Source organism: Variovorax sp. Varisp85, from assembly GCF_047304045.1.
Classification (GTDB): domain Bacteria; phylum Pseudomonadota; class Gammaproteobacteria; order Burkholderiales; family Burkholderiaceae_C; genus Variovorax.
Window position 1 is genome coordinate 1 of the sequence record NZ_JBGLYN010000001.1, and the last position, 55,573, is coordinate 55,573.

Below are 55,573 nucleotides of genomic sequence, written 5' to 3' on the forward strand. Positions count from 1 at the left end.
GCCCCCATCCCAGCCTTCCCCCAGAGGGGGAAGGAGCCATGCAAACTCAGTCGAGTGTGGGTTCGGCGCGCGGCGGCTCGCTTTCGAGCGGCGCGAGTCCCGACGCCACAGGCTCCGCCGCCTGCGCGATCGCGAGCACCGCGGCGGCCGTGCGCTCTGCCGCCCCGCGATTCGACGAAGAGAACGCCAGCGCGGCCTGCGCCATCGTGGCGCGGCGCTCGGGGTTCTCGACCAGCTTCAGCGCGGCCGTCACAGCCTGCTCCATGTTCTCGACGCGCAGCGATGCACCGGCCGCCAGCGACAGCTGCGCCGCCTCGGCAAAGTTGAAGGTCGACGGTCCCATGACCACCGGGCAGCCGCAGGCGGCCGGCTCGATCAGGTTCTGCCCGCCCAGCGGCTCGAAGCTGCCGCCCAGCAGCGCCACGTCGGCCAGGCCGTAGTACAGCGCCATCTCGCCCAGCGAATCGCCGAGCCAGATCTCTGCCTCGGCCGGCTGGCCCGCCGCGCTGCGGCGCGCCACGGCGAAGCCTTCGGCCTCGATCAGCGCCGCCACTTCGTCGAAGCGCTGCGGATGGCGCGGCACGATCATCCATTGCACGTCGTGCACGCGCTTGGCGATCGAGCGGATCGCGCCCTGCTCCGGCGGCACGGGCGAGGTCGCGCCGAAGCGCTTGAGCACTTCGAGCAGCATCCGCTCCTCGCCGTCGCGCGAACTCGCGAGCACGACCATCGGCCGAGGCAGGTGCTCGCGCAGCGAAACGGCCGCGTTCAGCTGGCGCACGTCGGGCGTGGCGTCGAACTTGAGGTTGCCGTAGATGCCGGCCACCTTGGCGCCGAGCGACACCAGCCGGTGCGCATCGGCCTCGGTCTGCGCCCACACGGCCGCGAGGGCCGAGTAGGCGGGCCGCGCGAGCCATGCGAGCCGTTCGGCCGCGGCCAGCGATTTCTCGTTGAGCCGCGCATTGGCCAGCACAAGCGGAATGCGGCGCTCGGCGCAGGCGGCGGCCATTTCGGGCCAGACCTCGGTCTCCATCAGCACGCCGATGCGCGGCTCGAAGCGATCCAGGAAACGCGCCACCGCGCCCGGTGTGTCCCACGGCTGCCAGACCTGCGTGTCGCCCGGTTCGAGCAGCTTGGCGCCTTCTTCACGGCCGGTGGCGGTGCCGTGCGTGAGCAGGATCGGGATGCCCGGGTACTGCCTGCGCAGCTCGGCGATCAGGATGGCGGCCGCGCGCGTCTCCCCGAGGGAAACCGCATGCACCCAGCATTGGGCCTTGCCGGTGGTGGCTTCGTCGTAATGGCCGAATCGCTCTTCCACGGCCACGCCATAGCCCGGCTCGGCCTCCGCGCGGCGCCGCAGCTTGCGGCGCACGAGCGGTTGCACAACGGTGGTGAAGACGCCGTAGAGGCGCAGCAGCAGGGAACGCACAGGCTCAGTGGGACGCTTCGGCGAGCTTGGCGTCGGGCTTGGCCGTACGCAGCAGCGCGAGCATCTCGGTTTCGATGCGCTTCAACGCGGCATCGGTCTGGCCTTCGAAGCGAAGCACGAGCACGGGGGTGGTGTTCGATGCGCGGATCAGGCCGAAGCCATCTGGCCAGTCGACGCGCAGCCCGTCGATGGTCGAGACCTTGGCCGGGGCCGCGAAGCTCGCGCCCTTCACGAGCTTGTCGACCACGGTGTGCGGCTCGCCTTCGGCGCAGGGCACGTTCAGTTCGGGCGTCGAGAAGCTGGTGGGCAGCGCGTTGAGCACCTCGCTCGCGTTCGGGCTCTTGCTCAGGATTTCGAGCAGCCGGCAGCCCGCATAGGTGCCGTCGTCGAAGCCGAACCAGCGCTCCTTGAAGAAGATGTGGCCGCTCATCTCGCCGCCCAGCGGCGAATCGATTTCCTTCATCTTCGCCTTGATGAGCGAATGGCCGGTCTTGAAGATCATCGGCACGCCGCCCGCGGCCTCGATGGCCGGCGCCAGGCGCTGCGAGCACTTCACGTCGTAGACGATGGTGCCGCCCGGCACGCGCGACAGCACGTCCTGCGCAAAGAGTTGCATCTGGCGGTCGGGGAAGATGTTCTGGCCGTCCTTGGTGACGATGCCCAGGCGGTCGCCGTCGCCGTCGAAGGCCAGGCCCAGTTCGGCATCGCCCGCGGCCAGCGCGGCCATCAGGTCCTTGAGGTTCTCGGGCTTGCTCGGATCGGGATGGTGGTTGGGGAAGTCGCCGTCGACTTCGCTGAACAGTTCGGTCACCTCGCAGCCGATGGCGCGGAAGATGGCCGGGGCCGATGCACCCGCGATGCCGTTGCCCGAATCGACCACGATCTTCATCGGGCGTGCCAGCTTGATGTCGCCGGCAATGCGCTTCACGTAGGCCTCGGTCACGTCGACCTTGCGCACGCTGCCGCCGGGGGCGAGTTGCGCGGTGCCGGCTTCTATGGTCTTGCGCAGGCCCTGGATCTCGTCACCGTAGATCGCGCGCCCGGCCAGCACCATCTTGAAGCCGTTGTAGTCCTTGGGGTTGTGGCTGCCGGTGACCTGGATGCCGCTCGTGCACAGCGTGTGGGCCGCGAAGTACAGCATCGGGGTGGTGACGGCGCCCACGTCGATCACCTCGACGCCGGTGGCGACGAGGCCCTTGATCAGCGCCTCGGCCAGCACGGGGCCCGACAGGCGGCCATCGCGTCCCACGGCCACGGACTTCTCGCCGGCGGCGCGGGCGGCGCTGCCGAAGGCCCGGCCGAGCGCTTCGGCCACCTCCGCATCGAGAGTGGCGGGCACGACGCCGCGAATGTCATAGGCCTTGAAGATGGACGCGCTGAGCTGCATGAAAGGCGTTTCCCTGTTGGTTTTTGGAACGAGGCATTGTAGGCAAGGCTCCGGGCGCCCACATGTCCGAAAACGGCCAGTTGAAACGAGTCGAAACCGTATCATTTCCCCATGCCCACCACCCACACCTCCACCGAAGCGCTCGAGAGCGACGCCTGCTACCTGGCGATGAAGACGCACGATGCGCGCTTCGACGGGTCGTTCTTCACCGCCGTGACCTCCACCGGCATCTATTGCCGCCCGGTCTGCCGCGTCAAGCTGCCGCGGCGCGAGAACTGCCGGTTCTTCCGCCACGCGGCGCAGGCCGAGGCCGCGGGCTTTCGCCCCTGCCTGCGCTGCCGGCCCGAACTCGCGCCGCGCGCGGCCACCTGGTCGACCGAGGACGCCTCGCGCATCCTCGCGCTGCAGGCGGCACGACTGATCGACGAGCCCGACGCGTGGTCGGAGGACGGTCCGGGCGCGGCGCAGATCGCGGCGCGGCTCGGCGTGAGCGACCGTCACCTGCGGCGCATCTTCGAGGTGCAGTTCGGCGTGTCCCCGCTGCAGTACCTGCAGACGCGCCGGCTGCTGGCCGCCAAGCAGCTCATTGCCGACACCCGCCTGCCGATGACGCAGGTGGCGCTGGCCAGCGGCTTCGCGAGCGTGCGGCGCTTCAATGCGGCCTTCCTCGAACACTACGGCCTGAACCCGAGCGCCCTGCGGCGCGCCGGCGGTGCCACGGCCGAGGGCGGCGAAGCCAAGGCCATCGAGGTACGGCTGGGCTTTCGTCCGCCTTATGACGCCAACGCCATGCTCGGCTTCTTCGCGCGCCGTGCGCTGCGCGGCGTCGAAGTCGTCTCGACATCGGACGGCAAGGAGCCCGCCAAGGGCAGCACGCCCACTTACGTGAAGCTCACCCGCACGCTGCGCATCCAGCAGGGCGGACAGGCGCACGCAGGCTGGCTGCAGCTGCGCTTCGACCTCGAGCGCGAACAGGTGCTGCTGTCGATCAGCGATTCGCTGGCCGCGGTACTGCCGATCGTCATCAGCCGCGCCCGCGCGCTGTTCGACCTCGACGCCGAGCCGATGGCCATCAATGCGGCGCTGCATGCGGCCTTTCCGCATGGCGACGGACTGCGCGTGCCCGGCGCGGTCGACGGCTTCGAGCTGGCGGTGCGTGCGGTGCTGGGCCAGCAGATCACGGTGGCCGCAGCGCGCACGCTGGGCTCGCGGCTGGTCGAGGCCTTCGGCGAGCCGCTTGCGACGCCCGTCGAAGGATTGGATCGCCTGTTTCCCACGCCCGTGGCCATTGCCGACGCGAGCGGCGACGCACTGGGCCAGCTCGGCATCGTGCGCCAGCGGCAGACGGCGCTGCACGCCATCGCGCGCGAGGTCGCGGCCGGCAAGCTGGCGCTGCATGCGGGCGCGGATGTGCCCTCGACCATCGCCGCGCTGCAGGAGCTGCCCGGCATCGGCGCGTGGACCGCGCAGTACATCGCCATGCGCGCGCTGCGCTGGCCCGACGCCTTCCCGGCCGGCGACGTTGCGCTGCAGAAGGCGCTGGGCGTGACCACCGCGCGCGCGGCCAGCGAGGCCTCGCAAGCCTGGCGGCCGTGGCGCAGCTATGCGGTGCTGCGGGCGTGGCATGCGCCCTCTTCTCCTTCTCCTGCCGTGGCCGCCACCGACGTGGCGATCACGGAATCCCCTCTCATCACTACGGCAGGCCTCACCGCCTGAAATGTCATGAAGTTCAAGAGCAAAGTCATCTATACCTCGCACATCGACACGCCGCTCGGCGGCATCACGATGGCGGCCACCGACCGGGGCCTGGCCGGCGTCTGGTTCGACCAGCAGCGCCACTGGCCCGACACCGCGGGCTGGATCACGAAGGACGACCATCCCGCGCTCGCCGAGGCGGCCGACCAGCTGCGCGACTATTTCGCCGGCAAGCGCGAGCGCTTCGACATGAAGCTCGACCTGTCGCACGGCACCGCCTTCCAGCAGAGCGTGTGGCAGCAGCTGCTGGCCATTCCGGCCGGCGCCACCACGAGCTACGGCAAGCTGAGCATGAACGTGGGCAATCCAGCCGCGGTACGCGCGGTGGGCGCAGCCGTGGGGCGCAACCCGATCAGCGTGATCGTGCCCTGCCACCGCGTGCTCGGTGCCGACGGTTCGCTGACCGGTTACGCTGGCGGGCTCGAACGCAAGACCGCCCTGCTCGAACTCGAGGGAGCGCTCTGAGCAGCCACAAGAAGCAGAGCGAAAGACGCATGACCCCTACGAACAACAACATCGCCGCCACCAAGCCCCTTGCACCCAGCGCCTGGCTCATCGACCTCGTGCTGCTGGGCGCGCTCTGGGGCGCGTCTTTCCTCTTCATGCGCATCGGCGCGGCGGAGTTCGGTGCGCTGCCGACGGCGGCGGTGCGGGTGGCGATCGCCGCGCTGTTCCTGCTGCCCATCGCATTGCTGCGCGGCCAGGGGCCATCCCTGGCGAAGCACTGGAAGGCCAGCTTCACGGTCGGCGTCTTCAACTCGGGCATGCCGTTCGCGCTGTTCTGCTTCGCGCTGCTGACCATCAACACCGGCCTGGCCGCCGTGCTCAACGCCACCACGCCGATGTTCGGCGCGCTCGTGGCGTGGGCCTGGTTCCGCGAGCGCCCGAACGGCTCGCGCCTCATCGGTCTCGCGATCGGCTTTGCCGGCGTCGCCATGCTCGCGAGCCGCAGCGCCGGCCTGCATGCGGGCGCCAGCGGGCATGCCGCGCTCCTCGCGGTGCTGGCCTGCCTAGGCGCATGCCTGTGCTACGGCATCTCGGCCAGCGCCACGCGCGCTCACCTGGGCGGCGTGCCCGCGCTGACCACCGCCACCGGCAGCCAGATCGGTGCCACGCTGTTCCTCGCCATTCCCGCCTTCTGGCTCTGGCCCGCGCAGATGCCCAGCCTGCGCGCGTGGCTGGCGCTGCTGGCGCTGGGCATCGCCTGCACGGGCGTCGCCTACATCCTGTTCTTCCGTCTGATCGAACGCGCCGGGCCGGCCCGCGCGCTGACCGTGACCTTCCTGGTGCCGGTGTTCGCGCTGTTCTACGGCGCGGTGTTCCTCGGGGAAAACATCACGCAGTGGATGCTGATCTGCGCGGGCGTCATCGTCTGCGGCGTGGCGCTGTCGAGCGGCATCGTCAAGCTGGGCCTGCCGCGCAGGGCCTCGGCCTGAGCGTGTTTTCTTGCGGGGCGCCTACACGGCACCCGCGACGACGTTCACCGAGAGCGCCAGCACCATCATGTTGAACGCGAAGGCCAGCACGCTGTGCAGCAGCGTGATGCGCCGCATCTCCTTCGACGTCGCCTGCACGTCGGACACCTGCGAGGTCATGCCGATCACGTACGAGTAGTAGAGAAAGTCGAAGTAGTCGGGGGCGTCGTGCCCGCCCGGAAAATCGAGCCCGCCATCAGGGGTGCCGTCCCGCTGGTCGATGTAGTAGCGGTGCGCATAGTGAAAGGCATAGATAGTGTGCATCGTCAGCCACGACCCTGCCAGCGCCACCAGGCCCAGCGCGACATGCGCCGCGCGCTCCCAGCCGCTCAGCCCCTTCACCTGCTGCAGCAGCATCGCGATGGCCACCACGCTCATGCCCACCACCACCAGCATCGAGACCAGGATCACCACGTTGGGCTGGTCCAGCGACTGGGCGCGCTCGCGCGTGCGCTTCGCATCGAAGGTGTCGGCCAACCACCACGACAGCAGCTGGAAGACCCCCACGCCCACGCACCATCCGGCCAGCCCGCGCGCCATGCCGCTCATGGGCAGCGGCATCAGCGCGGCCGCAACGGCGCAGCCGGTGGCCGCGCCGTAGAGAAGACGCTGGGGACCGGTGGTGGTGGAAAGATGTCGGCGCATGGGCGAGCACTGTAGCGCCGTAGCGTAGAAGGAGTCCTACAAGTACAGCGGCATTCCGCGCATCGGGAAAGCTCACGCGCGCCACTAGGGTTCTCGCTGTTCAAGGGAGCTTCGCCCGGAAGCACAGCGCAAGGCCTCAGGCCTGCGCCATTTCATCGCGTGCCCGCGGCATCCATTTCCCATCCGGGTCACCAAGGATTTCATCCATGCTGCTGCTCCGCCCTCGCCCCGCTTTCGGCGCACTGTTCGGCTCCGGCCTCCTGCTTGCCGCCGCGCCGGCTCTGGCCGATCCCTCGCCCGCGCTCGACCGGTTCAGCTTCTCGGTCGGTGCCTTCAGCGCCGATCCGAAGTTCAACGCCTCGGTCAGCACGCCGTATGGCACGCTGCAATCGGGCGACATCAAGCCGGGCCGCGTGACCATGCCGCGCATCACGGCCGACGTGCTGATCGGCGACAGCCACGGAATCTCGTTCGACTACTACCAGTACCGGCGCGACTACTCCGGCGGCGTCGCGAACACCACGTCCCTGGGCAACTTCGGTTCGCTGAATACTTTCGGCAACGCCACCGTCAACACCAAGCTCGACTTTGCCAAGCTCTCGTACAAGTGGTGGATCGGCTCGGGCAACACCGTGCTCGGCCTGGGCGCCGGTGCCGCCTACTACCGTGCGACGCTCGGCGCGACTGCGCTCGCCGGGGTGAGCGGACAGGTCAGAACGCTGAACGAAAGCTCCAGCGACAACGCCGTGGCGCCGCTGCTCGAAGTGGGCGTGCGCCACGCCATCACGCCGGACCTGCGGCTGTTCGCCGACGCCTCGGGCGTGTGGAAGAGCAGCGGCCGCTTCCACGGCAACATCTACAACGCCTCCGCCGGCGTCGAGTGGTTCCCGGTGAAGAACGTGGGCCTGGTGCTCGCCTATGGCCTGACGAACATCGACCTGACGCGCGAGAGCGGCTCTGCCGATTCGCGCTTGAAGGTCCGCCTGCAGGGGCCTTCGGCTTTCCTCAAGGCACGCTTCTAGGCCCTGGGGCGTTCTGCGTGTAGCCAGTCTTCGCGAGCGCGGTGCGGCGGCCAGCCTTGGGGCTGCGCCCATCACCGAAGAACGGAGACACAGAGCATACCTGCAGCCCCCACCGGCCTCGCGCCGCCGCAGTTCCATCCGCGCATCTCGCGCAGGGACCTCACACGCTGCCCGAAGTGCCCATCGACAGCACACAGCTTGCGCTCATCATGTACATCAGCGGCACCACTGGGCGCCAGAAGGGCGTGATGCATTCGCATGCGTCGGTGCACTCGGTGCTGCTGAGCAACATGATCGAATGAGGCAGCAGCCCCGAGCGCGCCGACGTGTGGAGCTGCGTGCTGCCGCTGTTCCATTGCGGCCAGCACACGGTGCTGATGTCGGCGCTGGCGGTGGGCGGCGCGCTCGTCGTGCTGCGCGGCTTCGACCCCGGCGCGGTGCTCGCCGCCATTGAGCGCCACCGGATCACGGTGATGGTCGGCCTGCCGATGATGTACGGTGCGCTCCTCGCGCAGCCGCAGCGCGCCGCGCGCGACCTGTCGAGCCTGCGGCTGTGCGTCTACGCGATGGCGCCGATGTCGCGCACGCAGTTGCTGCGCCTGCTCGACGGGTTCTGCCCCAACTTCGCACTCGTCTCGGGCCAGACCGAGATGTACCCCGGCGCCACCATCTTCGAGGTGCAGGAGCAGCGCAAGCGCTTCGGCTCGTATTGGGGCGTGGGCACGCTGGTGAACGAGGTCGCCGTGATGGGCGATGAGGGCGACCTGCTCGGGCCGGAGCAGGTCGGCGAGATCGTCTTTCGCGGACCCAACGTGATGCTGGACTACTACAAGGACCCGGAGGCGACGGCGAACGCGCAGCGCTTCGGCTGGCACCACTCGGGCGACCTGGGCAAGTTCGACGCCGATGGGCAGCTGGTCTTCCTCGACCGGCCGAAGGACATGGTGAAGTCGGGCGGCGAGAACGTGCCGTCGATCAAGGTCGAGGAAGTGCTGCTGCGGGGCTGATCCTGCGATAGCGCCTCGCCCGGTCGGCCCGCGGGCCGCCGGAGTGTTGTTTCATCAGTGCTAACCCTGCGGTCCGGGCTTGTTCCTTCGAGTGGATGAATGTAATAATTTAGTTACAACACCACCCTCCGGAAAAAGTCCCCATGAAACACCGCGCCGCCCTCCATTCACCTGGCACCATCGCCCGCGGTACGGCCGCGCTGCTTCTCGCAACCTGCGCTTCGTCACACGCCTTTGTGATCGGTGTCAGCGAAGGCGTGAGCTACAACGTGTCCGACGCGCAGGTCACCGCCCGCTTCGAGCCCATCGCCGAGGTGCTGTCGAAGGCGCTCAAGCAGCCGGTGACGATCAAGATCCTCAATTCGTACAACGGTGCGCGCGACGCGCTGAAGCAGCAGCAGGTCGACTTCGCCTTCGTGCACCCGTCGCACGTGGCGCTCGGCGCCATCAAGGGCGGGCAGTACAGCGCATTCGCCTGGACCACCGGCTACACCGACTACAAGGTGTCCTTCCTGTGCAAGGAACAGCAGCCGATCTCCGACTGGAAGAGCGTGGCCGGCAAGCAGCTGGTCATGCCCGACGCCGACTCGATCACCGCGGTGATCACGCGCGCGATGCTGCGCGAGCAGGGACTGCAGGGCACCGCGGTCAAGGTCACCAACACGCGCTTCCAGGAGGCCGTGCCCTTCTACGTGCAGAACGGCTTTGCAGCCTACGGTGCAACGGCAGCCTCCGGCGTGATCAAGACCTGGAAAGACGGCGGCGGCAAGGTCTGCGCGGAATCGCGCGCAGTGCCGATCAAGCAATGGCTCGCGTCGCGCAAGCTCGATGCGGCCACGGTGAACGCGGCGCGCGATGCGCTGCTGAGCCTGGCGCAGACCGACGCCGGCAAGCGCGCGCTCGCTGCGTCCACCTATGTCGGCTTCGTCACGCCTTCGTCCGACGTCGAGTCCTCGCTGATGAGCTGGCTGGGGATCTGAGGGGCAAGGCCGTACGCGCACGCCGCCTGCCCGGCCCGGGCAGAATCCGGCGCTTGCCGTCTCCCTCCCAAGGACTCCCTCCATGACCGATCTCTCGAGCTTTCCCATCACGAAAAAATGGCCCGCGCAGCATCCTGACCGGCTGCAGCTGTACTCGCTGCCCACGCCCAACGGCGTGAAGGTGTCGATCATGCTGGAGGAGACCGGCCTGCCGTACGAGCCGCACCTCGTGAGCTTCGAGACCCACGACCAGACGTCGTCGGCATTCCTGTCGCTCAACCCGAACAACAAGATCCCGGCCATCCTCGACCCCAATGGCCCGGGCGGCAAGCCGCTGGCGCTGTTCGAATCGGGCGCCATCCTCATGTACCTCGCCGAGAAGACCGGCAAGTTCATTCCGCAGGACGCCGCCGGCCGCTACGAAACCCTGCAGTGGGTGATGTTCCAGATGGGCGGCATCGGCCCGATGTTCGGCCAGCTCGGCTTCTTCAACAAGTTCGCCGGCAAGGACTATGAAGACAAGCGCCCGCGCGACCGCTACGTGGCCGAATCGAAGCGCCTGCTCGGCGTGCTCGACAAACGCCTGTCGGACCGCGCGTGGATCGTGGGCGACAGCTACACCGTCGCCGACATCGCCACCTTCCCGTGGGTGCGCAACCTGATCGGCTTCTACGAGGCAGCGGACCTCGTGGGCTTCAAGGATTTTCCGAACGTGGCGCGCGCGCTCGAAGCCTTCGTGGCGCGCCCCGCCGTGGTGGCGGGGCTGGGCATTCCGAAGCGCGGCTGAGCGCCTGCTCAGTTGGCGCTCAGGTCCATCAGCATGCGCGACAGCAGGTAGAGGCGCGGCACCACGCTCTCTACCTCCGCATATTCCTCCGGCGTGTGGATGCCGCCACCCACGATGCCGAAGCCATCGAGCACCGGCACGCCGACGCCTGCCACCAGGCTCGCATCGGCCGCGCCGCCGCTGCTCTCGATGGTGAGCTTCTTGCCGATCTCGCCGTAGATGCCTTCGGCCATGCGCACCAGCTTGTCGGACGCGGGCGAACGCGGCATCGGCGGCAGGCCGCGGATCAGTCGCACGCGCACCTCGGTCTCGGGGATCAGCTTGTTCTGCGAGATGCGGACCAGGTCTTTCTCGACGCGGTCGAGCTCCTCGGGCGTGGCCGCGCGCACGTCGCCCTTGGCGCTCGCGGTCGCCGGAATCACGTTGGTCGGTCCATTGGCCGTGAGCACCGTGAAGTTGACCGTGGTCTTCTTCGCGGCATCGGCCGTCTTCGACAGCTGCAGCACCTGGTGCGCCACTTCCATCGCCGCATTGCGGCCGGCCTCGGGCGCCACGCCCGCGTGAGCGGCCAGCCCCTTCACCTCGACGAGCGCGGTGGCCGAGCCCTTGCGCTCGACCACGAGGCCATCGGCCGGTCGGCCCGGCTCCAGGTTCAACGCCACGTCGTGCTGCTTGGCGATGCGCTCGATCAGCGCGCTGGTGCCGACGGAGCCGACCTCTTCGTTGGTGTCGAGCAGGAAGGTGATCTGCCCGTAGTCCTGGAAGCCGACCTGCTTGAGGATCTTCAGCGCATAGAGCCCGGCGATCACGCCGCCCTTGTCGTCCATCACGCCGGGGCCGTAGGCGCGGCCATCCTTGATGTAGAAGGGCTTGGCCGCGGCCGTGCCCTCCTTGAAGACGGTGTCCATGTGCGCGAGGATCAGGATCTTCTTCTTGCCCTGCCCTGTCAGCGTGGCCACCACGTTGGTGCCGGGATGCGGATCGGCCGGAAAGGTCTCGATGCGCGCGCCGAGCTTGCGCAGCTCTTCCACCGCCATCTCGCGGACCTTGTCCAGGCCCGCCGTGTCGGCCGAGCCGGAGTCGATGTTGACCATGCGCTCCAGCATCTTCAGCGCCTCGTCCTTGCTTTGCGTGGCGGCGTCGAGCACGCCCTGGTGCGGCTTCTGGGCCATGGCGTTGCCAGTCAGCAGGGCGCACGCGAGCGCGGTGCACTGGGCGATGGCGAGCATGTGGCGGCGAGCGGGAGTCCGGGATTTCATGGCCGAAGAAGCCGAAGCGGGATGGCGCGAGTGAGTCGTCATGTTGTCCGTTCTGTTGAAGGAATGTCGAGGAAAGCGCGGCAGGCTATCACCCGACTCGCGAACGGATCAAGCTCACGATGCGGGCGCTGCCGCACGCACTCTACAGACACTTCAGCCGGAAAAGTTCAACCCGGAAAGTCTTCCCCGCGCAGCTCGATCGGCTGCCCATGCGGCGTGCGGCCGGCCGCGTGCTCCCAGGCATGCCGGTAGCGGGCCAGTTCGTCGCCCGAGCTGGCGCCCTTGGCGGCCACGAGCTTCTCGAGCGCGGCCAGCCAGTGCAGGTAGTAGGTCTGGCCGGTGTCGGGGTCGCCCGCGGCCTGAGCCTCGGAGATCTGCGCCGCCAGCGCCTCGGCCCATTCGGGCCATGTGAAGAGGCCGCGCTCGTGCAGCGCCAGCGTCATCGCGAAGGCCTGGGCCTCCCATGGCGCGCTGAACACCGGCCCGTCCGCATCGCGCGGCATGCCGGGCGACAGCGGCATGCGCTCGCCGCTCATTGGAATACCTTCGTGCTTCGCACTGCGGTGCGAGCTTGCTTGGGGCGGCCCGGCGCGGCGCTCATGCCACGGCCTCCAGATAGCTCTCCCACGCATCCACCGACACCGAGAGGTTCTGGCGCGGCGCATCGTCGCCCCACAGTTCGGCTTCGTCGAACTCCACCGTGTAGAGCCACTGCGGCTGCTCGCCGAGCCCCTGCGCGTTGGTGTCTGCGAACACATGCGTGCCATGTACGTGAACGATGGTGCCGCGCTTGCCTTGCACATAGGCCGGCAGCCGCGTGTGATGGTCGAACTTGCCGAGGTGCATATGCACCTTCTGCCCCAGGGCAAAGCGGGCCGGTGCAGGCGCCGGCCGCTCGGCGGGCGAGCCTTTGGCGAGCACCGACTGCACATCGGCCGCGCGCAGCACGCGGGCCACGGGCGCGGCAGCATGGCTCACCTCGCCGCTGGCGATCTCGTCGGGAAAGAGCTGCCCGCGCTGCAGCATCAGCTGCTCCAGCGCGCGAAGCCAGATCTGGTAGTAGCTCAGCTCGCCATAGTCGGGCAGCGTCTCGCGCACGGAGCGGCTCGCGTCGATGTTCCACGAGCCCGTCGCGCCCATGGCCAGCACGAGCGCCAGCGCGCGCGGCTCCCAATCGGCATGAAAAAGCTCGCCCTCGGCTTCAGGCACCACCTTGCCGAAGCCGGGCTGTCCGCCGAGGTCGGCCTTCGTCGCGTAGCTCATGCGTCGCTCCCGGCTTCAACTGGTGCACCGGCCAGCCGCGTGCCGATCATCGAATCGCGTGAAACCAATGCGGCGAGCTCTTCTTCGCTCAGGCCTTCGGTGCCGGTGGGCCGCTGCGGGATGACGAGGTAGCGCACCTCGGCGGTCGAATCCCACACGCGGATGCGCGTGGTCTCGGGCAGGGTCACGCCGAAATCGGCGAGCACGCCGCGCGGGTCCTTCACCGCGCGCGAGCGGTACGGCGCGCTCTTGTACCAGGTGGGCGGCAGGCCCAGCACCGGCCACGGATAGCAACTGCACAGGGTGCACACCACCATGTGGTGCGTATCGCCGGTGTTCTCCACTGCCACCATGTGCTCGCCCTGCCGCCCCGTGTAGCCCAGCGAGGCGATGGCTGCCGTGGCGTCGGCCAGCAGCCACTGCCGGAAGGCCGGGTCGACCCAGGCCCGCGCCACCACCCTTGCGCCGTTGCGCGGGCCGATGCGGGTCTGGTAGGTGTCGATCAGCACGTCGAGCGCGCCCGGGTCGATGTAGCCCTTCTGCGCGAGCACGCTTTCGAGCGCACGCACGCGCAGGTCCATCTCGCCGAGTTCGCTGTGTTCGTGGTCATGATCGTGGCCGTGGTGGTGACCGTGGCCGCTGTCGTCGTGGGGGTGGTCTGCGCTCATTCCGGCGATGCTAAGCCCGGGCACTTAAAATTCGAAGCCTCCCGCCAGATCCTCCGGAAGCCTTTCGCCCATGACCTCCACGCCCGCCCGCCCCGTCCGCTCCCAGTACGAAGACTTCATGCGCCACGTCGACACGCATGGCGTCTTCAAGAGCGACCGCACGGGCACGGGCACCAAGAGCGTGTTCGGCCACCAGATGCGCTTCGACCTGAACGAGGGCTTCCCGCTGGTCACCACGAAGAAGGTGCACCTGAAGTCCATCATCCAGGAGCTGCTGTGGTTCCTGACCGGGTCGAGCAACAACAACTGGCTCAAGGAACGCGGCGTCACCATCTGGGACGAATGGGCGCGCGAGGACGGTGACCTGGGCCCGGTATACGGCGTGCAATGGCGCAGCTGGCCCACGCCCGACGGCGGCCACATCGACCAGATCGCCGACGTCATCAAGACGCTGAAGACCAACCCCGATTCGCGCCGCATCATCGTGAGCGCATGGAACGTGGCCGAGCTGTCGAAGATGGCGCTGATGCCCTGCCATGCCTTCTTCCAGTTCTACGTGGCGCCGCCGCAGGCCGAAGGCGAACGGGGCAAGCTCAGCTGCCAGCTCTACCAGCGCAGCGCCGACATCTTCCTGGGCGTGCCCTTCAACATCGCGAGCTACGCGCTGCTCACGCACATGGTGGCGCAGCAGTGCGACCTCGACTTGGGCGACTTCATCTGGACCGGCGGCGACTGCCACATCTACAGCAACCACGCCGAGCAGGTCGCGCTGCAGCTCAGCCGCACGCCCTACCCCTACCCCACGCTGAACATCAAGCGCAAGCCGGCGTCGATCTTCGAATACCAGTACGAAGACTTCGAGGTGCTGGACTACCGGCACGGCGATCCGATCAAGGCGCCCGTGGCGGTATGAGCGGAATGAGCAAGCCCCGCGTCAACCTCATCTTCGCGCGCGCCGCCAACGGCGTGATCGGCGCGAACAACACGATCCCCTGGCACATCCCGGAGGACATGGCGCACTTCAAGCAGCAGACCGTGGGCGCGCCGGTGATCATGGGCCGCAAGACCTGGGACTCGCTGCCGCCACGCTTCCGGCCACTGCCGGGCCGGCAGAACATCGTGGTGACACGGCAGCCCGGCTGGCAGGCCGACGGCGCGCTGCGCGCGGGCAGCCTGCAGGAGGCACTGTCGCTTTGCGAATCGTCATCGAAGGCCGACGCCGTATGGGTCATCGGCGGCGCGCAGATCTACGCCGAAGCCGAGCCGCTCGCGCAGCGCGCGGTCGTGACCGAGGTTGCGCGCAACTACGAAGGCGATGCCTATGCTCCGGATCTCGACGCAGCCGTATGGCGCGAGACGCAGCGCGAATCGCATGTCTCGGCCAAGGAAGGCCTGGGCTTCAGCTTCGTGACCTACGAGCGCATCGCATCCCCGAACGGATGAGCGGCGACAGTTTGGCCGGCCCTGACGCTCAACAAAAATAGTCGCCCGGTTACCAGAAACAAACTGGCACCTTCGTCGCCCCTTTCAGGGCGAAAGGAACACTTCGGTACACGCGTGTAAAGGCATGCGCGGCTCAGGGTTTAGACAACGCCAATTGTTTGTGCGCAAAATGTCGCTCCCGCCCTCAACCCAAGGAGACGGCTCATGTCCATGGAATTTCTTCGGGTCATCGCCGAGCAGAAATTGCCATACGTCATTCACACGCCGGCAGACATCGACAGGCTGCGCGTGCTGCGTGCGGCAGAGTTGGTGACGGCCTTCATTCCGCCCTCGGACCGCGCGCCCGATGCGCGCGCGATACGCCAGCTGGCCCAGGTCGAATCGATCACCGCCAAGGGCAAGCTGGCGCTCAACAAGGCCACGTCGGCATTCATCGAACTGTAGGAAGCCGCGCCTGCGGCGCATGAACGATGTCATTGAGCGTGCCAATTCCAGGGCGCACGGCTCGCCTGCACCGTTCCTGCTTCAGCTGAACACGCTTTCGAGGTCGACCTCTTCGGCGCTGTCGTCCAGCTTCAGGCTCTGCTCGATGTGGTCCAGGTGATGCAGCATCAGCTTCTCGGCGCGCTGGGCATCGCCGCGGTTCACGGCAGCGACGATTTCCTCGTGCTCGTCGGCGCGGCAACTGGTGGCCGTGGGGGCGTCGTACAGCGAGATGATCAGGCAGGTCAGCACCGACAGCTCGCGCATCGATCGCGCCAGAGCCGAGTTGCCGGCCAGTTCGGCCAGCAGCACATGGAACTCACCCGACAGGCGGACGATGGCGCGCTTGTCGTCGCGGCGTCGCGCGTCGGCCTCGAGCTCGATGTGGCGCTGCAGGCGCTGCTTCTTGGTGTCGTCGAGCGTACGGATGAGGCGGCGCAGCACGCCGGGTTCGATGAGGCGGCGCGCCTCGAACACGTCCTGCGCCTGCTCGATGGTGGGCTTGGCGACGAAGGCGCCGCGTTGCGGCACCAGCTCGACGATCTGCTCGTGAGCCAGCCGGGCCAGCACTTCGCGCACCTTGGCGCGGCTGGTCGCGAAGATCGTGGCCAGCCGGTCTTCCCCCAGCTTCGTGCCGGGCGCGAGACGGTGCTCGAGGATGGCTGCCGAGATCTTCTCGGCGATCTCCTCGACACTGTGTTCGCGGGCGTTGGCCGCGCCGTTCGCGCTGGTCTTGCGGGCTGGGGCTTTGGTGGACATCGGCGCCGATTCTATCGGCGGGCCCCCTACGCTGCAGAGCGCCACGGGACCCGCAACCTCAGCCCGTGCTGCGTCCGGCATCGCGCGCCAGCAGCCGCGCCAAGGCGTCTGGCAGCCCCTGGTTCGGCTTGATCGGCGGCGGCGCGAAACTGCCCCGGCGCGCCGGCGCAGGCGCCAGGGACACGAGCGTCTGGGCATGGCACACGGCGCTCGACACACCATCGACCACCGGCACCGGAATGCGGTCCTTGATCGAACGCGCCAGGCCCGCCAGCGGCGCGCCGGCGATGATGATCACATCCGCGCCGTCGTCCTCGATGGCCGACATGCACAACGCCTCCAGTCGCTGGCCGTGGTCGTCCTGCACGTGCCCGATGTCCTTGAGCGGACCGTCGAGACTGCGGATGCTCGCCAGCCGGTCGATCAGGCCGTTGGCCTGCACGCACTCGCGGTACCACGCCGTGATGCGCCGCGAGATCGCGACGATCGAGAAGCGCTTGCCCAGCAGGCACGCGCTCATCAGCGCGGCCTCGGTCAGGCCGACCACGGGGATGTCGAGCGCCTCGCGCAGGCCGTCGATGCCGGGGTCACCGAAGGCCGCGACCACGATGGCGTCGTGCCGCGCGTGGTGCTCCGCCGCGAGCGTAGCGGCGGCATAGGCGCCGATCAGCGATTCAAAGCGGGTCTCGATGTAGGCGACACCGAAGGGTGCGGTCAGCACCTCGATGCGCGTGTCGCGCGCGGCCGCACGCCGGGCTTCGGCCGCGATCAGGTCCGAGACGCTTTGCGAGGTGTTGGGGTTGATCAGCAGCAGGTTCATGGCAATGTCTCCAGGCGATTGGCTCAGGCCGGTCGGCGGCTCGGCAGCAAGGTGGGCTCGCCCCGGCGCAGGAATTCTCCGCGTCCGGCACGCGGATGGAAGCGTTCGCCGTCCCACACGACCTCGCCGCGCGCCAACGTTAGCGCCGGCCAGGCTTTCACCTCGATGCCCTCGTAGGGCGTGTAGTCGACGTCGTGGTGCAGATCAGCGTTGCGGATGGCGCGCGGCGTGGTGCCCCAGACCACGAGGTCGGCATCGGCGCCGACGGCGATCGTGCCCTTGCGCGGGTGCAGCCCGTAGGCCTTGGCGGGGTTGGTGGACGTCAGCTCGACGAACTTGTTGATGGTGATGCGCCCATCGAGCACGCCGTGCGAGAACAAGAGCGGCAGCCGCGTCTCGATGCCGGGAATGCCGTTCGGAATGTGGCGAAACGCCACCTCTTCGCCGCCGGGCTTCTTGCCCTCGGGTGCGTCGTAGCGGAACGGCGCATGGTCCGAAGAGAAGATCGTGAACAGCCCGTCCGACAGTCCGTTCCAGATCACCTGCTGGTTCTCGCGGTTGCGCGGCGGCGGACTGCAGACGCAGCGCGCGCCCTGATAGCTGTCGTCTAGCCCCAAGTCTTCGGCGGTCAGGAACAGGTACTGCGGGCAGGTCTCGGCGAACACGCTCAGGCCATGTGCGCGCGCCCAGCGGATCTGCTCGACGGCTTCGCGCCCGGACACGTGCACGATCATGATCGGCACGTCGACCAGTTCCGACAGCGCGATCGCGCGGTGCGTCGCCTCGCGCTCGACCAGCATCGGCCGCGCATGCGCATGAAAGCGCGGCGCAGTGCGTCCGCTGGCTTCGAGCCGCTTGGTCAGCCACTCGATGCAGTCGGCATTCTCGGCATGGATCATGGCCATCGCGCCCTGCTCCCTGGCCACCGCCAGCACGTCGAGGATCTGGCCGTCGTCCAGCTTCAGATCGTCGTAGGTCATGTAGATCTTGAAGGAGGTGTAGCCCTCGGCGATGAGCTGCGGCAGCTCATGCTTGAGTACTTCCTCGGTCGGGTCGCTCACGATCAGGTGAAAGGCGTGGTCCACGTGGGCGCGGCCTTCGGCGCGTTGGTGGTAGTCCTGCACGGCGGCGCGCAACGACTGGCCCTTGTGCTGCGCCGCGAACGGGATCACGGTGGTCGTGCCGCCGCAGGCCGCCGCGCGGGTGCCGGTGTCGAAGTCGTCGGCCATGCGCACCGGCGGCTCCATCGGCTGGTCGAGGTGGCAATGGGCGTCGACGCCGCCCGGCGTCACGTAGCGGCCGGCGGCATCGATCTCCTGCCGCCCCGGCGGCAGGCCGAGGCCGAGCTGCACGATGCGGCCGTCGCGGATGCCGATGTCCGAATCGAAGGTGTCGCTGGCGGTGGCAACGCGGGCGTTGCGCACCACGAGATCGAGGTCGCGGAAGGTCATGGTCTTTCTTTGCTTTTATGTCTGTGTCTGATGGTCGGTGGTGGCCGTTCAGGCCTTCGCGTCGAACAGCCGGCCCCAGCCCTTCACGGCGCTCGGATCGACGCCGACCGTCTTCAGCGCGCGCCAGACCACGGTGGCCACCGAGTCGTAGATCGGGATGCCTAGCTCGCGCTCCATTTCTTCGACCAGCTGCGCGCCGCTGAGGTTTGTGCACATGATGGTGATCGCGTCGGGGCGCTGTTGTGCCACCTCGCGCAGCATGCGGCGCAGCGTGTCGGGCTCGACCTCGCTGAACGCGAAGTTCACCGTCAGGTCCAGGTGGCGCTCGGCCACGCAGTCGATGCCGATGCCCGCGTAGTTGGCGACGATGCGCTGCTGCACGTCCTCGACATACGGCGACACCAGGCCCAGCGCGCGCGCGCCCTGCGCGGCCAGCAGTTCGTTGAGCGCCAGCACCGAGGTGGTGGCCGGGATACCGGTCGCCTCGGTGATGCGCGCGCACAGCGCCTGGTCTTTCTCGAAGCCGAGCCAGCTGGCCGAGGTGCCGCTCCAGCAGATCGTGTCCACGCGCGCGTCTGCCAGCAGCCGCGCGGCGTTGAGGATCTTGCTGTCGTCGAACTGGTTCAGCGAGGCGTCGCGCATCGAGATCTCGGTGACGGTGAAGCGCGAGAAATGCGCGGAGACGCCAGGCACGCCCGCGACCATCGCGCTGGTCAGCGGTTCGAGCGCGGTGTTCGAGGAAGGCGTCAGCACGCCGATGAGCTTTCGTTGCGTCATGGTCGTCAGAGCCGGGGGGTATCGGTCGGGTCGGCCGGTGCGCCGGGCTTGCCCTGGTGGTGGGCGGCCAAGTCGAGTTCGCGCGCCAGGGCCTTGCGGCGCGCGGGCGTCGGGCTCGCATGCGAGGCGTTGTCGAGCGCGGGCAGCACGAAGTCGTTGACCATGCGGCGGATCGCCAGCACGTTCTTCGACTCGCGCAGGCCGCCCTCGATGGGCAGCATGCTCGTCATGACGACCACCGCATTGCGCTGCGGCAGCGCCACGATGAACTGGCCCTTGAAGCCCATGGCATGCACCTCGGGCTCGGTGGCGACGATGTCGTTGATCCACCAGTACTGCCCGTACCAGGGCGCGGACGACGGCGCGGTCATGGTCCGCATCCAGGCCTGCGACGTGATCTGCCGATCGTTCCAGCGGCCGCCCGAGAGCACCAGCATGCCGAGCTTGGCCATGTCGACGGCGCGCAGCCGCAGACCCCAGCCGGAGGACACGAGCCCCTTGTCGTCCGCGCGCTCCCAGGCGTAGTGCACCATGCCCATCGGCTTGAAGATCTTCTGCTCGGCGAAGGCCTGCAGCGGCATGCCGGCATCGGCGCCCAGCGTGGCGCTCGCGAGGATGGGGTTGACGTCGGTGTAGTCGAAGGCCTCGCCGGGCGGGCGCCGGGGCGTGGTGCCGGCCGCGAGCTTCAGGCGGTCCGGCGCGCCGTAGTAGATCGGGTCGTCGGTCGGCTTGAAGTCGTAGAACAGGCCGGTCGACATCGACATCACGTGCCGCAGTTCGATGGCCTGCTTATCTGCGAGCGCGTCCTTCAGGTCGGGACGCGCCTTGGCCAGAATGGGCGCGATCTTCTCGTCGAGGCGTGAGCGGCCCTCGTCGATCAGCACGCCGGCCGCCAGCGCCGTGACGTTCTTGGTGATCGAGTACAGCTCGTAGTTGTGGTCGCGCGTAAGCCCCTGGCTGTAGCGCTCGAAGACCAGCTTGCCGTCCTTGACCACGAGGAAGCTGCGCACGTCGAGGTTTTCCTTGCGGATCCACTCCGACAGCCGCACCAGCGGCTGGGAGTCGACGCCCACGGCCTCGGGCACCGCAACGGCAATCCCGGGCTCGGCATCGACCGCCGGCTGGGCCAGGGCCGCGCCGGCGCAGGCAAGGTGCAGGGCAACCGCACCCGCCGCGAGACGAAGATGAGAAACAAACATGGGAGCGTCTCCTTCCGGTTCGGTTGCGTGCCTCAGACCGGCAGCTTCTTGCTGTAGTCGATCAGCATCGTCGAGCAGACGAACAGGCCGGCACCGGCCGCCGTGAACAGCATCAGCGCCATGAAGTACGAGCCGGTCGCCTGCACGATCAGGCCCACCACGATCGGCACGCCGATGCCCGCGACATTGCCGCCGAGGTTCATGGTGCCGCCGAGGAAGCCGACCCGGGCACGCGTGCCGAGGATCGACGGCACGCACCAGAACAGGCCGCACCAGCGCAGGAAGAACAGCGTCACCGACAGCAGCACGACCACGGCGACCGGGTCCTTGATCTGGGTCACCATGAAGATGGCGATGGTGGCGATGATCGACGAGATGCCGAACAGCGTGCGCAGCACCTTGCTCTGCGAGGCACCGGCCGCCTGCCACTTGTCGGCCAGCCAGCCGCCGAACATCTCGCCGACGAAGCCCGAGAAGAACATGATGAACACCGCGCCGCCCATCTGCTTGATGTCGAAGCCGTGCACCTTCGACAGGTAGTTGGGCATCCACGTGAGCAGGCCGTAGAACAGCGCGTTGAAGCACATCCAGCCGAAGAACATGCCCCACACCGAGCGGTAGCGGAAGAAGTCGAGCACCCGGCCGCTCGCGTCGGCCGACTCCTTGGCGGCGTCGGCAGCGTGGCTGGCCTCGATGTAGCGCGCTTCGGCCTCGTTCACACCGGGATGCTGGCGTGGATGGTTGCGGATGTAGCTCCAGGCGAAGTAGCCTGCCACCACGGTGCCGACGCCGGCGATGACGAACGCCAGGCGCCAGGACCCGAGCACGGCGATCAATGCCGAGATCAGGATCGCGCCCAACGCGGCACCCAGGGGGGCACCGCCGTCGAGCAAGGTGGCGCCGCGCCCACGTTCGGTCTGGGTCATCCAGATGCCGTTGAGCTTGCCGCCCGCGGGGTAGATCGGCGCCTCGGCCGCGCCCAGGCCCAGCCGCGTCAACAGCAAGGGAACCCAGCCCGTGCAGAGGGCAGCGATGGCCTGGAAGGCGCCCCAGCCCACGGTCGCGCCAGCGATGACGACGCGCGGGCCGAAGCGGTCAGCCAGCATGCCGCCCGGGATCTGCATCAGCGCATAGGTCCAGAAGAACGAACTGAGCAGCAGGCCCTGCACGGCCGGGCCGATGTCGAATTCCTTGGCGATCAGCGGCATGGCCACCGAAAGCGAGGCCCGGTCGATGTAGTTGATCGAGATCAGGAACAACATCATCAGGAAGATCTTCCAGCGCACCTTGGTGGGCTGGTGGGCGGCGTCGGGGGCTGCGGCGGTCGCCTTGGCGCCGTCCGTCATGGTGTTTTGCATCGGTTTGTCTCCTTGCAGTGGCACGGATGCCAGCCTGCAGGAAAAGGACCCGGCACGCTGGCGAACTTTGCAGTCGCGGGTCGGGCTGGTCCGGGCCAGTGCACCACCGAGGCTGTCGGGCGTAATCTAGGCTTTGTTGAAATTAACGTCAACATTATTGTTGACAATATTGTCGACGATAGTGGTAAGCACCTAGCAGCGGCGTCGCCCTGCGGTGCCGCTGCTGTTGCGCCCGCTTACCCGAGAAGCAATGGAAGTTCGAGTGCTTTTGCTAAGCTGACCAGTTGCATGCACGCCAACCGAGGCAAAGCGAAACGCCGAACGGGCACACCAAGGGGTGCAGGCTGCCAAAGACGCTCTGAAAATGATAAATTTTCATTTGAAATCAATGACTTACAATAATTTATGAAAATCGCCACCTGGAACGTCAACTCCCTCACCGCGCGCCTTCAGCACGTGCTCGACTGGCTCATCGCCAATCCGGTCGACGTGCTGTGCCTGCAGGAGCTCAAGATGACCGACGACAAGTTCCCGCTCGACGTGCTCAAGTCGGCCGGCTACGAAGCGGCGGTGTTTGGCCAGAAGACCTACAACGGCGTGGCGGTCCTCAGCCTTGCACCAATGCGCGACGTGGTGAAGAACATCGGTGGCTTCACCGACGACCAGTCGCGCGTGATCGCGGCCACCGTTGAAACGCCGTCGGGTCCGCTGCGTGTGGTCAACGGCTACTTCGTGAACGGCCAGGCGCCGGGCACCGACAAGTTCGAATACAAGCTGAAGTGGCTCGACGCGCTGCGAGACTGGCTGCGCCAGGAGATGGTGTCGAACCCGAACCTCGTGCTGCTGGGCGACTTCAACATCACGCCGGAAGACCGCGACAGCTTCGACCCGGTGGGCCTGAAGGAAACAATCCACCACACGACCGAGGAGCGCAACCATTTCAAGGCGCTGCTCGAACTGGGCCTGACAGACAGCTTTCGCATGTTCGAGCAGCCCGAGAAAAGCTATTCGTGGTGGGACTACCGCATGCTGGGCTACCAGAAGAATCGCGGGCTGCGCATCGACCACGTCCTGGTGAGCCAGCCGCTGGTGCCGCGCGTGAAGGGCTGCGTCATCGACCGCGTGCCGCGCAAATGGGAAAAGCCGAGCGACCATGCGCCGGTGGTGCTCGATCTGGACCAGGGGGCCTGACCGATGGCCGCGCCCATCCGCATCGCAGGCCGCATCGCATTGGTGGCCACCGCACTCGCGCTGTCCGCCTGCTCCCTCCTGAAGCCCACCGACAAGGCCGAAGGCGGTACGGGCGCCACCGCGACCGCCCCCGCCGGCGAGGCCGCGCCGGACGACCGCAACGTGCCCACCGTGCGCCTGATCACGGCACAAACGCCGGCCGTGCGAACGTACCGCAAGATCGGCGCGCGCCACATCTACAACAAGTACGCAAGCCGCATCTACAAGGGCAAGATACCGCCGCTGGTGTATGCGGTGGTGGTGGTCGAGACCGAGATCGACGCCACCGGGAAGGTAGTGAACGTCACGTTCAGCCGCACGCCGAGCCATGCGCCCGAAGTGCCGCCGATGATTGCCGAACTGATCAAGGCCACGTCGCCGCTGCCCAATCCGGGCAAGCTGGGCGGTCACACGTACGTTGACACCTGGCTCTGGGACAAGAGCGGGAAATTCCAGATCGATTCGTTGACGCTCGGCCAGCGCAGCAGGTAGCTTGGCACACCCCCTGCAGGGGGCGATACCGGCGGCCCGGCAAAACCGGTTCCGCGGCATCCCTGCTGGGGTCGCGTCGTAAGAAAGCCCCGAAGGGCCTTTTCATTCGATCCCGAGTTCCTGGATCTTTCGGGTGATGGTGTTGCGCCCGATGCCGAGCTTCTGCGCGGCCTCGATGCGGCGGCCTCGCGTGTTGGCCAGGGCCGTGAGGATCAGCCTCGACTCGAAGCGGCGCGTGAGCACGTCCCAGACGTCGGTGCGGCCCGCCGCCAGCAGCGCCTGCGCCTCGACCTCCAGGCCGCTTTCCCAACTGCTCACGCCTGCATGCGCTTCGGTGGATTCGGATACGGCGGGCACGGGCGCTGACTCACCGCTGGCCGCAATCGGCGGCGATGCGACGGGCTGGGCCATCGCAGCCGACGCGGCAGCCACGGCTTCGGGCACGTGGGCCTCGGCGCCTGCGCCGACGGCCATCACCTCGGGCGGCAGGTCCTTCGCTTCGATCAGCTGGGCCGGTGCCATCACGGTCAGCCAGTGGCAGATGTTCTCGAGCTGGCGCACATTGCCCGGAAAGCTGAAGGCCGCGAGCCTGGCCAGCGCCGCGTCGGAAATGCGCTTGGGCTCGACGCCGAGCTGGCGCGCGCTCGCCTGCAAGAAGTGGCGCGTGAGCGCGGGCACGTCTTCGCCGCGTTCGCGCAATGCCGGCAGGCGCAGGCGGATCACGTTGAGGCGGTGGAACAGGTCTTCGCGGAAGCCGCCGAGCTTGACGCGCTGCTCCAGGTCCTGGTGGGTCGCGGCGATCACGCGCACGTTGGCCTTCACCGAGTTGTGGCCGCCCACGCGGTAGAAATGGCCATCGCTCAGCACGCGCAGCAGGCGCGTCTGCAGATCGAAGGGCATGTCGCCGATTTCGTCGAGGAACAGCGTGCCGCCCTCGGCCTGCTCGAAGCGGCCGCGGCGCATGGTCTGCGCGCCGGTGAAGGCGCCGCGCTCATGGCCGAAGAGTTCGCTCTCGAGCAGGTCCTTCGGGATGGCCGCGGTGTTGATGGCCACGAAGGGGCCGTTGGCGCGCGGCGAGTGCTTGTGCAGCGCACGCGCCACCAGTTCCTTGCCCGAGCCCGATTCGCCGGTGATGAGCACCGTGACGTTGCTCTGCGAGAGCCGGCCGATCGCGCGGAAAACGTCCTGCATGGCGGGCGCCTGGCCGAGCATCTCGGGCGCGGCGACCATGCGTTCTTCGGCGACTTCCTCGCGCTGGCTTTCGTCGACGGCGCGGCGGATGAGCTCGACCGCGCGCGGCAGGTCGAAGGGCTTGGGCAGGTATTCGAAGGCGCCGCCCTGGAAGGCCGAGACGGCGCTGTCGAGGTCTGAAAAGGCCGTCATGATGATGACGGGCAGGCCGGGATGTTTGGCCTTGATCTTGTCGAGCAGGTCGAGCCCGGAGCCGCCGGGCATGCGGATGTCGCTCACCAGGACCTGGGGACCTTGCTGATCGTCGTCGGCGGCCTGTTCGAGTGCTGCGAGCACCTCGCGCGTGTTCGTGAAACTGCGCGTGGGCAAGTCTTCGCGCAGCAGAGCCTTCTCGAGCACGAAGCGAATCGATTGGTCGTCATCAACTATCCAGATCGGCTTCATGCATCTCCTTGTTGCCGGGCTGCTAGGGCAGCGGTATCAATATCTTGAAATCGGTTCGGCCCGGGACGCTGTCGCACTCGATCACGCCGTGATGCTGTTGCACAAAAGTCTGTGCGAGCGTCAATCCCAGCCCCGTCCCGCCTTCCCTGCCCGATACCAGCGGATAGAAGATGCGGTCCTTGATCGTGTCCGGCACACCCGGTCCATTGTCGATGACATGCAATTCCAGTGCCAGTCGATACCACTGCTTGTTGAAGATCACCTGGCGGGCGATGCGCGTCTTGAAAGTGATCTGCGCATCGCCGGCCGCGCGGCGCTCGGCCAGCGCCTGCGCGGCGTTGTGCGTGATGTTGAGCGTGGCCTGGATGAGCTGCTCGCGGTCGCCGCGGAACTCGGGAATCGACACGTCGAAATCGCGCTCGATGTGCAGGTCGCGCGGAAACTCCGCAAGGATGACCGAGCGCACGCGTTCGCACACCTCGTGGATGTTGACGTCGCCCACCACGTGCGGCCGGCGGTGCGGCGCGAGCAGGCGGTCGACCAGTGTCTGCAGCCGGTCGGCCTCGTGGATGATGACCTGGGTGTATTCGATGAGGTCGCGCGATTCGACCTCCATCTGCAGCAGCTGTGCCGCGCCGCGGATGCCGCCGAGCGGGTTCTTGATCTCGTGCGCGAGGTTGCGGATGAGTTCCTTGTTGGCCTGCGCCTGGTCGATGAGGCGCTCTTCGCGGTCCTGCCGCACCTGATGCTCGAGCGGCGACATCTCGATGATGAGTTCGCCCTTCTTGTCGCCATGCGCGAGCGTGACCTGCACCGGCATGAGCTCGTGGTTGACGCGGCGCAGGAAGGCTTCGTAGCGCAGGGTGGCGAAGTCGTTGCTGCTCGCGCCGTCGATCGCCGTGCGCAGCACCTGCGGCTCGTGAAAGCACGCACCGAACTGCGACCCCTCGAGGGTGCGCCGCGATGTGCCCAGTGCGTCTTCGAGGCCTGCATTGGCAAACAGCACCGAGCCGTTGCTGTTGACCACCGCGATGAGCGTGGACAGCAGGTCGAAGGACTGGAAGCGCGGATTGGCGCCGCTCGCCTTCTTCCCGAACACCATATGGCTATTGCGGTTGCTGCTTGTTCGGCAGGCGGCCGATCTCGCGGCGGATGCCGGCGATGTCGCTTTCGTTGCGCGCCAGCTCGGCCTTCATTTCGGCGACGCGGTCCAGGTACTTCTGGTAGTTGCGGCCTTCGCTGCCCTGCTTTTCAGGCTCGCCGTTGTTGTATTCCTTCTGCAGCTCGGCCTGGCGTGCCTCCGCCTTCTTGAGTTCGGCTTCGAGCACCGAGCGCGCCTCGCCGTCGCGCGCGCGCTGGTCAACACCTTCGACACGCGGGCTGCCCGCCGGTGCGCGTGCCGCGGAAGAGCCACCGGACGACGCGGAGCCGCCCGAAGTTTTCGTGCCTTGCACGACCGTGACGTTGCCGCCTTCCATGACCTTGCAGCCCTTCTGCTGGGCGATGGTGGCGTTGTTGGTGTACTCGTTGCCGCAACGCCAGACGCGCTCCTGCGCGAGCGCCGGTAGCGCGATCAATGAACCGGCCAGAAAAATGAGAGAAGCAGTCTTCATGTGTATCGGTGGAGGGCGGCGACAAAAGTGCATTTTCGTGCAATTCGATGCCAACCGTGACCAAATGTTCCAGGCCAATGAAAAAGGACGGCCGAGGCCGTCCTTTTGTCTTGAATCCCCGTCAGGGGCTCGCCTTTACAGCGAGTAGTACATGTCGAACTCGACCGGGTGGGTCGCCATGCGGAAGCGCGTGACTTCCTGCATCTTCAGCTCGATGTACGCATCGATGTATGCATCGGTGAACACGCCGCCCTTGGTCAGGAACGCACGGTCCTTGTCCAGGTATTCCAGGGCCTGGTCGAGGCTGTGGCAGACGGTCGGGATCAGCGCGTCTTCTTCCGGCGGCAGGTGGTACAGGTCCTTGCTGGCGGCTTCGCCCGGATGGATCTTGTTTTCGACGCCGTCGAGGCCCGCCATCAGCAGCGCAGCGAAGCCGAGGTACGGGTTCATCAGCGGATCGGGGAAGCGCGCTTCGACGCGGCGGCCCTTCGGGTTGGCCACGAACGGGATGCGGATCGAGGCCGAGCGGTTCTTGGCCGAGTAGGCCAGCTTCACCGGGGCTTCGAAGCCGGGCACCAGGCGCTTGTAGCTGTTGGTGCCGGGGTTCGTGATGGCGTTCAGGGCACGGGCGTGCTTGATGATGCCGCCGATGTAGTGCAGGGCGAAGTCCGAGAGACCTGCGTAGCCGTCGCCTGCGAACAGGTTCTTGCCGTCCTTCCAGACCGACTGGTGCACGTGCATGCCGGAGCCGTTGTCGCCGACGATGGGCTTGGGCATGAAGGTGGCGGTCTTGCCGTAGGCGTGGGCCACGTTGTGGATCACGTACTTCTGCAGCTGGACCCAGTCGGCGCGCTGGACCAGCGTGCTGAACTTGGTGCCCAGTTCCATCTGGCCGGCGTTGGCCACTTCATGGTGATGCACTTCGACCGGGATGCCGAGCGATTCGAGCACCAGGCACATTTCCGAGCGCATGTCCTGGAAGCTGTCGACCGGGGGAACCGGGAAGTAGCCGCCCTTGACTGCCGGACGATGGCCGGTGTTGCCGTGCTCGTATTCCTTGTCGGTGTTCCACGAGGCTTCTTCGGAGTCGATCTTCACGAAGCAGCCCGACATGTCGTTCTTCCAGCGGACGCCGTCGAACACGAAGAACTCGGGTTCCGGACCGAAGAAGGCGGTGTCGCCCAGGCCGGAGGCCTTCATGTAGGCTTCGGCGCGCTTGGCGAGCGAACGCGGATCGCGCTCGTAGGCCTTGCCGTCGGCGGGGTCGATCACGTCGCAGGTCAGGATCAGCGTCGTTTCTTCGAAGAAGGGATCGATGTTGGCGGTGTTCGGGTCGGGCATGAGCTGCATGTCCGAAGCTTCGATGCCCTTCCAGCCGGCGATGGACGAACCGTCGAACGCGTGGCCCGAGGTGAATTTGTCTTCATCGAAAGCCGAGACCGGCACGGTGACGTGCTGCTCTTTGCCACGGGTGTCGGTGAAGCGGAAGTCGACGAACTTGACCTCGTTTTCCTTGACGAGCTTGAGTACATCGGCGACGGTCTTTGCCATCAGTTTCTCCTGAGTTGGATGGTGGTTAGGAATACAGGGACGAGGGATGCAGTTTCTGTGCCATTGTCGCCTCACCCGACGACGCTTTGGCGAGCGCTGCAAACCCCAAATAGAGGCGGAAATTCACCAAGTTGGTGCAATCGACATCAACGCACCAATTCTGGGCCAAGCTTGGCATCAAAGGTGTGCAACCCTTCGATCAGCTGGACATAGGCGGCATCGAGCCGGCCGGGGTCGCCCTTGACGCCCAGCTCGATGTGCCGGCCATATTCAGGGTGGTCGACACTGGGCAGGCTGAACACCTTGATGCCGGCGTGCGCGGCCTCGATGGCCTGCATGAGCGGGGTCAGCGTGGCTTCCATGGCACCGAAAACGATCACCGATTTCTCGGCGACGGCATTGCGGGTGAACAGGTCGGCGTAGCGACTGTCGAGCACGGACTCGATCATGGGCCAGGCCATGACCGGAAAGCCCGGCACGAAATGCACGTGGTCGACGCTGAAACCCGGAATCTTGTTGTACGGGTTGCGGATGATGGTCGCGCCCTGCGGGAACACGCCCATGTTGAGGCGGTGGATGTTGTCGGGACGGTCGGGCTCATAGGGCAGGCCCTGTTCGTCCGCCGTGTCCCGCATGCGTTCGCGGATCAGCATCTCGGCTTCGGGGTGCAGCGCGAGCGGCACGCGCAGCGCCTGCGCAGCGCACTGGCGGGTATGGTCGTCGGGCGTGGCGCCGATGCCGCCGGTCGAGAACACGATGTCGCCCGAGGCAAAGGCGCGCATGAGCGCGGCGGTGATGCGCGCGGGCTCGTCGCCCACGTACTCCGCCCAGCCGAGCTGCAGGCCGCGCGCGGCGAGCAGCTCGATGACCTTGGCCATGTGCTTGTCGGCCCGCTTGCCGGAAAGGATCTCGTCGCCGACGACGATGAGACCGAATGCGCGTGTCATGGTGAACCCCATTGAGAGAGTGCGGCCTTGCTGGCTCCCTCGGCTTCGAGGGCCGACGTGGTGCCGGCGGCGGTCGACGCTTCGGCCACGGCGCGCTGAGCGCGCAGCTGCGCCAGCGCGTCGAGGCAGTAGTGCGCGAACCAGAGCGCCGAGAAGGCGAAGACCAGTGTGTAGATCCAGATGGCGATCGGCACCAGCACGAAGAAGGCGGCGGCGAACAGCAGGCCCGATGCCCAGACGATGCTGGGCGCGGCGCCCAGGTAGCCGCAAAGCACGCCGATGCACAGCAGCGGCAGCCGATGCGCGCGCAGCAGTGCGGTGCGCTCCTCGGGGCTGGCATGCTCGGCCAGCGCATCGAAGCTCATCACGCGGTAGGTGAGCCAGCCCCAGATCAGCGGCGGCAGGATCAGCACCAGCGGCGGAATGAGCCACAGCGGCATCGACACCACGAGGGCGATCAGCGCCAGGATGGTGACGCCCAGCGAACGCGCGACGCTGCCGAAGAACGAAGCGCCCTTTTTCTGTTCGAGCGAGGGAAAGCGCCGTTCGGCCACCAGCTTCGTCAGCGCGGGCGCCATGAAGCCGGCCACGATCAGCAGGCAGAGCACCACGATCACCGGGGTGGCGGCAAACACCACGACCAGGGACGCCAGCGCGGAAGTGACGTCACCGGAGAAAAGACGGCCGATCCAGGCCCAGAAGCTCGACAGCAGCGGCCAGGCGTCGAGCGCGCCGCGCGTCCATACAACCGCGTCGTCCCAATAGAAGTAACCGAGCCCCGCGGCCAGCACCACCATCAGGCCCAAAGGCAGCAGCGACAGCACGATCACGCGCGGCAGCATGCAATAGGCGACCGCGCGCCAGAAGGAGTCGAGGAGCAGGCGCATGAGGCAGCGAGGATAACGCGTCGGACGCGCCTTTCAGGGCCCGGAGCCCCTCAGCCGCGACCGGCCATCCGCTTCAGGCCGAGCCACTGCTGGGCCCAGAAGCCACGGCCGTAGTCGCGCACGCGCCCATTCGCGTCCGGCTCGACCTGGTCGCGGATGCCGGTCGGGTCGTAGCGATCCTCGAAGTTCGCGGTGCGAAACAGCATGTCCCACCACGGCAGCAGCACGCCGAAGTTGTGGCCGCCCAGCGTGCTCTTGCCGTTCGACTCGTGCCCCAGTCCGATGCTGTGGTGCAGCCGGTGGAAGCGCGGGCTGATCCACAGCCGCTCGCCGATGGCGCCGAAGCTCAGCCGCAGGTTGGCGTGCTGCAGGCTTTCGCTGAGCTGCGTGAAGGCGACGAAGGCGATGAACTGCCCCGGCGCCACGCCGATCAGCTGCGCCACGATGACGATCAGCGTGTCATGGACGATGTCGTCGAGCAGGTGGTTGCGGTCGTCGCTCCACATGGTCATCTGGCGCTGCGAGTGGTGCAGCGAATGCAGGCCCCACCACCAGTTGAACTGGTGCTGGCCGCGATGGATCCAGTAGCCGACGAAGTCGAGCACCACGAGGTAGATGGCGAAGGCCACCACCGGCACGTCGGTCACGCCGGGCCACACCTCGTCGAGATGAAAGGTGCCCCACCCCGCCGTGCGCAGGCTGCCCAGTGCGTCGTCGAAGAAGGGCTGCAGCGTGAAGAACAGCGCCAGCCGGAACAGGCCGAGGCGGTGGATCAGCGTGTAGAGCACGTCGATGCGGACCGCATGGCGATCGACCACCGGCTCCACCGAGCGCCAGCGCTGCAGCGGCCCGATGACCGCGATCAGCACCAGGATCTGGATGAGGCCGACCAGCAGCCAGCCGGTGGCGTCGAAGGCGTCCTCGGTCCAGCCGCCGAGGCCGACGGCATAGACCAGCGGCTGCACGGCGGTCTCGAAGAACCAGCCCTGCAGGGCGGAAAAGGCGTCTGTCAGCCAATCGATCATGGCGGCAACTCGGTCAGGGGTGGGATGCGATCCAGGCGCGGAAGTCCGGATGCTGGCGCAGCGTCTGGAAACAGAAGCCCTTGGCCTTGAGACCGACGATCAGCGGCTCGAGGTTGGCCGGCGCCCACGGGTCCTTGCGCGACCAGATGCCCAGGTGCGCGAGCAGGATGTCGCCAGGGCGAATGGTGTCGAGCGCCTGCGTCAGCAGCCTGGCGTTGCTGAACTTCTCGCTCGGCAGTTCGTCGCCGAGGAAGCCGGCGGGTGCCCAGCCGACGTACTTGTAGCCGCAGCCCTCGGCGGCGGCCAGCAACGCGGGGGACGTCTTGCCGCCCGGCGCGCGGTACAGCGGCAGCGGTTTCTTGCCCGTGATGGCGGCCAGGCGGTCGGACGACTTGCGGATGTTGGTGCAGTACTCGGCCGCGCTCCAGGTCGATTCCTTGCCGTCCTGCGGGCCGGCCGAAGGCTTGATGCGGAAGCTCGGCGGCGCGCCCTTGACGTCGGCGCGCCAGTACGCGTGGTCGTAAGTGTGGGAGCCGAATTCGTTGCCCTCGGCCGCCCTCGCCTTCCACCACGGCGCCCAATGGTCGTCGAGGCTGTCGCCGTCGGTCTGGGTGCGCTCGGCGGCGGCGAAGAAGGTGACGCGCACGTCCTGCCGCTTGAGCACGTCGGCCACCAACGGGGCGACGCCCATGTGGCCGGTGTCGAAGGTCAGGTACACGGGCTTTTCGCAGGTGGCGCCCGGCTGCGCGCCCCAGGCCACGGGCGCCAGGGCCCCGGCCAGCGACAACGCGAGGGCCGCGCCGATGCGGCTAGATGCGCTTGCCATGATCGAGCGTCCAGACACCGTGCGGCGAACGGCCGACGTTGACCTGGCGCACGACCTTGTTGCTGGCCAGGTCGACCACGCTGAGCTTCTTGGCCCATCGCGAAGTCACGTACAGCGTCTTGCCATCGGCCGAGACGTCCATGCAGTCGGGGCCACCGGGCACGGGATAGTTCGCGATGACCTTCAGCGTCGCCAGGTCGATCCGGCTGATGCTGTTGGCCACGCGGTTGCTCACGAACACGCTCTTGCCGTCGCCGGCCGAACGGAAGGCGTGGGCGCCCTTGCCGGTGGGGATCTTGCCGACCAGCTTCGGCTCGGCGCCGGCCACGTCGAACACCTGCACGCCGTCGCTGCCGGTCAGCCCCACCAGCAGGGTCTTGTCGTTGTGCACGCCGAAGATGTCGGCCGGCATGGTGCCGGTGGCGGTGCGCCACTTGACGGTCTGCGTGGGCAGGTCGATGGCGATCATCTCGTCGCTGTCCTGCATCGTCACGTAGGCGATGGTGCTGGTGTTGTCGATCCAGATGTGGCTGGGCGTCTTGCCGCTGGCGATGCGCTTGGCCAGCTTCAGGTCTTTCCCGTCCCAGCGGTAGATGTCGACGTGGTTCAGGCGGTTGCCCGCCGTGACGAACCACTTCATGTCGCGCGAGAACTGCAGCTGGTACGGATCGATGATTCCGTAGACCACGCGCTGCACTTCGGCCGTGCGGGGGTTCAGGAAGGTCAGCGAATCGCCCGCCGAGTTGGCCACGATGACCGATTTCTCGTCGGGCGTCATGTAGAGGTGGTGCGGCTCCTTGCCGGTGGCGATGCGCTGCTTTTCCGTCCAGTCGACCGGATTGATCACGCTCACGTTGGCATCCAGCGAGTTGAGCACGAAGATCGGCGGAGGTTCGGCCGGCGCGGCAGCAGCGGTGTGTGCCGCCAGGGCCGTCAGACAGGAAAGCAGGAAGGCCGCGGTGCGGCCGTTCGGTCGAGCAGGGAGTCGCAAGGGAAGGTTCCGAGAGAGAGCTGCGAATCTTAACGGCCAGGTCTTATGGCTGGCTGACCGGGAATACGCTCTTTCGCTCGCTTTTCCCCTCTATTTCGCCGGTTTCGCCGGCTTGGCCGGCGCGCGCAGCGCCGCGACCTCTTCGGCCGTCAGCCACCGCCACTGCCCCGGTGCCAGGTCGCCGGGCAGCACCAGGTCGCCGATGCGCGAACGATGCAGTCCCTCGACCCGATTGCCGACCGCCGCCAGCATGCGCTTGACCTGGTGGTATTTGCCCTCGGTGAGCGTGAGCCGCAGGTGCAGCGGGCTGTCGGATTCGCAAGCGGCCGCGCGCACGGGCTTCGGGTCGTCGTCGAGCACGACGCCGGCCAGCAGCTTCGCGATCTGCGCTTCGTCTACCGGGTGCTTGGCGGTCACTTCATAGACCTTCGGCACATGATGCTTGGGCGAACCCATCTTGTGGATGAACTGACCGTCGTCGGTCATCAGCAGCAGGCCGGTGGTGTCCTGGTCGAGCCGGCCGATCGCCTGCACGCCCTGCACCGCCCCCTTGTTGGGGCGCAGGCGCAGCGGCGACGGCAGCAGCGTGTAGATGCTCGGGTAGGTCGAGGGCTTCTGGGAGCACTCGGTGCCGGCCGGCTTGTGCAGCATCAGATAGGCCTTCTCGTGGTACGCCCACGCGGTGCCCTGGACGGTGAAAAGCAGGCCGTCGGGATCGAGATCGGCAAAGGGGTCGGTCACCGCCTGGCCCGCGACGGTCACGTGGCCTTGCTGGACCAGGCCCGCGCACACGCGGCGCGTGCCGAAGCCCTGGGTGTAGAGGATGTCTTGCAGGTGCATGAAAAATGAAAAAAGCGGCCGTGCCGACAAGGGCACGACCGCCTTCTAGTTTGCCGCAGTATCAGTAGCCGGCGGCCAGGCCGGTGTTGCGGCGGGGGTCGTTGGCGCCATAGAAGCGGTTGGCGCCGACCGGCTTGCCACCAAGGGATGGCGCACCGACGATGATCGCCGCCAGGTGGTTGGCCGGCTGCGGCACGCCCAGGTTGTGGCCCATGTCGGTCAGGATCTTGCGCGTGTCGGGGCTCAGCGCGAAGGTCTCGACGTTGGTGACGTCGGGCAGCCACTGCTGGTGGAAGCGCGGCGCGTCGACGGCCTCCTGTACGTTCATGCCGTAGTCGACGACGTTCAGGATGGTGTGCAGCACGGCCGTGATGATGCGGCTGCCGCCCGGCGTGCCGACCACGAACACCGGCTTGCCGTCCTTCGACACGATGGTCGGGCTCATCGAGCTCAGCGGGCGCTTGCCCGGCTCGATCTTGTTGGCCTCGCCCTGCACCAGGCCGTAGAGGTTGGGCACACCCACCTTCGCGGTGAAGTCGTCCATCTCGTTGTTCAGCAGCACACCGGTCTTGGCAGCCGTGACCTTGGCGCCGAACCAGTCGTTCAGCGTGTAGGTGACCGACACCGCGTTGCCCCACTGGTCGGTGATCGAATAGTGGGTGGTGTTGCTGCCTTCATGCGGCGCCACGCCGGGCTTGATGTCCTTCGAGACGCCGGCCTTCTTCGGGTCGATGGCGGCGCGGATCTTCTCGGCGTAGCCCTTGTCGAGCAGCCGCTCGAGCGGGTTCTTCACGAAGTCGGGGTCGCCCAGGTAGCTGTTGCGGTCCACGTAGGCATGGCGCATGGCTTCGATCTGGTAGTGCACCGATTGCGCCGAGCGGAAGCCCAGGTCCTTGAGCGGATAGCCCTCGAGGATGTTGAGCATCTCGCAGATGATCACGCCGCCCGAGCTGGGCGGCGGCGCCGACACCACGCGGTAGCCGCGGTAGTCGCACTCGACCGGCGCGAGTTCGCGCGTCTTGTACTGGTCGAGGTCGGCCTGCGTGATGATGCCCTTGCCGGCCTGGCTGGAAGCCACGATGGCCTGGCCCACCCAGCCCTTGTAGAACCCGTCGGTGCCCTTGGCGCTGATTTCCTTCAGCGTCCTGGCGAGGTCTTTCTGCACCAGCTTCTGGCCGACGGCGAAAGGTTCGCCCTTGTTGAGGAAGATCGCGCCGGAGACGGGGTCCTTCTTGAAATCGTTGGTGGCCGTGAGCAGCATGTCGATGTCGCCCTGCTCCAGCGCGAAGCCCTTGTCGGCCAGCTGGATCGACGGGGCGATCAGGTCGGCTCGCTTCATCGTGCCGTACTTTTCGCGCGCGTACTCCATGCCGGAGACCGAGCCCGGCACGCCCACGGCGAGGTGCCCGTTGGTGCTCAGGCCCTTGATGACGTTGCCGTCCTTGTCGAGGTACATGTTGGCCGTGGCGGCCAGCGGCGCCTTCTCGCGGAAGTCGAGGAAGGTCTTGCGGCCATCGGCCAGCTGCACGGTCATGAAGCCGCCGCCGCCGAGATTGCCGGCGGCCGGATACACCACCGCCAGCGCATAGCCCACGGCCACCGCCGCATCGACCGCGTTGCCGCCGCGCTTGAGCACGTCGACGCCGACCTTGCTGGCCAGGTGCTGCGCGCTCACGACCATGCCGTGCTCGGATGCGACGGGCGCCACCGACGCGGCATTCGACGCGCCGGCGGCCGCCAGCGCGAGCACCGCGGCGACGGCAGCGCGCAGCTTCGGGGTCCATTGGATTTGTTGCATGTGAAAGTCTCCTCTTGGGCGTGATGAAGAATGAAGTTCAGGCCGTCAGCAGTGCCTTGCGGCGCAGGGCGTCGAGTGCCAGCGCGACCTGCTGGCGGGCGAATTCCTTGACTGCCGGCGGGTCGGTCAGCGGCTTGTCGTCCTTGACGAAGCGCAGGCGATCGCTGCGCACTTCCGCTTCGAGATGCTCAGCCAGGGCGTCGTGCGAGTGTGTGCCGTCGAGCAGCGGCAGCAGGCTTCGCTCGAGCAGCGTCAGCACCACGGGCTCGTGCCATTGATTGCAGGTGTTGGCTGTGGCACCGGCGCCTGACGCAAGGCCGGAAGCACCCCGAACAGCGGGCAGGACCCGCGGCCGGTCGGAAATCGCGTCGGCCGCCGGCACCGCAGTGCGGCGGATGCGCAGGGCGCCGAGGATCAGCAGCTCCTCGAGCATGGCCAGCACGGCCGCCTCGACTTCGGCGGGCGGCTGCGCCGTGAGCGCGGAGGTGGCCTCGATGAGGGCCGGGACCGACATCGACGCCGGATAACGCATGTCGAGCAGATGCGCCACCGCCTTGTGCACCGGTACCCGCAGCGTGACCTTGCGGCCCTGGATCGCGCTGCACGGCTGCTCGCGGGCATCGAGCGTGAGCGCCTCGCCGCCGTCGGCCTTGAAGACGCCGGCGAACTCGAGCAAACGGATGCGCGCGGGCTCCAGCTTGTAGCGGATATGCCTGGCCTGCTCCTGCTTGACCAGCAGGGTCTGGCGGAAGGTGCGATTGACCAGGAAGTCGAGGTACTGCTCCATCATGACCTGGCTGCCGCCGCATTCGCGCAGCAGCGGATCGCGCACCTTGTCGCCGTAGTTCTGCACGAACATCGTCGACGGCTCCGCATCGGCCAGGTAGGCGAGGCCATGAACGTTCGCGCGCGCCACGAACTCCTTGAAATAGCACGGGGCGTTGCAGGGCTCGAGGAACTCGTGCAGCAGGTACGAGCTGTTGGCGCTGCGCACGATCGGCATCGCCTCCTCGAGCGTCTTCTTGAGCACGCTGTCGGCGCGGGCCGACTGCTCGAGGAAATCGAGCATGCCGCGTGCATAGGACAGCTTTTCGTCGGGCGTATCGCGTGGGCCACCGCGCAGGATCATTGCGTCGCGCACGATCTCGCGCGCCTTCCAGCCGGGGTACACGTTGTAGCTCACGTAGGCCACGCCGCTCGGCGCGAGGTTCTCCGAGCAGATGCGCAGGATCGCGTCCTGCACCGGGCCCGGCACCCAGCTGTAGACGCCGTGGCACACGATGTAGTCGAACTGGCCGAACGAGGCGTCGATGTCCGCAAGGTTGAAGGCCTTGAGCTCGATGTTCGACAGCCCGGCGCGCCCGATGGCCGCCATGCCCTGCGCCACCTGCACCGTCGAGAGGTCGACGCCGATCGCAGAAGCCTCGGGGTGGCGCGCCGCAAAGGGAATCAGGTTGCCGCCGGCCGCGCAGCCGAGCTCCAGCACGCGGGCCGTTGCAGGAGACGGAACATCGAGCCCGAAGAGAAATGCCAGCGCTTCCAGATGCTCCATTGCCGACTGTGGAAACGGATGCGAATCATAGGGCACCGTGTCGTAGTAAGTGGTCAACTCTGAAGTCAGCGAATCCGGCACGGGCGTCCTTTTCGGGATCTGGGCAAGCGGCAGTGCCTTGGTACGGGCACCGCGGGCAGCGATGGATTGCAGCAAATGCAATGTGACAACGCTGGCCGACTATAGCCCGCGTTCGAGCAAAAAAACGAGCCCGAGCAGGCCGCGCGAATGGCACAGAAAAAAGCCCAGCCGCGAGGGCTGGGCTTGAAAGCCTCTCTGCTTGGCATGCATCGAGGTCCCCGCACAGGTTGACCAGCGGGGGACGGTTACCCGTCAAGGAGAAATTTCGGCCGGGACACAGTTTACTGTATATTTATACAGTCTTTTCAGAAAGGATACCTGCCATGTCTCTGACCGAAGAAACAACCGCTGCGCCCAATCACGCGCTCAAGGAAGCGCTGGCCTGGATCTCGAAGTTCGCGCACGCGTGGAAGGCCATCGAGCCTTCGCCGAGAAGCCTCAGCATCGACGGCTTCATCATCTGGGGGCCTGTGCTCTACGAGAAGCACAAGAGTGAAGATCCCGTGCGGTTGGCGCACCAGTTGTTCGGCAAGTCCGGTGAATACTTCAAGTATCTCTACCCCGAGCGCGGGCCCGGCTCCAGCGATCGCCGGTCTTAGAATGACCCGATGAATTGGCGCACACTGCTTCCGCTTGCCTTGGTCCTCACCGGCTGCTCGACACCCCCCAACGAAGTGACGCAGGTTCGCGACGGCGTGCTGCGGGCCAAGACGTACGTACAAGCCTCGGACTATTGCGACGCGCAAAGCAAGACGCCGCGCTGGCTCGGCAAGGCGCCTGCAGAACAGGGCGTCCTGTTCCAGTGCAACTGAGTCTGGGTCGCTGGACATGGTCCAGCATCTGCAAGCCCATGTTCAGAGAGGCTCGCGTTGAGAAATGTGGTGGAGCTGGGGGGATTTGAACCCCCGTCCGCAAGCCTTCATCGCGCAGTTCTACATGTTTAGTGATCTGATTTGAGTCTCGCTTCCGGAGTCGCGCAGTCACACGCTAAACCGGACGCCAGCACCCTATTTTCTCGCCCCGACCCAAGGTACCCGGATCGGAGCCAGCCCATGTAATTATCCTTGCAGCCGGGAGGTCAGGATTGCTCCAGACCCCCTTGCCCAGCCCATCGGCCAACTGTTGCAAGGCTCACTGGCAATTAAGCAGCGAGTGCGAAACGTTCGTCGTTTGCAGTTAGTTTGTTTGAATCTGTTTTACGAGCGCATTCAGCTCGACATGCCCCGCTGCGACTCCGAACCCACGTCGAAACCAGTGCAGCCCCAAGCCTCACATTTTAGGCTCTATTGAGTAACTTCAAGAGCTCAAGGGGCGAAGAGATTGAAGCATCCGCCTGCCAGAGCGTTGAATCGGCCTGCGGCCCCATGTAGCCATAGGTCGCCGCAACCGTGCGCATGCCCGCAGCCCGGCCCGCGATGATGTCGCGCTCGTCGTCGCCGACGTAGACACATGCCTCCGATGGCACGCCGAGCCGGCGCGCCGCCTCATGCAAGGGCTCGGGATGCGGCTTCGCAAATGGCGTGGTGTCACCGCTCACTACCGCGCCCGCACTCGCGAAAAGCGGAATGGCGCGCGTCAGCGGATCGGTAAAGCGCATCGACTTGTTGGTGACGACGCCCCACAGCAACCCAAGCTCGCGCAGCGCCTCGATCAGCGCCTGGATGCCGTCGAATACCTGCGTGTTGAGCAGCATGCGGCGCTCATAAGCCACGAAGAACTCTTCGCGCAGCTCATTGAACTCGGGCGAATCCGGCGTGATGCCGAAAGCGATACCGAGCATGCCGCGCGCGCCTGCTCCGGCCATGGGGCGGTAGCGCTCCAGCGGGTATGAATGGAGGCCGCGATCGGTGCGCATCTTGTCGGCTGCAGCACCCAGATCGGGCGCACTGTCGATCAGCGTGCCGTCGAGGTCGAACAGCACGGCCCGCGTCTGCGCGCCCATCATTTCCTTGAATCCGGCGAGGCCGGCTTCTGCGTGGCGAACATGTAGTTGACGCTGGTGTCGCCGCTGAGCCAGTAGCGCCGGGTCAACGGGTTGTGCTCCATGCCGCGGGTGTGCCGCAGATCCAAGCCCGCCGCGCGGCAGTAGCCGGCCAGTTCGCTGGGCCGGATCAGCTTTGCATATTCGTGGGTCCCGCGCGGCAGCATGCCGAGGACGTACTCGGCGCCCACGATCGCAAACATGAACGACTTCAGATTGCGGTTGATCGTCGAGAAGAACACCCAACCGCCGGGCTTGACGAGCGCTGAGCAGGCCTGGATCACCGAGGCCGGCTGCGGCACATGCTCGAGCATCTCCATGCAGGTGACGACATCAAAGCTGCCGGGCTGTTCGGCAGCCAGCGCCTCAGCACTGATTTCGCGGTACTTCACTCCGCGGGTGCCGGCCTCGAGCGCATGCAGTTGCGCGACCTTGAGCGCCTTGCCCGCAAGGTCGATGCCCAGCACCTCGGCGCCCTTGCGAGCCATCGAGTCGGCCAGGATGCCGCCGCCGCAGCCGATATCAAGCACGCGGCGCTGCGAAATTGGCGCAATTCCGTCAATCCAGTCCAGGCGCAGCGGATTGATTTCATGCAACGGGCGGAATTCGCTCTCCAAATCCCACCAACGATGTGCGAGCTCTGAAAACTTGGCCAGTTCGGCGGGATCCGCATTCACATTTTCTGTCATACAGCGATTATGAAACGAGCAATGACCGATAAGCACCGTGTCGGCTTTGCCGACAAAAGATCAATCGCGAATTCGACGGCCATAAAAAAACCCCGCCTAGGCGGGGTTTTCATGATCGATGGAATCGACTGATTAGTTGGCGCGAGTGCCGACCACTTCGATTTCCACGCGACGGTTCTTGGCACGGCCTTCCTTGGTGCGGTTGTCAGCCACAGGCTGCTTCTCGCCCTTGCCTTCGGTGTAGACGCGGTTGCGTTCGATGCCCTTCGAGACCAGGAAGGCCTTGACGGCTTCGGCGCGACGCACCGACAGACGCTGGTTGTAGGCGTCCGTACCGATCGAATCGGTGTGGCCCACAGCGATGATGACTTCGAGGTTCACGCCACGGATCTTCTCGACCAGATCGGTCAGCTTGGCGCGACCTTCGGGCTTCAGAACCGACTTGTCGAAGTCGAAGAAGGCGTCAGCAGCGAAGGTCACCTTGTTGGCAGCGACTTGCGGCGCGGCCGGTGCGGCCGGAGCAGCAGGGGTCGGAGCAACAGCAGCCGGAGCAGCAGGAACCAGAGCGCCGTCGCAACCAGCGGCAGCCGTAGCCGGCGTCCAGTTGGCATCGCGCCAGCACAGTTCATTCGTGCCGTTCTTCCAAACCAGTTCGCCGGTGCCGTTTTGCCAGTTGTCGATCGTAGGACCGCCGTCCGCAGCGGTGACACGGGTCTGCGCGCCGGCGGCAGTGGCGAGCGCAGCGACTGCAAACATCATCGCCACTTTATTCAGTTTCTTCATGGTTCTCCTCTTGGGGAAAAAGCCGCAGCCGCGCTGCGAATCAAGGACGCTTTAAGTGACCACCACCCAAAACGTTGAGGCGATTGTGCCATAGGGTCTTTGGCAAACAGGCCGCTGGACAGCCCGGAAGCGTAGGACGGAGGCGGAATAGGCCGCTTGTGTTGCGGCGGTGCGACACCCCTCACAGCGTAAAATTTCGCCTTCCTGCCGCCAGCCCCTTGCTCATGACCTCCTTCGCAAAAGAAACCCTGCCCATCAGTCTCGAAGAGGAAATGCGCAGCAGCTATCTCGATTACGCCATGAGCGTGATCGTGGGCCGAGCGCTCCCCGACGCCCGCGATGGCCTCAAGCCCGTGCACCGGCGCGTGCTGTACGCGATGCATGAGCTCAACAACGATTGGAACCGGCCATACAAGAAGTCGGCCCGTATCGTCGGCGACGTGATCGGTAAATATCACCCGCACGGCGACCAGTCGGTCTACGACACCATCGTGCGACTGGCCCAGGATTTCTCGATGCGCCACATGCTGGTCGACGGCCAGGGCAACTTCGGGTCGGTCGATGGAGACAACGCGGCCGCAATGCGGTATACGGAAATCCGGCTGGCCAAAATTGCGCACGAAATGCTGGCCGATATCGATAAGGAAACTGTCGACTTTCAGGACAATTACGACGGTTCGGAAAAAGAACCGAAAGTGCTGCCCAGCCAGTTGCCGAATTTGCTGGTCAATGGCTCCGGCGGTATTGCGGTCGGTATGGCCACCAATATCCCGCCGCACAACCTGAATGAGGTTGTCGACGCCTGCCTGCACCTGCTGCGCAACCCCGAAGCCAGCATCGACGAGCTGATGGAAATCGTGCCAGCGCCCGACTTCCCCACCGCCGGCATCATCTACGGCATCAACGGCGTGAAGGACGGCTACCGCACCGGCCGCGGCAAGGTCGTGATGCGCGCCAAATGCCACTTCGAGGACATCGACCGCGGCCAGCGCCAGGCGATCATCGTCGACGAGCTCCCCTACCAGGTCAACAAGAAGACGCTGCAGGAACGCATGGCCGAGCTGGTGCACGAGAAGAAGATCGAAGGCATCAGCCACATCCAGGACGAGTCCGACAAGTCGGGCATGCGCCTGGTGATCGAGCTCAAGCGCGGCGAAGTGCCCGAGGTGGTGCTCAACAACCTCTACAAGCAGACGCAGCTGCAGGACACCTTCGGCATCAACATGGTGGCGCTGGTCGACGGCCAGCCCAAGCTGTGCAACCTGAAGGACCTGATCCAGGTATTCCTGCAGCACCGCCGCGAAGTGGTCACGCGCCGCACCGTCTTCACGCTGCGCAAGGCCCGCGAACGCGGCCACGTGCTCGAAGGCCTGGCGGTGGCGCTAGCCAACATCGACGAATTCATCCGCATCATCCGCGAATCGCCCACGCCACCCGTTGCCAAGGCCGAGCTGATGACCCGCAGCTGGGACAGCAAGCTGGTGCGCGAAATGCTCACGCGCACGCGCGCCGACGGCGGCGTGATCAACGCGGACGACTACCGCCCCGAAGGCCTCGAGCGCGAGTTCGGCATGGGCGGCGACGGCCTCTACCGCCTGTCGGAAACGCAAGCCCAGGAAATCCTGCAGATGCGCCTGCAGCGCCTGACCGGCCTCGAGCAGGACAAGATCGTCGCCGAATACAAGGACGTGATGGCCGAGATCGACGACCTGCTCGACATCCTCGCCAAGCCCGAACGCGTCTCGACCATCATTGGCGAAGAACTCGGCACCATCAAGCAGGAGTTCGGCCAGTCGAAGACCGGCGCGCGCCGCAGCCTGGTGGAGCACAGCGCCTACGACCTCTCGACCGAAGACCTGATCACGCCGACCGACATGGTCGTCACGCTCTCGCACAGCGGCTACATCAAGAGCCAGCCGCTGGGCGAATACCGCGCACAAAAACGCGGTGGTCGCGGCAAGCAGGCCACGGCCACGAAGGAAGACGACTGGATCGACCAGCTTTTCATCGCCAACACGCACGACTACATCCTGTGCTTCTCGAACCGCGGCCGGCTGTATTGGCTCAAGGTGTGGGAAGTGCCGGCGGGTTCACGCGGCTCGCGCGGACGCCCCATCGTCAACATGTTCCCGCTGCAGGAAGGCGAGAAGATCAACGTCGCCCTCGCCCTGACCGGCGATAAGCGCAACTTCCCGGCCGACCAATACGTATTCATGGCAACCTCGATGGGCACGGTCAAGAAGACGGCGCTCGACGAGTTCAACAATCCGCGCAAGGGCGGCATCATTGCCGTGAACCTCGATGAAGGCGATTACCTGATCGGCGCGGCACTCACCGACGGCAAGCACGACGTGATGCTCTTCAGCGACAACGGAAAAGCCGTGCGCTTCGACGAGGAAGACGTCCGGCCGCTGGGCCGCAACGCCCGCGGCGTGCGCGGCATGTCGCTGGAGCCGGGCCAGGGCGTGATCGCCATGCTGGTGGCCGAGGACGAGCAGCAAAGCGTGCTCACCGCCACGGAAAATGGTTACGGAAAGCGGACAAGCATTACCGAATACACCCGCCACGGCCGGGGAACCAAAGGCATGATCGCGATTCAACAGAGTGAGCGCAACGGCAAGGTCGTTGCCGCCACTCTGGTGCATGCGGATGATGAGATCATGCTCATCACCGACAAGGGCGTGCTGGTGCGCACCCGGGTTGCCGAAATTCGCGAACTTGGTCGCGCAACGCAAGGCGTTACGCTGATCGGGCTCGACGAAGGCGCCAAACTCAGCGGGCTACAACGTATCGTCGAAAACGACGCGAATGGCGAAACCGAGCCTGACGCGGACGGTACTTCCTCATCTTCAACGGAGAATCCTCAGTGAAAAAAATCAAACTCGCGCTTCTGACGGTCGCCCTGGCTGGCAGTTCGATGGCCGCCATGGCCCAGGACAAGGCCACGCTCATCAAGCAGTTCATCGACATCCAGCGCCCCGGCATCGAATCGCTGGCACGCGGCCTGGTCGAGCAATCGAGCGCTCCGATCGCACAGGCGGGTTCGCAGTACCTCCAGACGCAAGTGCCTGAAGCCAAGCGCGAAGCCGCCGCCAAGGCTGCCGACGCCGAACTGAAGAAGTACTTCGACGAGACCTATCCGATCGTTCGCGACAAGGCCATTCAACTGGCCCCAGGCGCCCTTACCCCTCTGCTTGAGCAGAACTTCAACGAAGACGAACTCAAGCAGCTGCTGGCCTGGATCAACTCGCCCCTGAGCAAGAAGTACCAGGACCTGAACCCGAAGATGCAGACCGCACTGACGGAAAAGCTCGTGTCCGACACGCGCGCCTCGGTCGAACCCAAGATGCGCGCACTCGACACCGCCGTCGCCAAGGCACTCGGCGCGCCGACCGACGGTGCTGCCCAAGGCTCCGCTCCCGCCAAGGCACCTGCCAAGGCTCCAGCCAAGAAGTAAAAGCAACGTGACCCAGCAGCAGACGCCGGCCGGCAAGCGCCCCTACAACTTCTCGGCCGGTCCGGCTGCCATGCCGGAGGCGGTGCTGCAACGCGCCGCCGCCGAAATGCTCGATTGGCAGGGCAGCGGCATGAGCGTGATGGAAATGAGCCATCGCGGCAAGGAATTCGGCACCATCTGCACGCAGGCCGAAGCCGACTTCCGCACGCTGCTGGCCGTGCCTTCGCATTTCCACATCCTGTTCATGCAGGGTGGCGGCCTTGGCGAAAACGCCATCGTGCCGATGAACCTGTCGCGCGGCAAAACCGCCGATTTCGTCCTCACCGGCAGCTGGAGCATCAAGTCGCACAAGGAAGCGCAGCGCTATTGCACGGCGCGCGTGGCCGCGAGCAATGCCGAGGACCAGCATACGAAGCTGCCCGATCCGTCGACCTGGCAACTCTCCAAGGATGCCTCGTACGTGCACGTATGCTCCAACGAGACCATCAACGGCATCGAATTCCAGCAACTGCCCGACCTGGCCGCGCTCGGCAGCAATGCCCCGCTGGTCATCGATTTTTCCTCGCACGTTGCTTCGCGCAGCGTCGACTGGGGCCGCGTGGGCCTTGCCTTCGGCGGCGCACAAAAGAATCTCGGTCCCGCCGGCCTGACGATCGTGGTCGTGCGCGACGATCTGCTGGGCCACGCTCTCGAGATTTGCCCGAGCGCGTTCAACTACAAGACCGTGGCCGACAACAACTCCATGTACAACACCCCGCCGACCTGGGGCATCTACATGGCGGGGCTCACGTTCCAATGGCTGCTGCAGCAGACCGAAGGCACGCACACCGGCATCGCCGCCATGGAGCAGCGCAACATCGCCAAGGCGAAGCTGCTGTACGGTTTCATCGACGGCTCCGACTTCTATGCCAACCGCATCGACCCCGGCTGCCGCTCGCGCATGAACGTGCCGTTTTTCCTGGCGGACGAAAGCCGCAACGAAGCTTTCCTGGCCGGCGCGCGCGAGGCCGGGCTGCTGCAGCTCAAGGGCCACAAGTCGGTGGGCGGCATGCGTGCAAGCATCTACAACGCCATGCCGCTGGCAGGCGTACAGGAACTTGTGAGCTACATGCGAGAATTCGAGCGATCGCATGCCTAGGCGCATGCCCTAGCTGCTCGCACGATGACCGCCTCCACACCCACAACGCCCTCTTCTCCTTCCGATAAATCAGAAAGCCTCGCCGATCTGCGCGTGCAGATCGACTCGCTCGACCAGCAGCTGCTGAGCCTGCTCAACGAACGGGCCCATGTTGCCGAACTGGTCGGCGAGGTGAAGAAGCGCGAGGGCACGCCGTTCTTCCGCCCCGACCGCGTGGCGCAGGTCATCGAGAAGATGAAGAAAAGCAATGGCGGTCCGCTCAAGGATCTCCATGTGGCGGCCATATGGCGCGAAATCATGTCGGCCTGCCTGGCGCTCGAATCGCCGCAACGCGTGGCCGTTCTCGGCCCCGAAGGCACTTTCTGCGAGCAGGCGGCCATCGAGTACTTCGGCGGCGCCGCCGACCTGATCTATTGCGCCAGCTTCGACGAGGTGTTCCACGCCACCGCCGCGGGCAGCGCCCAGTACGGCGTCGTCGGCGTCGAGAACTCGACCGAAGGCGTGGTCACGCGCTCGCTCGACCTGTTCCTGCATTCGCCCACCCACGTGGTCGGTGAAGTCAGCCTGCTGGTGCGCCACCACCTGCTGCGCAGCAGCAATTCGCTCGAAGGCATCGAGGCCGTGCTGGCCCATCCACAGGCGCTCGCGCAATGCCAGACCTGGCTGTCCAAGCACCTGCCCAACGCCGAGCGGCGCGCCGTATCGAGCAACGCCGAAGGCGCCCGCCTCGCGGCGACCAACCCGGCCTGGGCCGCGCTGGCCGGCGAACGCGCTGCCACCCGCTTCGGCCTGCACATCGTGGCGCATGCCATCCAGGACGACTCGTACAACCGCACCCGCTTCTCGGTGATCTGCCTGCCGCAGACGCTGGCCATGCCACCGGCCTCGGGCCGTGACTGCACGAGCCTGATCGTCTCGGTGCCCAACCGGCCCGGCGCGGTGCACGACCTGCTGGTGCCGCTGAAGGCCAACAACGTGTCAATGACGCGTTTCGAGTCGCGTCCCGCGCGCACCGGCCAGTGGGAGTACTACTTCTACATCGACCTCGACGGTCACCCTTCGCAGCCCAACGTGGCCGCGGCGCTGGCCGAACTGCGCGGACTCTGCGCCTTCTACAAGGTGCTGGGCGCCTATCCCGTCAAGGCCTGAGCGGCAGGCAAGCAGAAGCATGTTCGAACAACTGGGACTGATCGGCTGCGGCCTGATGGGCGGCTCGTTTGCGCTCGCACTCAAGCGCGCGAAACTGGTGAAACGCGTGGTGGGCTACAGCAAGTCGCCCTCCACCACCGAGCGGGCGCGCCAGCTGGGCGTGATCGACGTGGTGGCGCCTTCGGCGCTGCTGGCGGTATCGGGCGCCGACATCGTGTTGCTGGCGGTGCCGGTGGCGGCGTCGGAAGCCACATTCAAGGCCATCCGCCATGGCATTTCGAGCGAAACGCTCGTGATGGACGTGGGCTCGACCAAGGGCGACGTGATCGAGGCCGCACGCAACGGCCTGCAGAAGCAGTTCGCGAACTTCGTGCCGGCACATCCGATTGCCGGCAAGGAGCTCTCGGGCATCGAGCATGCAGAGGCTTCGCTTTTCACCGGCCGCCAGGTCGTGCTGACGCCCGTCAAGACCACGCTGCGCTCCAATGTGCAGCGGGCCTCGCAGGCATGGAGCGGCATCGGCGCGCACGTCGTCACCATGACGCACGACGAGCACGACGCCGCCTTCGCCGCCGTGAGCCACCTGCCGCACCTGCTGGCCTTCGCGTACACCAACGCCATCGCCAGCCAGCCGCAGGGCGACCGGTTCCTGAGCCTCGCGGGCCCAGGCTTTCGCGACTTCTCGCGCATTGCCGCCAGCGACCCCGTCATGTGGCGCGATGTGCTGCTGGCCAACCGCGAACAGGTGCTGCAGCAGTCGAAGGCCTTCCGCAAGGCGCTGGAAGACCTTGAAGCACTGATGACCGCAGGCGACCTGCAGGCACTGGAGCAATCCATCGCCGCCGCCAGCAAGACCCGCGCGGCCTGGAAGCCGGCGACCGACACCTCGTCGCAGCAGCAGGACAACTGAGATGTTCTCGACGGCCTTCCTCGATCTCCCGCCTCTCGCAGGCGCGGCCGGCACGGTCCGGCTGCCGGGCTCCAAGAGCATTTCCAACCGCGTGCTGCTGCTCGCCGCGCTCGCGAGCGGCACCACCACGATCCACGACCTGCTGGACTCCGACGACACGCGCGTGATGCTCGACGCCCTGCGCGCGCTCGGCTGCGGCATCGACCCTGCGGGCAGCGCGCTGCGCATCACCGGCCTGGGCGGGAAGCTGAAGCCCAACGAAACGCTGCTGCCGCTGTTCCTCGGCAATGCCGGCACCGCGATGCGCCCGCTGACCGCGGCGCTGTCGCTGCTGGGCGGCGAGTTCGAGCTCAGCGGCGTGCCGCGCATGCACGAGCGCCCGATCGGCGACCTCGTCGATGCACTGACTCAGCTTGGCTGCCGCATCGACTATCTCGGCAACCCCGGCTACCCGCCCCTGCGCATCCACCCCGTGCCGCACGGCGAACTCGCGCTCGATGCGCCGATCCGCGTCCGCGGCGACGTGTCGAGCCAGTTCCTCACTGCCTTGCTGCTGGCGCTGCCGCTTGCGGCAGCCGACGACATCGTGATCGAGGTGATCGGCGAGCTGATCTCCAAGCCCTACATCGAGATCACGCTGAACCTGCTGGCGCGCTTCGGCATCCAGGTGCAGCGCGACGGCTGGGAGCGTTTCACCATTCCCGCAGGCAGCCGCTACAGCTCGCCGGGCGACATTCACGTCGAGGCCGATGCTTCCTCTGCTAGCTATTTCATAGCGCTGGGCGCCATCGCAACAGGCGTCTCGGGCAAGAACGGCATCCGGATCGAGGGCGTGGGCGCCGATTCGATACAGGGCGACATCCGCTTCATCGACGCCGCCCGCCAGATGGGTGCGCTGGTCGACAGCGGCCCGAACTGGCTCGAAGTACGCCGCGGGGCGTGGCCGCTCAAGGCCATCGACCTCGACGCCAACCACATCCCCGACGCCGCGATGACGCTGGCCGTGATGGCGCTCTACGCCGACGGCCCGAGCACGCTGCGCAACATCGCGAGCTGGCGCGTGAAGGAAACCGACCGCATCGACGCCATGGCCAACGAGCTGAAAAAGCTTGGCGCCGCCGTCGAAGCGGGCCCCGACTTCATCCGCGTGCACCCGCTGGCGCAGTCCGGCTGGCTACCGGCAAGCATCCGCACCTACGACGATCACCGCGTGGCCATGTGCTTCTCGCTGGCGGCCTTCAACCCGGCCGGCGTGCCGGTGCGCATCCTCGATCCGCACTGCGTCGCCAAGACCTTCCCCGATTACTTCGAGACCCTGTTCTCGGTGGCCGAGGCCGCCGAGGTGCCGGTGATCTGCATCGACGGCCCGACCGCCTCCGGCAAGGGCACGCTGGCCGCCGAAGTGGCGCGCCTGCTGGGCTACCACTACCTCGATTCGGGCTCGCTGTACCGCGTGACCGGCCTCGCCATGCGCCGCGCCGGCCTGGACGCCAATGCCGCGAACGAACCGCAGATCGCCACCCTCGCCGCCGCGCTGCCCTTGCAGTTCACCGAGGGAAAGGTGCTGCTGGACGGGGAAGACGTAAGCGACGACATCCGCACCGAAGCCGCCGGCATGGACGCCTCGCGCGTCTCCGCGCTGCCCGCCGTGCGCGAGGCGCTGCAGGACCTGCAGCACCGCTTCCGCCGCCTGCCCGGCCTGGTGGCCGACGGGCGCGACATGGGCACCGTGATCTTCCCCGATGCGGAGCTCAAGGTGTTCCTCACGGCCGGCGCCGCCCAGCGTGCCGAACGGCGCCATAAGCAGTTGATTTCAAAGGGCATTTCGACTACACTCGACAGTCTTCGCTCCGACTTGGAAGCACGCGACGCCCGGGACTCTTCCCGAAGCGTGGCACCTCTGAAGCCGGCGCAAAACGCTCGCCACCTCGACAACTCCCAGCTGTCAATCGAACAATCGATCGACACGGTGTTGAACTGGTGGCAAGAAATTCAACCGTTCAAGCCCGCTTGAGCGGTTGAAGTGCAGCTCTTCAAGTCCGCTTGAGGGGCTCGCGCCAACCGGGTTTTCCGGGTTGGCGCCTACCGCTCCGGCAGGCTCCTTCCGCGCGACAGCGCACCGGCCTGCTGGTTGTTCAACCAACCGGGCTCATGCCCACAACCAACCGCCGTCTACAGACCCACAGCAGCCGCACGCAATTTCGCATGAGCGCCTGCCAACCCTGCATGACGGAAGGAACCATAAATGTCTGAATCTTTTGCCGACCTATTCGAAGAGTCCCTGAAGCGTTCCGAAATGCGCACCGGCGAGGTCATCACGGCCGAAGTCGTGCGTGTCGAACACAACCACGTCGTGGTCAACGCCGGCCTGAAGTCCGAAGCGTATGTGCCGATCGAAGAGTTCAAGAACGACAAGGGCGAACTCGAAGTCCAGGCCGGCGATTTCGTTTCCGTTGCCATCGGCAGCGTTGAAAACGGCTACGGCGACACCATCCTCTCGCGCGACACCGCCAAGCGTCTGGCTTCGTGGCTCGCCCTGGAGAAGGCCCTGGAATCGGGCGACTTCGTCACCGGTACCACCAGCGGCAAGGTCAAGGGCGGCCTGACCGTGCTCGTCAACGGCATCCGCGCATTCCTGCCGGGCTCGCTGATCGACACGCGTCCGATCAAGGACCTGACCCCGTACGAGAACAAGACCCTCGAATTCAAGGTCATCAAGCTCGACCGCAAGCGCAACAACGTCGTGCTGTCGCGCCGTGCCGTGGTCGAAGCCAGCATGGGCGAAGAACGCGCCAAGCTGATGGAAACGCTGAAGGAAGGCGCAGTCGTGCGCGGCGTGGTCAAGAACATCACCGAATACGGTGCGTTCGTGGACCTCGGCGGCATCGACGGCCTGCTGCACATCACCGACATGGCATGGCGCCGTGTTCGCCACCCGAGCGAAGTCGTTCAGGCCGGCCAGGAAATCACCGCCAAGATCCTCAAGTTCGACACCGAGAAGAACCGTGTCTCGCTGGGTCTCAAGCAAATGGGTGACGACCCGTGGATGGGCGTTTCGCGCCGCTACCCGCAATCGACCCGCCTGTTCGGCAAGGTCACGAACATTGCCGACTACGGCGCGTTCGTCGAACTCGAACCCGGCATCGAAGGCCTGGTGCACGTCTCTGAAATGGACTGGACCAACAAGAACATCGCTCCGAACAAGATCGTCTCGCTGGGCGACGAAGTCGAAGTCATGGTCCTCGAGATCGACGAAGACAAGCGCCGCATCAGCCTGGGCATGAAGCAGTGCAAGGCCAACCCGTGGCAAGAGTTCGCGCAGAACACCAAGCGTGGCGACCGCGTCAAGGGCCCGATCAAGTCGATCACCGACTTCGGCGTGTTCGTGGGTCTGGCTGCCGGCATCGACGGTCTGGTTCACCTCTCGGACCTCTCGTGGAACGAAGCCGGCGAAACCGCCGTTCGCAACTACAAGAAGGGCCAGGAAGTCGAAGCGATCGTGCTGGCTGTGGATGTCGACCGCGAGCGCATCTCGCTGGGCATCAAGCAACTCGACAGCGACCCGTTCACCACGTTCACCACCGTGAACGACAAGGGCCAGATCGTGACCGGCAAGGTCAAGACCGTGGACGCCCGCGGCGCTGAAATCGACCTCGGCGAAGACATCATCGGCTACCTGCGTGCTTCGGAAATCTCGCGCGACCGCGTCGAAGATGCCCGCAACGTGCTCAAGGAAGGCGACGAAGTCACCGCCATCGTCGTGAATGTGGATCGCAAGACCCGCAACATCCAGCTGTCGATCAAGCAGAAGGACATGGTCGACGAACAAGGCGCCATGGCCAGCCTGAGCCAGCAGTCGGCACGCGAAAACGCGGGCACGACGAGCCTGGGCGCCCTGCTGCGCGCCAAGCTCGACAACAACGACAGCAAGTAAGCTGAGTCCGAAGACAGAGCAGGCCCTGGGGCCGCTCTGTCTTTTTTTTCGTCCACGTTTTTCGTTTATGTTCGGCCTATGACCCGCTCAGACCTTGTCGAAGAACTCGCAGCGCGCTTTGCACAGCTCACACACCGCGATGCCGAATACGCCGTCAAGACCATCCTCGACGCGATGAGCGACGCGCTGGTGCGCGGGCACCGCATCGAGATCCGCGGCTTCGGCAGCTTCTCGGTCAACCGGCGTCCGCCGCGCATCGGCCGCAATCCGCGTTCGGGCGAGAGTGTGCAGATTCCCGAGAAACGTGTGCCGCACTTCAAGCCCGGCAAGGCGCTGCGCGAGGCCGTGGATGCACGCACCGCGGAGCTCGACGCCGGCAAGGAAACCAAGGGCCGCAAGGCCTGACCGGCGGCCCGTCCCGACGGTCGCAAACGTAGAATCGTCCCGCCAACGGGAACGTGCATGAAATACCTCCTGTGGCTGCTCAAGGCAGCCATTTTTTTTACGCTCTTTGCTTTCGCGCTGAACAACCAGCACGACGCAACCGTCTATTTCTTCTTCGGCACCTACTGGCGCGCGCCGTTGGTGCTCGTCGTGCTCGCGGCCTTCGCCGGCGGGCTCGTGGTGGGCGCGCTCGGCATGCTGCCGGGCTGGTGGAAGCATCGCACCGCAGCGGCGCAACTGCCCGCCGCCTCCGAGGCCCAGCCATCCGCGCCGTCGGTCGCCACGAGCACTCCTGCATCGGCGCCGTCCATCTCCGCCACCGACCTTCCCGCCGTACGTCAACATGGACTTTGATCCCAGCTGGCTGTTGATCAGCCTGCCCGTCGCCTTCGTGCTGGGCTGGCTCGCATCGCGCTTCGACATCCGCCAGCTCAAGCTCGAAAACAGGCAAGCACCCAAGGCCTACTTCCGCGGTCTCAACTTCCTGCTCAACGAGCAGCAGGATCAGGCCATCGACGCCTTCATCGAGGCCGTGCAGAACGACCCCGACACGCAGGAGCTGCACTTCGCGCTCGGCAATCTCTTTCGCCGCCGCGGCGAGTACCAGCGCGCGGTGCGCGTGCACGAGCACCTGCTGGGCCGAGGCGACCTGAGCCGCAGCGACCGCGAACGCGCGCAGCACGCGCTGGCACAGGACTTCCTGCGCGCCGGCCTGCTCGACCGCGCCGAAGCCGCACTGCAGAAGCTCGAAGGCACGCGCTACGAGAACGAGGCGCGGCTGTCTCTGCTGGCCATCTACGAGCGCTCGCGCGAATGGGCGCAGGCCGCCGACGTAGCGCAGAAGCTCGACGAGTCCGACCAGGCCAGCTACAGCACGCGCCGCGCGCATCACCTCTGCGAGCAGGCGACCGAGCACGTGGCGGCAGGCGACCTGTCGAGCGCGGCGAAGCTGCTCGCGCAGGCCGTTGAACTTGCGCCGCAAGCACCGCGCCCCGCCATCGACACAGCCAACCTGCAGTTGCGCAAAGGCGAAGCGGCCGCGGCCTTCGACACGCTCGTGGCCCTGAGCGACACGGCGCCGCTGGCGCTGCCGCTCTATGCGGCCACACTGCAGCAGGCCGCCGTGGCCGCGCACCGCCAAGGCGAGGCGCTCGCGCTGCTGCAACGCCGCTACGTGGAGTCGCCGTCGATCGACGTGCTCGAAGCACTGATGGCGCTCGGTGGCACACCGACCGCCACCACCGAAGAACCCAACCCCACGCCGCGCGATGGCTACATCGCACATCTTGCACAGCAGCCCTCGCTGGTCGCTGCCTCGCGCTGGCTCGCGGGCGAACACTTCGAACACCAGCAGTTCCATCCGCAGGTGCAGCGCGCGCTCGACCAGGCTACGCGGCCACTCATGCGCTATCGCTGCGCTGCTTGCGGCTTCGAGGCGCACCAGTACTTCTGGCACTGCCCCGGCTGCCAGGCCTGGGACAGCTATCCGCCGCGCCGCGTCGAAGAACTCTGATCACATTTTTGAACAATGGTCACGTGGCGGCCGGTGCGGCTTCCACGGGTCAACGCGCTTCTTTTGTGCCTCGTTGAGCCTGGGCCGGCGCTCTTGTCGGCTGTCAGTCATATCAACAAGACAAAGGGAGTTCCCATCATGTTCAAGAAAATCCTGGCCGCGACGGCCATGCTGTTCGCGGCCGTTTCGTTCGCCGCCGTCGACGTCAACAAGGGCACGGCCGCCGATCTCGACGGTGTCAAGGGCGTCGGCCCTTCCATGTCCAAGCGCATTCTCGACGCGCGCAAGGAAGGCGAGTTCAAGGACTGGCCCGACCTCATGCAGCGCGTGAAGGGCGTCAAGGAAAAGAAGGCCGCCAAGCTGTCAGCCGAAGGCCTGACGGTCAATGGCCAGGCCTTCGGTGGAGCGGCAGCTGCCGCTCCCAAGGAAGGCAAGACAGGCAAGGTAGCCAAGGCCGCCAAGCCCTGATTTCCTACCCGGTCCCATAGCAAGCAAGCCGCCTGTGGGCGGCTTTTTTCATGCATGCACCAAGGCAGGGAAATGCCTCAGGGATGGTCCGGATTTTGCTCGTATGCTCGTTTTCGTTTTCACTTTCATACGTTCCGGAGAGCTCATGAATCACAAGTTCGGCATCGCCCTCGCTGGCCTGACCCTTGGCGCCGCAGCCTTCGCGCAGACCAAGTGGGACCTGCCCACCGCCTACCCGGCGAGCAACTTCCACACCGAGAACGTCACCCAGTTCGCGAGCGACGTGGACAAGGGCAGCGGCGGCAAGCTCAAGATCACGGTGCACGCCAATGCCTCGCTGTTCAAGGCACCCGAGATCAAGCGCGCAGTGCAGGGTGGCCAGGCGCAGCTCGGCGAGATCCTCCTCGTGAACTACCAGAACGAATGGCAGCTGTTCGGTGCCGACGGCATCCCGTTCCTGGCCGACAGCTACGACGCCGCCTGGAAGCTCTACCAGGCACAGAAGCCTGTGCTCGAGAAGAAGCTGGCCGAGCAAGGCATCGTGCTGCTCTACACGGTCGCCTGGCCGCCGCAAGGCATCTTCGTGAAGAAGGAAATTGCATCGGCCGCCGACCTGAAGGGAGTGAAGTGGCGCGCCTACAGTCCCGCCACCGCGCGCATCGGCGAACTCGTCGGCGCGCAGCCCGTCACGGTGCAGCAGGCCGAGCTCTCGCAGGCCATGGCCACGGGCGTGATCGAGTCGTACATGTCCTCGGGGTCGACCGGCTACGACACCAAGACCTACGAATACATCAAGAACTTCTACGACACCCAGGCCTGGCTGCCGAAAAACGCGATGCTCATGAACAAGAAGGCCTTCGATGCGCTCGACAAGCCCACGCAGGGCGCGGTGCTCAAGGCGGCGGGGGAGGCCGAGAAGCGCGGGTGGGACCTGTCGAAGAAAAAGAACCTCGAATACCTCGACCTGCTCAAGAAGAACGGCATGACGGTGCACGTGCCCTCCGCACAGCTCAAGGCCGACATGAAGAAGGTCGGCGACACCATGCTCAAGGAGTGGACCGAGAAGGCCGGTGCCGAGGGCCAGGCCGTCGTCGACGCCTACAAGAAGATGTGAGGCGGACTCGAACTGCACCCGATGCGCAAGACACTTGACCTTCTCTACACGAGTGCCGCCGCATTGGCGGCGCTCTTCATGGTCGCCCTGCTGGCGATGGTCCTCCTGTCCATCCTCGGCCGCCAGCTTCACTTCAACATTCCCGGCATCGATGCCTACGCCGGCTACCTGATGGCCGGCGCGGGCTTCCTGGCGCTCGCGCACACGCTCAAGCGCGGGGAGCACATCCGCGTGACGCTGGTGCTGCAGACCCTGCCGCCCGCGGCGCAGCGCTGGCTCGAGCGCTGGGCGATGGCCGCCGCGGCGCTCCTCGCGCTGCTGTTCGCCTGGTACAGCGTGCGCCTTGCCTGGCAGTCGTTCGACTTCCACGACATCTCCACCGGCAACGACGCCACCCCGCTGTGGATGCCGCAACTGTCTATGGCGCTCGGCGCCATCGTCTTTGCCGTCGCGTCGCTGGACGAACTCGTGATCGAGTGGCGTGGCCGCCCCGCCAAGGCCGTCGAGACGGAGGCCCTTCGCCATGAGTGACCTCGTCGTCGCAGGCCTCCTGATCGC

55 protein-coding genes, 1 other RNA gene and 1 pseudogene (1 of these 57 cut by a window edge) are annotated in these 55,573 nt (G+C 66.2%); 28 read left to right on the forward strand and 29 right to left on the reverse strand.

Annotation, left to right across the window (positions count from 1 at the left end):
- Positions 1–46: 46 nt before the first annotated feature.
- Together ACCC97_RS00005 and ACCC97_RS00010 are read right to left on the reverse strand one after the other, a co-directional pair.
- Positions 47–1,429: a 3-deoxy-D-manno-octulosonic acid transferase gene (locus ACCC97_RS00005; RefSeq protein WP_007829468.1), complete on the reverse strand. Its 1,383-nt coding sequence runs from the start codon at positions 1,427–1,429 to the stop codon at positions 47–49.
- 4 nt (positions 1,430–1,433) lie between these two features.
- Complete coding sequence (locus ACCC97_RS00010; RefSeq protein WP_413331308.1) at positions 1,434–2,816, reverse strand: phosphomannomutase/phosphoglucomutase; 1,383 nt, start codon at positions 2,814–2,816, stop codon at positions 1,434–1,436.
- 111 nt (positions 2,817–2,927) lie between these two features.
- Between ACCC97_RS00010 and ACCC97_RS00015 the strand changes: the two genes are divergently transcribed.
- From ACCC97_RS00015 to ACCC97_RS00025, 3 genes are read left to right on the forward strand one after another with little or no spacing between them, the layout of a single operon-like run.
- Positions 2,928–4,532 carry a DNA-3-methyladenine glycosylase 2 family protein gene (locus ACCC97_RS00015; protein WP_413331309.1) on the forward strand — a complete coding sequence of 535 codons (1,605 nt, stop codon included), beginning with the start codon at positions 2,928–2,930 and terminating at the stop codon, positions 4,530–4,532.
- 6 nt (positions 4,533–4,538) lie between these two features.
- On the forward strand, positions 4,539–5,036 hold the full coding sequence (locus ACCC97_RS00020; protein WP_413331310.1) for a methylated-DNA--[protein]-cysteine S-methyltransferase: 498 nt from the start codon (positions 4,539–4,541) through the stop codon (positions 5,034–5,036).
- Positions 5,037–5,065: 29 nt separating this feature from the next.
- Positions 5,066–6,007 carry a DMT family transporter gene (locus ACCC97_RS00025; RefSeq protein ID WP_413331311.1) on the forward strand — a complete coding sequence of 314 codons (942 nt, stop codon included), beginning with the start codon at positions 5,066–5,068 and terminating at the stop codon, positions 6,005–6,007.
- A 21-nt stretch (positions 6,008–6,028) separates the two neighbouring features.
- On the opposite strand, the gene ACCC97_RS00030 is transcribed toward ACCC97_RS00025, so the two are convergent.
- Positions 6,029–6,691, reverse strand: a complete 663-nt coding sequence (locus ACCC97_RS00030) for a DUF1345 domain-containing protein (RefSeq protein WP_007829460.1) — start codon at positions 6,689–6,691, stop codon at positions 6,029–6,031.
- A gap of 206 nt (positions 6,692–6,897) precedes the next feature.
- On the opposite strand from ACCC97_RS00030, the gene ACCC97_RS00035 reads away from it, so the two are divergent.
- The 4 genes and pseudogenes from ACCC97_RS00035 (at position 6,898) to ACCC97_RS00050 (ending at position 10,487) form a co-directional block, all read left to right on the forward strand.
- On the forward strand, positions 6,898–7,713 hold the full coding sequence (locus tag ACCC97_RS00035; RefSeq protein WP_413331312.1) for a hypothetical protein: 816 nt from the start codon (positions 6,898–6,900) through the stop codon (positions 7,711–7,713).
- Positions 7,714–7,754: 41 nt separating this feature from the next.
- Positions 7,755–8,720, forward strand: a pseudogene (locus ACCC97_RS00040) (class I adenylate-forming enzyme family protein).
- A 143-nt stretch (positions 8,721–8,863) separates the two neighbouring features.
- Complete coding sequence (locus tag ACCC97_RS00045; protein ID WP_007829454.1) at positions 8,864–9,700, forward strand: phosphate/phosphite/phosphonate ABC transporter substrate-binding protein; 837 nt, start codon at positions 8,864–8,866, stop codon at positions 9,698–9,700.
- An 82-nt stretch (positions 9,701–9,782) separates the two neighbouring features.
- Positions 9,783–10,487, forward strand: coding sequence for a glutathione S-transferase N-terminal domain-containing protein (locus ACCC97_RS00050; protein WP_007829451.1), 705 nt, complete (start codon positions 9,783–9,785; stop codon positions 10,485–10,487).
- Positions 10,488–10,495: 8 nt separating this feature from the next.
- Here the strand turns inward: ACCC97_RS00050 and ACCC97_RS00055 are convergent, their stop codons facing one another.
- The 4 genes from ACCC97_RS00055 to nthA form a co-directional block, all read right to left on the reverse strand.
- A complete protein-coding gene (locus ACCC97_RS00055; RefSeq protein ID WP_007829436.1) occupies positions 10,496–11,716 on the reverse strand; it encodes a glutamate carboxypeptidase in 1,221 nt (406 codons plus the stop codon).
- Positions 11,717–11,913: 197 nt separating this feature from the next.
- Positions 11,914–12,282, reverse strand: a complete 369-nt coding sequence (locus ACCC97_RS00060; protein ID WP_007829434.1) for a nitrile hydratase accessory protein — start codon at positions 12,280–12,282, stop codon at positions 11,914–11,916.
- A 61-nt stretch (positions 12,283–12,343) separates the two neighbouring features.
- Complete coding sequence (gene nthB / locus ACCC97_RS00065) at positions 12,344–13,009, reverse strand: nitrile hydratase subunit beta (RefSeq protein ID WP_413331313.1); 666 nt, start codon at positions 13,007–13,009, stop codon at positions 12,344–12,346.
- On the reverse strand, positions 13,006–13,677 hold the full coding sequence (gene nthA, locus ACCC97_RS00070) for a nitrile hydratase subunit alpha (protein WP_413314722.1): 672 nt from the start codon (positions 13,675–13,677) through the stop codon (positions 13,006–13,008). The genes nthB and nthA overlap by 4 nt, the downstream gene beginning before the upstream one ends.
- 70 nt (positions 13,678–13,747) lie before the next feature.
- On the opposite strand from nthA, the gene ACCC97_RS00075 reads away from it, so the two are divergent.
- The 3 genes from ACCC97_RS00075 (at position 13,748) to ACCC97_RS00085 (ending at position 15,564) form a co-directional block, all read left to right on the forward strand.
- Positions 13,748–14,590, forward strand: coding sequence for a thymidylate synthase (locus tag ACCC97_RS00075; RefSeq protein ID WP_413331314.1), 843 nt, complete (start codon positions 13,748–13,750; stop codon positions 14,588–14,590).
- A 5-nt stretch (positions 14,591–14,595) separates the two neighbouring features.
- On the forward strand, positions 14,596–15,120 hold the full coding sequence (locus tag ACCC97_RS00080; RefSeq protein WP_193386530.1) for a dihydrofolate reductase: 525 nt from the start codon (positions 14,596–14,598) through the stop codon (positions 15,118–15,120).
- Positions 15,121–15,324: 204 nt separating this feature from the next.
- Positions 15,325–15,564 carry a hypothetical protein gene (locus tag ACCC97_RS00085; protein WP_007829428.1) on the forward strand — a complete coding sequence of 80 codons (240 nt, stop codon included), beginning with the start codon at positions 15,325–15,327 and terminating at the stop codon, positions 15,562–15,564.
- Between the two features lie 81 nt (positions 15,565–15,645).
- Here the strand turns inward: ACCC97_RS00085 and ACCC97_RS00090 are convergent, their stop codons facing one another.
- From ACCC97_RS00090 to ACCC97_RS00115, 6 genes are read right to left on the reverse strand one after another with little or no spacing between them, the layout of a single operon-like run.
- Entirely contained in the window at positions 15,646–16,362 is a 717-nt protein-coding gene (locus ACCC97_RS00090; protein WP_413314724.1) for a GntR family transcriptional regulator, read from the reverse strand.
- Between the two features lie 58 nt (positions 16,363–16,420).
- Positions 16,421–17,182 carry an aspartate/glutamate racemase family protein gene (locus tag ACCC97_RS00095; RefSeq protein WP_413314726.1) on the reverse strand — a complete coding sequence of 254 codons (762 nt, stop codon included), beginning with the start codon at positions 17,180–17,182 and terminating at the stop codon, positions 16,421–16,423.
- Between the two features lie 23 nt (positions 17,183–17,205).
- Positions 17,206–18,633: a dihydropyrimidinase gene (gene hydA, locus ACCC97_RS00100; protein WP_413314727.1), complete on the reverse strand. Its 1,428-nt coding sequence runs from the start codon at positions 18,631–18,633 to the stop codon at positions 17,206–17,208.
- A 48-nt stretch (positions 18,634–18,681) separates the two neighbouring features.
- Positions 18,682–19,410: an aspartate/glutamate racemase family protein gene (locus ACCC97_RS00105; protein ID WP_413331315.1), complete on the reverse strand. Its 729-nt coding sequence runs from the start codon at positions 19,408–19,410 to the stop codon at positions 18,682–18,684.
- A 5-nt stretch (positions 19,411–19,415) separates the two neighbouring features.
- Entirely contained in the window at positions 19,416–20,609 is a 1,194-nt protein-coding gene (locus tag ACCC97_RS00110) for a serine hydrolase domain-containing protein (RefSeq protein WP_007829421.1), read from the reverse strand.
- A 32-nt stretch (positions 20,610–20,641) separates the two neighbouring features.
- Positions 20,642–21,955, reverse strand: a complete 1,314-nt coding sequence (locus ACCC97_RS00115; RefSeq protein ID WP_086012090.1) for an MFS transporter — start codon at positions 21,953–21,955, stop codon at positions 20,642–20,644.
- A gap of 417 nt (positions 21,956–22,372) precedes the next feature.
- Here ACCC97_RS00115 and xth point away from each other — a divergent pair, with 417 nt between their 5' ends.
- Positions 22,373–23,158 carry an exodeoxyribonuclease III gene (xth, locus tag ACCC97_RS00120; RefSeq protein ID WP_007829412.1) on the forward strand — a complete coding sequence of 262 codons (786 nt, stop codon included), beginning with the start codon at positions 22,373–22,375 and terminating at the stop codon, positions 23,156–23,158.
- A gap of 3 nt (positions 23,159–23,161) precedes the next feature.
- On the forward strand, positions 23,162–23,689 hold the full coding sequence (locus ACCC97_RS00125; protein ID WP_007829410.1) for a hypothetical protein: 528 nt from the start codon (positions 23,162–23,164) through the stop codon (positions 23,687–23,689).
- A 102-nt stretch (positions 23,690–23,791) separates the two neighbouring features.
- Here the strand turns inward: ACCC97_RS00125 and ntrC are convergent, their stop codons facing one another.
- The 12 genes from ntrC to ACCC97_RS00185 form a co-directional block, all read right to left on the reverse strand.
- Positions 23,792–25,324 (reverse strand): nitrogen regulation protein NR(I), encoded by a 1,533-nt coding sequence (gene ntrC / locus ACCC97_RS00130; protein ID WP_007829409.1) that lies wholly within the window; start codon positions 25,322–25,324, stop codon positions 23,792–23,794.
- A gap of 22 nt (positions 25,325–25,346) precedes the next feature.
- Positions 25,347–26,426: a nitrogen regulation protein NR(II) gene (gene glnL / locus ACCC97_RS00135; RefSeq protein ID WP_056510423.1), complete on the reverse strand. Its 1,080-nt coding sequence runs from the start codon at positions 26,424–26,426 to the stop codon at positions 25,347–25,349.
- Positions 26,427–26,430: 4 nt separating this feature from the next.
- Positions 26,431–26,937: a hypothetical protein gene (locus tag ACCC97_RS00140; protein WP_007829405.1), complete on the reverse strand. Its 507-nt coding sequence runs from the start codon at positions 26,935–26,937 to the stop codon at positions 26,431–26,433.
- Between the two features lie 135 nt (positions 26,938–27,072).
- The gene (glnA, locus tag ACCC97_RS00145) at positions 27,073–28,488 is read right to left on the reverse strand and encodes a type I glutamate--ammonia ligase (protein WP_007829403.1); all 1,416 of its coding nucleotides are present in this window, start codon (positions 28,486–28,488) and stop codon (positions 27,073–27,075) included.
- Between the two features lie 146 nt (positions 28,489–28,634).
- Complete coding sequence (locus tag ACCC97_RS00150; RefSeq protein WP_007829401.1) at positions 28,635–29,435, reverse strand: competence/damage-inducible protein A; 801 nt, start codon at positions 29,433–29,435, stop codon at positions 28,635–28,637.
- The gene (locus tag ACCC97_RS00155) at positions 29,432–30,322 is read right to left on the reverse strand and encodes an EI24 domain-containing protein (protein WP_007829399.1); all 891 of its coding nucleotides are present in this window, start codon (positions 30,320–30,322) and stop codon (positions 29,432–29,434) included. The genes ACCC97_RS00150 and ACCC97_RS00155 overlap by 4 nt, the downstream gene beginning before the upstream one ends.
- A gap of 50 nt (positions 30,323–30,372) precedes the next feature.
- The gene (locus ACCC97_RS00160) at positions 30,373–31,347 is read right to left on the reverse strand and encodes a sterol desaturase family protein (protein WP_007829397.1); all 975 of its coding nucleotides are present in this window, start codon (positions 31,345–31,347) and stop codon (positions 30,373–30,375) included.
- Between the two features lie 13 nt (positions 31,348–31,360).
- On the reverse strand, positions 31,361–32,173 hold the full coding sequence (locus tag ACCC97_RS00165; RefSeq protein ID WP_007829395.1) for a polysaccharide deacetylase family protein: 813 nt from the start codon (positions 32,171–32,173) through the stop codon (positions 31,361–31,363).
- On the reverse strand, positions 32,157–33,164 hold the full coding sequence (locus ACCC97_RS00170; protein ID WP_007829392.1) for a YncE family protein: 1,008 nt from the start codon (positions 33,162–33,164) through the stop codon (positions 32,157–32,159). Before ACCC97_RS00170 ends, ACCC97_RS00165 begins: the two co-directional genes overlap by 17 nt.
- A gap of 90 nt (positions 33,165–33,254) precedes the next feature.
- Complete coding sequence (locus ACCC97_RS00175) at positions 33,255–34,004, reverse strand: pseudouridine synthase (protein WP_413331316.1); 750 nt, start codon at positions 34,002–34,004, stop codon at positions 33,255–33,257.
- A gap of 61 nt (positions 34,005–34,065) precedes the next feature.
- Positions 34,066–35,802, reverse strand: a complete 1,737-nt coding sequence (ggt, locus tag ACCC97_RS00180) for a gamma-glutamyltransferase (RefSeq protein ID WP_413331317.1) — start codon at positions 35,800–35,802, stop codon at positions 34,066–34,068.
- Positions 35,803–35,839: 37 nt separating this feature from the next.
- On the reverse strand, positions 35,840–37,390 hold the full coding sequence (locus ACCC97_RS00185) for a methyltransferase regulatory domain-containing protein (protein ID WP_413331319.1): 1,551 nt from the start codon (positions 37,388–37,390) through the stop codon (positions 35,840–35,842).
- A 368-nt stretch (positions 37,391–37,758) separates the two neighbouring features.
- On the opposite strand from ACCC97_RS00185, the gene ACCC97_RS00190 reads away from it, so the two are divergent.
- The gene (locus ACCC97_RS00190; RefSeq protein ID WP_007829385.1) at positions 37,759–38,034 is read left to right on the forward strand and encodes a hypothetical protein; all 276 of its coding nucleotides are present in this window, start codon (positions 37,759–37,761) and stop codon (positions 38,032–38,034) included.
- 9 nt (positions 38,035–38,043) lie between these two features.
- The gene (locus ACCC97_RS00195; RefSeq protein ID WP_007829384.1) at positions 38,044–38,247 is read left to right on the forward strand and encodes a hypothetical protein; all 204 of its coding nucleotides are present in this window, start codon (positions 38,044–38,046) and stop codon (positions 38,245–38,247) included.
- Positions 38,248–38,314: 67 nt separating this feature from the next.
- Here the strand turns inward: ACCC97_RS00195 and ssrA are convergent.
- The 4 genes from ssrA to ompA form a co-directional block, all read right to left on the reverse strand.
- Positions 38,315–38,699, reverse strand: a transfer-messenger RNA (tmRNA) gene (gene ssrA, locus ACCC97_RS00200).
- A gap of 12 nt (positions 38,700–38,711) precedes the next feature.
- Positions 38,712–39,377 carry an HAD family hydrolase gene (locus tag ACCC97_RS00205; RefSeq protein ID WP_042672795.1) on the reverse strand — a complete coding sequence of 222 codons (666 nt, stop codon included), beginning with the start codon at positions 39,375–39,377 and terminating at the stop codon, positions 38,712–38,714.
- Positions 39,377–40,105 carry a bifunctional 2-polyprenyl-6-hydroxyphenol methylase/3-demethylubiquinol 3-O-methyltransferase UbiG gene (gene ubiG / locus ACCC97_RS00210; protein WP_007829382.1) on the reverse strand — a complete coding sequence of 243 codons (729 nt, stop codon included), beginning with the start codon at positions 40,103–40,105 and terminating at the stop codon, positions 39,377–39,379. The genes ACCC97_RS00205 and ubiG overlap by 1 nt, the downstream gene beginning before the upstream one ends.
- A gap of 132 nt (positions 40,106–40,237) precedes the next feature.
- The gene (gene ompA, locus ACCC97_RS00215) at positions 40,238–40,888 is read right to left on the reverse strand and encodes an outer membrane protein OmpA (RefSeq protein WP_007829381.1); all 651 of its coding nucleotides are present in this window, start codon (positions 40,886–40,888) and stop codon (positions 40,238–40,240) included.
- 224 nt (positions 40,889–41,112) lie between these two features.
- On the opposite strand from ompA, the gene gyrA reads away from it, so the two are divergent.
- From gyrA to ACCC97_RS00285, 14 genes are all read left to right on the forward strand, one after another.
- On the forward strand, positions 41,113–43,758 hold the full coding sequence (gene gyrA, locus ACCC97_RS00220; protein WP_007829380.1) for a DNA gyrase subunit A: 2,646 nt from the start codon (positions 41,113–41,115) through the stop codon (positions 43,756–43,758).
- Entirely contained in the window at positions 43,755–44,345 is a 591-nt protein-coding gene (locus ACCC97_RS00225) for a DUF2059 domain-containing protein (protein WP_007829373.1), read from the forward strand. Before gyrA ends, ACCC97_RS00225 begins: the two co-directional genes overlap by 4 nt.
- A gap of 7 nt (positions 44,346–44,352) precedes the next feature.
- Positions 44,353–45,483 carry a 3-phosphoserine/phosphohydroxythreonine transaminase gene (serC, locus tag ACCC97_RS00230; protein WP_413314740.1) on the forward strand — a complete coding sequence of 377 codons (1,131 nt, stop codon included), beginning with the start codon at positions 44,353–44,355 and terminating at the stop codon, positions 45,481–45,483.
- 24 nt (positions 45,484–45,507) lie between these two features.
- Complete coding sequence (gene pheA / locus ACCC97_RS00235) at positions 45,508–46,632, forward strand: prephenate dehydratase (RefSeq protein ID WP_413314741.1); 1,125 nt, start codon at positions 45,508–45,510, stop codon at positions 46,630–46,632.
- Positions 46,633–46,651: 19 nt separating this feature from the next.
- Positions 46,652–47,542, forward strand: coding sequence for a prephenate dehydrogenase (locus ACCC97_RS00240; RefSeq protein WP_007829368.1), 891 nt, complete (start codon positions 46,652–46,654; stop codon positions 47,540–47,542).
- Position 47,543: 1 nt separating this feature from the next.
- Complete coding sequence (locus ACCC97_RS00245; protein WP_413331320.1) at positions 47,544–49,556, forward strand: bifunctional 3-phosphoshikimate 1-carboxyvinyltransferase/cytidylate kinase; 2,013 nt, start codon at positions 47,544–47,546, stop codon at positions 49,554–49,556.
- A gap of 231 nt (positions 49,557–49,787) precedes the next feature.
- On the forward strand, positions 49,788–51,476 hold the full coding sequence (gene rpsA, locus ACCC97_RS00250; RefSeq protein ID WP_007829366.1) for a 30S ribosomal protein S1: 1,689 nt from the start codon (positions 49,788–49,790) through the stop codon (positions 51,474–51,476).
- A gap of 78 nt (positions 51,477–51,554) precedes the next feature.
- Positions 51,555–51,881 (forward strand): integration host factor subunit beta, encoded by a 327-nt coding sequence (locus tag ACCC97_RS00255; RefSeq protein WP_007829365.1) that lies wholly within the window; start codon positions 51,555–51,557, stop codon positions 51,879–51,881.
- Between the two features lie 57 nt (positions 51,882–51,938).
- A complete protein-coding gene (locus ACCC97_RS00260) occupies positions 51,939–52,274 on the forward strand; it encodes a lipopolysaccharide assembly LapA domain-containing protein (protein WP_007829364.1) in 336 nt (111 codons plus the stop codon).
- Positions 52,264–53,433 (forward strand): lipopolysaccharide assembly protein LapB, encoded by a 1,170-nt coding sequence (lapB, locus tag ACCC97_RS00265; protein WP_413331321.1) that lies wholly within the window; start codon positions 52,264–52,266, stop codon positions 53,431–53,433. Before ACCC97_RS00260 ends, lapB begins: the two co-directional genes overlap by 11 nt.
- A gap of 138 nt (positions 53,434–53,571) precedes the next feature.
- On the forward strand, positions 53,572–53,901 hold the full coding sequence (locus ACCC97_RS00270) for a ComEA family DNA-binding protein (RefSeq protein WP_413331322.1): 330 nt from the start codon (positions 53,572–53,574) through the stop codon (positions 53,899–53,901).
- Between the two features lie 145 nt (positions 53,902–54,046).
- Complete coding sequence (locus tag ACCC97_RS00275; RefSeq protein WP_413331324.1) at positions 54,047–55,015, forward strand: TRAP transporter substrate-binding protein; 969 nt, start codon at positions 54,047–54,049, stop codon at positions 55,013–55,015.
- A gap of 21 nt (positions 55,016–55,036) precedes the next feature.
- Positions 55,037–55,546: a TRAP transporter small permease gene (locus ACCC97_RS00280; RefSeq protein ID WP_413314749.1), complete on the forward strand. Its 510-nt coding sequence runs from the start codon at positions 55,037–55,039 to the stop codon at positions 55,544–55,546.
- Positions 55,539–55,573 carry the beginning of a TRAP transporter large permease gene (locus tag ACCC97_RS00285; protein WP_413314750.1) on the forward strand. It continues 1,267 nt past the right edge of the window, so only the first 35 of its 1,302 coding nucleotides appear in the window; the start codon lies at positions 55,539–55,541; its stop codon lies beyond the right edge, outside the window. The genes ACCC97_RS00280 and ACCC97_RS00285 overlap by 8 nt, the downstream gene beginning before the upstream one ends.

Coding starts and splice junctions, on each gene's coding strand:
- ACCC97_RS00010 (WP_413331308.1), bottom strand. CDS start 2,816: ATGCAGCTCAGCGCGTCCATCTTCAAGGCCTATGACATTCGCGGCGTC.
- ACCC97_RS00015 (WP_413331309.1), top strand. CDS start 2,928: ATGCCCACCACCCACACCTCCACCGAAGCGCTCGAGAGCGACGCCTGC.
- ACCC97_RS00020 (WP_413331310.1), top strand. CDS start 4,539: ATGAAGTTCAAGAGCAAAGTCATCTATACCTCGCACATCGACACGCCG.
- ACCC97_RS00025 (WP_413331311.1), top strand. CDS start 5,066: ATGACCCCTACGAACAACAACATCGCCGCCACCAAGCCCCTTGCACCC.
- ACCC97_RS00030 (WP_007829460.1), bottom strand. CDS start 6,691: ATGCGCCGACATCTTTCCACCACCACCGGTCCCCAGCGTCTTCTCTAC.
- ACCC97_RS00035 (WP_413331312.1), top strand. CDS start 6,898: ATGCTGCTGCTCCGCCCTCGCCCCGCTTTCGGCGCACTGTTCGGCTCC.
- ACCC97_RS00045 (WP_007829454.1), top strand. CDS start 8,864: ATGAAACACCGCGCCGCCCTCCATTCACCTGGCACCATCGCCCGCGGT.
- ACCC97_RS00050 (WP_007829451.1), top strand. CDS start 9,783: ATGACCGATCTCTCGAGCTTTCCCATCACGAAAAAATGGCCCGCGCAG.
- ACCC97_RS00055 (WP_007829436.1), bottom strand. CDS start 11,716: ATGCTCGCCATCGCCCAGTGCACCGCGCTCGCGTGCGCCCTGCTGACT.
- ACCC97_RS00060 (WP_007829434.1), bottom strand. CDS start 12,282: ATGAGCGGCGAGCGCATGCCGCTGTCGCCCGGCATGCCGCGCGATGCG.
- nthB (WP_413331313.1), bottom strand. CDS start 13,009: ATGAGCTACGCGACGAAGGCCGACCTCGGCGGACAGCCCGGCTTCGGC.
- nthA (WP_413314722.1), bottom strand. CDS start 13,677: ATGAGCGCAGACCACCCCCACGACGACAGCGGCCACGGTCACCACCAC.
- ACCC97_RS00075 (WP_413331314.1), top strand. CDS start 13,748: ATGACCTCCACGCCCGCCCGCCCCGTCCGCTCCCAGTACGAAGACTTC.
- ACCC97_RS00080 (WP_193386530.1), top strand. CDS start 14,596: ATGAGCAAGCCCCGCGTCAACCTCATCTTCGCGCGCGCCGCCAACGGC.
- ACCC97_RS00085 (WP_007829428.1), top strand. CDS start 15,325: ATGTCCATGGAATTTCTTCGGGTCATCGCCGAGCAGAAATTGCCATAC.
- ACCC97_RS00090 (WP_413314724.1), bottom strand. CDS start 16,362: ATGTCCACCAAAGCCCCAGCCCGCAAGACCAGCGCGAACGGCGCGGCC.
- ACCC97_RS00095 (WP_413314726.1), bottom strand. CDS start 17,182: ATGAACCTGCTGCTGATCAACCCCAACACCTCGCAAAGCGTCTCGGAC.
- hydA (WP_413314727.1), bottom strand. CDS start 18,633: ATGACCTTCCGCGACCTCGATCTCGTGGTGCGCAACGCCCGCGTTGCC.
- ACCC97_RS00105 (WP_413331315.1), bottom strand. CDS start 19,410: ATGACGCAACGAAAGCTCATCGGCGTGCTGACGCCTTCCTCGAACACC.
- ACCC97_RS00110 (WP_007829421.1), bottom strand. CDS start 20,609: ATGTTTGTTTCTCATCTTCGTCTCGCGGCGGGTGCGGTTGCCCTGCAC.
- ACCC97_RS00115 (WP_086012090.1), bottom strand. CDS start 21,955: ATGACGGACGGCGCCAAGGCGACCGCCGCAGCCCCCGACGCCGCCCAC.
- xth (WP_007829412.1), top strand. CDS start 22,373: ATGAAAATCGCCACCTGGAACGTCAACTCCCTCACCGCGCGCCTTCAG.
- ACCC97_RS00125 (WP_007829410.1), top strand. CDS start 23,162: ATGGCCGCGCCCATCCGCATCGCAGGCCGCATCGCATTGGTGGCCACC.
- ntrC (WP_007829409.1), bottom strand. CDS start 25,324: ATGAAGCCGATCTGGATAGTTGATGACGACCAATCGATTCGCTTCGTG.
- glnL (WP_056510423.1), bottom strand. CDS start 26,426: ATGGTGTTCGGGAAGAAGGCGAGCGGCGCCAATCCGCGCTTCCAGTCC.
- ACCC97_RS00140 (WP_007829405.1), bottom strand. CDS start 26,937: ATGAAGACTGCTTCTCTCATTTTTCTGGCCGGTTCATTGATCGCGCTA.
- glnA (WP_007829403.1), bottom strand. CDS start 28,488: ATGGCAAAGACCGTCGCCGATGTACTCAAGCTCGTCAAGGAAAACGAG.
- ACCC97_RS00150 (WP_007829401.1), bottom strand. CDS start 29,435: ATGACACGCGCATTCGGTCTCATCGTCGTCGGCGACGAGATCCTTTCC.
- ACCC97_RS00155 (WP_007829399.1), bottom strand. CDS start 30,322: ATGCGCCTGCTCCTCGACTCCTTCTGGCGCGCGGTCGCCTATTGCATG.
- ACCC97_RS00160 (WP_007829397.1), bottom strand. CDS start 31,347: ATGATCGATTGGCTGACAGACGCCTTTTCCGCCCTGCAGGGCTGGTTC.
- ACCC97_RS00165 (WP_007829395.1), bottom strand. CDS start 32,173: ATGGCAAGCGCATCTAGCCGCATCGGCGCGGCCCTCGCGTTGTCGCTG.
- ACCC97_RS00175 (WP_413331316.1), bottom strand. CDS start 34,004: ATGCACCTGCAAGACATCCTCTACACCCAGGGCTTCGGCACGCGCCGC.
- ggt (WP_413331317.1), bottom strand. CDS start 35,802: ATGCAACAAATCCAATGGACCCCGAAGCTGCGCGCTGCCGTCGCCGCG.
- ACCC97_RS00190 (WP_007829385.1), top strand. CDS start 37,759: ATGTCTCTGACCGAAGAAACAACCGCTGCGCCCAATCACGCGCTCAAG.
- ACCC97_RS00195 (WP_007829384.1), top strand. CDS start 38,044: ATGAATTGGCGCACACTGCTTCCGCTTGCCTTGGTCCTCACCGGCTGC.
- ACCC97_RS00205 (WP_042672795.1), bottom strand. CDS start 39,377: ATGGGCGCGCAGACGCGGGCCGTGCTGTTCGACCTCGACGGCACGCTG.
- ubiG (WP_007829382.1), bottom strand. CDS start 40,105: ATGACAGAAAATGTGAATGCGGATCCCGCCGAACTGGCCAAGTTTTCA.
- ompA (WP_007829381.1), bottom strand. CDS start 40,888: ATGAAGAAACTGAATAAAGTGGCGATGATGTTTGCAGTCGCTGCGCTC.
- gyrA (WP_007829380.1), top strand. CDS start 41,113: ATGACCTCCTTCGCAAAAGAAACCCTGCCCATCAGTCTCGAAGAGGAA.
- pheA (WP_413314741.1), top strand. CDS start 45,508: ATGACCGCCTCCACACCCACAACGCCCTCTTCTCCTTCCGATAAATCA.
- ACCC97_RS00240 (WP_007829368.1), top strand. CDS start 46,652: ATGTTCGAACAACTGGGACTGATCGGCTGCGGCCTGATGGGCGGCTCG.
- ACCC97_RS00245 (WP_413331320.1), top strand. CDS start 47,544: ATGTTCTCGACGGCCTTCCTCGATCTCCCGCCTCTCGCAGGCGCGGCC.
- rpsA (WP_007829366.1), top strand. CDS start 49,788: ATGTCTGAATCTTTTGCCGACCTATTCGAAGAGTCCCTGAAGCGTTCC.
- ACCC97_RS00255 (WP_007829365.1), top strand. CDS start 51,555: ATGACCCGCTCAGACCTTGTCGAAGAACTCGCAGCGCGCTTTGCACAG.
- ACCC97_RS00260 (WP_007829364.1), top strand. CDS start 51,939: ATGAAATACCTCCTGTGGCTGCTCAAGGCAGCCATTTTTTTTACGCTC.
- lapB (WP_413331321.1), top strand. CDS start 52,264: ATGGACTTTGATCCCAGCTGGCTGTTGATCAGCCTGCCCGTCGCCTTC.
- ACCC97_RS00270 (WP_413331322.1), top strand. CDS start 53,572: ATGTTCAAGAAAATCCTGGCCGCGACGGCCATGCTGTTCGCGGCCGTT.
- ACCC97_RS00275 (WP_413331324.1), top strand. CDS start 54,047: ATGAATCACAAGTTCGGCATCGCCCTCGCTGGCCTGACCCTTGGCGCC.
- ACCC97_RS00280 (WP_413314749.1), top strand. CDS start 55,037: ATGCGCAAGACACTTGACCTTCTCTACACGAGTGCCGCCGCATTGGCG.